Annotated in this window: 40 protein-coding genes (2 of these 40 running past the window's edge); 13 read left to right on the top strand and 27 right to left on the bottom strand. The window is 34.5% G+C overall.

Annotated features, from left to right (window positions below; all coding sequences use genetic code 11):
* The 4 genes in view from V4538_04035 to V4538_04020 are tightly spaced (each overlapping or abutting the next) and all read right to left on the bottom strand, a layout consistent with a single transcriptional unit that may run on beyond the window.
* Positions 1 to 868, bottom strand: partial view of a radical SAM protein gene (locus V4538_04035; protein ID MES2380186.1) — the 5' portion only. The gene continues 563 nt to the left of window position 1, outside the view; 868 of the gene's 1,431 nt are visible here — the first part of the coding sequence; its start codon is at positions 866 to 868; its stop codon lies off the left edge, out of view.
* Entirely contained in the window at positions 861 to 1,817 is a 957-nt protein-coding gene (locus V4538_04030) for a hypothetical protein (GenBank protein MES2380185.1), read from the bottom strand. The genes V4538_04035 and V4538_04030 overlap by 8 nt, the downstream gene beginning before the upstream one ends.
* Positions 1,814 to 2,482 carry a methyltransferase gene (locus V4538_04025; protein MES2380184.1) on the bottom strand — a complete coding sequence of 223 codons (669 nt, stop codon included), beginning with the start codon at positions 2,480 to 2,482 and terminating at the stop codon, positions 1,814 to 1,816. Before V4538_04025 ends, V4538_04030 begins: the two co-directional genes overlap by 4 nt.
* Entirely contained in the window at positions 2,482 to 3,975 is a 1,494-nt protein-coding gene (locus tag V4538_04020) for a radical SAM protein (GenBank protein MES2380183.1), read from the bottom strand. Before V4538_04020 ends, V4538_04025 begins: the two co-directional genes overlap by 1 nt.
* Positions 3,976 to 4,081: 106 nt before the next feature.
* Between V4538_04020 and V4538_04015 the strand changes: the two genes are divergently transcribed.
* Positions 4,082 to 5,422, top strand: a complete 1,341-nt coding sequence (locus V4538_04015; GenBank protein MES2380182.1) for an aryl-sulfate sulfotransferase — start codon at positions 4,082 to 4,084, stop codon at positions 5,420 to 5,422.
* A gap of 14 nt (positions 5,423 to 5,436) precedes the next feature.
* On the opposite strand, the gene V4538_04010 is transcribed toward V4538_04015, so the two are convergent.
* Genes V4538_04010 through V4538_03970 form a run of 9 tightly spaced genes read right to left on the bottom strand, consistent with a single transcriptional unit; the run spans position 5,437 to position 16,043 of the window.
* The gene (locus V4538_04010; protein MES2380181.1) at positions 5,437 to 6,600 is read right to left on the bottom strand and encodes a hypothetical protein; all 1,164 of its coding nucleotides are present in this window, start codon (positions 6,598 to 6,600) and stop codon (positions 5,437 to 5,439) included.
* Positions 6,597 to 8,402 (bottom strand): FkbM family methyltransferase, encoded by a 1,806-nt coding sequence (locus tag V4538_04005; protein MES2380180.1) that lies wholly within the window; start codon positions 8,400 to 8,402, stop codon positions 6,597 to 6,599. Before V4538_04005 ends, V4538_04010 begins: the two co-directional genes overlap by 4 nt.
* 59 nt (positions 8,403 to 8,461) lie before the next feature.
* Positions 8,462 to 9,562 carry an acyltransferase gene (locus V4538_04000; protein MES2380179.1) on the bottom strand — a complete coding sequence of 367 codons (1,101 nt, stop codon included), beginning with the start codon at positions 9,560 to 9,562 and terminating at the stop codon, positions 8,462 to 8,464.
* Positions 9,555 to 11,099 carry a glycosyltransferase family 87 protein gene (locus V4538_03995; GenBank protein MES2380178.1) on the bottom strand — a complete coding sequence of 515 codons (1,545 nt, stop codon included), beginning with the start codon at positions 11,097 to 11,099 and terminating at the stop codon, positions 9,555 to 9,557. The genes V4538_04000 and V4538_03995 overlap by 8 nt, the downstream gene beginning before the upstream one ends.
* Positions 11,083 to 11,814, bottom strand: coding sequence for a sugar transferase (locus V4538_03990; GenBank protein ID MES2380177.1), 732 nt, complete (start codon positions 11,812 to 11,814; stop codon positions 11,083 to 11,085). The genes V4538_03995 and V4538_03990 overlap by 17 nt, the downstream gene beginning before the upstream one ends.
* Before the next feature lie 36 nt (positions 11,815 to 11,850).
* Complete coding sequence (locus tag V4538_03985; GenBank protein ID MES2380176.1) at positions 11,851 to 13,116, bottom strand: O-antigen ligase family protein; 1,266 nt, start codon at positions 13,114 to 13,116, stop codon at positions 11,851 to 11,853.
* Complete coding sequence (locus V4538_03980; GenBank protein MES2380175.1) at positions 13,113 to 14,201, bottom strand: DUF1972 domain-containing protein; 1,089 nt, start codon at positions 14,199 to 14,201, stop codon at positions 13,113 to 13,115. Before V4538_03980 ends, V4538_03985 begins: the two co-directional genes overlap by 4 nt.
* The gene (locus V4538_03975) at positions 14,201 to 14,971 is read right to left on the bottom strand and encodes a 2OG-Fe(II) oxygenase (protein ID MES2380174.1); all 771 of its coding nucleotides are present in this window, start codon (positions 14,969 to 14,971) and stop codon (positions 14,201 to 14,203) included. The genes V4538_03980 and V4538_03975 overlap by 1 nt, the downstream gene beginning before the upstream one ends.
* Positions 14,964 to 16,043, bottom strand: a complete 1,080-nt coding sequence (locus V4538_03970; GenBank protein ID MES2380173.1) for a glycosyltransferase family 4 protein — start codon at positions 16,041 to 16,043, stop codon at positions 14,964 to 14,966. Before V4538_03970 ends, V4538_03975 begins: the two co-directional genes overlap by 8 nt.
* A gap of 140 nt (positions 16,044 to 16,183) precedes the next feature.
* On the opposite strand from V4538_03970, the gene V4538_03965 reads away from it, so the two are divergent.
* Entirely contained in the window at positions 16,184 to 17,125 is a 942-nt protein-coding gene (locus V4538_03965; GenBank protein MES2380172.1) for a glycosyltransferase, read from the top strand.
* A gap of 2 nt (positions 17,126 to 17,127) precedes the next feature.
* Complete coding sequence (locus V4538_03960; protein MES2380171.1) at positions 17,128 to 18,927, top strand: glycosyltransferase family 39 protein; 1,800 nt, start codon at positions 17,128 to 17,130, stop codon at positions 18,925 to 18,927.
* On the opposite strand, the gene V4538_03955 is transcribed toward V4538_03960, so the two are convergent.
* The gene (locus tag V4538_03955; GenBank protein ID MES2380170.1) at positions 18,908 to 20,131 is read right to left on the bottom strand and encodes an O-antigen ligase family protein; all 1,224 of its coding nucleotides are present in this window, start codon (positions 20,129 to 20,131) and stop codon (positions 18,908 to 18,910) included. The two genes, V4538_03960 and V4538_03955, sit on opposite strands and share 20 nt — an antisense overlap.
* Positions 20,124 to 21,605 (bottom strand): oligosaccharide flippase family protein, encoded by a 1,482-nt coding sequence (locus tag V4538_03950; protein MES2380169.1) that lies wholly within the window; start codon positions 21,603 to 21,605, stop codon positions 20,124 to 20,126. Before V4538_03950 ends, V4538_03955 begins: the two co-directional genes overlap by 8 nt.
* Positions 21,606 to 21,744: 139 nt before the next feature.
* On the opposite strand from V4538_03950, the gene V4538_03945 reads away from it, so the two are divergent.
* A complete protein-coding gene (locus V4538_03945) occupies positions 21,745 to 22,656 on the top strand; it encodes a hypothetical protein (GenBank protein ID MES2380168.1) in 912 nt (303 codons plus the stop codon).
* A gap of 63 nt (positions 22,657 to 22,719) precedes the next feature.
* Here V4538_03945 and V4538_03940 read toward each other — a convergent pair whose 3' ends face one another.
* Positions 22,720 to 23,601, bottom strand: coding sequence for a cyanophycinase (locus V4538_03940; GenBank protein ID MES2380167.1), 882 nt, complete (start codon positions 23,599 to 23,601; stop codon positions 22,720 to 22,722).
* Positions 23,602 to 23,661: 60 nt separating this feature from the next.
* Positions 23,662 to 24,021 (bottom strand): hypothetical protein, encoded by a 360-nt coding sequence (locus V4538_03935; GenBank protein ID MES2380166.1) that lies wholly within the window; start codon positions 24,019 to 24,021, stop codon positions 23,662 to 23,664.
* 134 nt (positions 24,022 to 24,155) lie between these two features.
* On the opposite strand from V4538_03935, the gene V4538_03930 reads away from it, so the two are divergent.
* The 4 genes from V4538_03930 (at position 24,156) to V4538_03915 (ending at position 29,873) form a co-directional block, all read left to right on the top strand.
* A complete protein-coding gene (locus tag V4538_03930; protein ID MES2380165.1) occupies positions 24,156 to 24,527 on the top strand; it encodes a DMT family protein in 372 nt (123 codons plus the stop codon).
* A gap of 20 nt (positions 24,528 to 24,547) precedes the next feature.
* Positions 24,548 to 25,246: an SDR family NAD(P)-dependent oxidoreductase gene (locus V4538_03925; GenBank protein MES2380164.1), complete on the top strand. Its 699-nt coding sequence runs from the start codon at positions 24,548 to 24,550 to the stop codon at positions 25,244 to 25,246.
* A 132-nt stretch (positions 25,247 to 25,378) separates the two neighbouring features.
* A complete protein-coding gene (locus V4538_03920) occupies positions 25,379 to 27,568 on the top strand; it encodes a glutamine synthetase III (protein MES2380163.1) in 2,190 nt (729 codons plus the stop codon).
* 178 nt (positions 27,569 to 27,746) lie between these two features.
* A complete protein-coding gene (locus V4538_03915; protein MES2380162.1) occupies positions 27,747 to 29,873 on the top strand; it encodes an OmpA family protein in 2,127 nt (708 codons plus the stop codon).
* Between the two features lie 94 nt (positions 29,874 to 29,967).
* Here the strand turns inward: V4538_03915 and V4538_03910 are convergent, their stop codons facing one another.
* From V4538_03910 to V4538_03885, 6 genes are all read right to left on the bottom strand, one after another.
* Positions 29,968 to 30,363, bottom strand: coding sequence for an HIT family protein (locus V4538_03910; protein ID MES2380161.1), 396 nt, complete (start codon positions 30,361 to 30,363; stop codon positions 29,968 to 29,970).
* Positions 30,364 to 30,369: 6 nt separating this feature from the next.
* Positions 30,370 to 30,876, bottom strand: coding sequence for a transcription elongation factor GreA (greA, locus tag V4538_03905; protein MES2380160.1), 507 nt, complete (start codon positions 30,874 to 30,876; stop codon positions 30,370 to 30,372).
* Between the two features lie 87 nt (positions 30,877 to 30,963).
* Entirely contained in the window at positions 30,964 to 32,061 is a 1,098-nt protein-coding gene (locus V4538_03900) for a PorV/PorQ family protein (protein MES2380159.1), read from the bottom strand.
* A 77-nt stretch (positions 32,062 to 32,138) separates the two neighbouring features.
* Complete coding sequence (locus tag V4538_03895; GenBank protein ID MES2380158.1) at positions 32,139 to 35,987, bottom strand: hypothetical protein; 3,849 nt, start codon at positions 35,985 to 35,987, stop codon at positions 32,139 to 32,141.
* A gap of 17 nt (positions 35,988 to 36,004) precedes the next feature.
* Complete coding sequence (locus V4538_03890) at positions 36,005 to 39,784, bottom strand: carboxypeptidase regulatory-like domain-containing protein (GenBank protein MES2380157.1); 3,780 nt, start codon at positions 39,782 to 39,784, stop codon at positions 36,005 to 36,007.
* A gap of 116 nt (positions 39,785 to 39,900) precedes the next feature.
* A complete protein-coding gene (locus tag V4538_03885) occupies positions 39,901 to 40,827 on the bottom strand; it encodes an NAD(P)-dependent oxidoreductase (GenBank protein ID MES2380156.1) in 927 nt (308 codons plus the stop codon).
* Between the two features lie 148 nt (positions 40,828 to 40,975).
* Between V4538_03885 and lpxK the strand changes: the two genes are divergently transcribed.
* Together lpxK and V4538_03875 are read left to right on the top strand one after the other, a co-directional pair.
* A complete protein-coding gene (gene lpxK / locus V4538_03880) occupies positions 40,976 to 42,052 on the top strand; it encodes a tetraacyldisaccharide 4'-kinase (protein MES2380155.1) in 1,077 nt (358 codons plus the stop codon).
* On the top strand, positions 42,024 to 42,827 hold the full coding sequence (locus V4538_03875; protein ID MES2380154.1) for a purine-nucleoside phosphorylase: 804 nt from the start codon (positions 42,024 to 42,026) through the stop codon (positions 42,825 to 42,827). Before lpxK ends, V4538_03875 begins: the two co-directional genes overlap by 29 nt.
* 3 nt (positions 42,828 to 42,830) lie before the next feature.
* Here V4538_03875 and V4538_03870 read toward each other — a convergent pair whose 3' ends face one another.
* A complete protein-coding gene (locus V4538_03870; protein MES2380153.1) occupies positions 42,831 to 44,612 on the bottom strand; it encodes a DUF4097 family beta strand repeat-containing protein in 1,782 nt (593 codons plus the stop codon).
* Positions 44,599 to 45,156, bottom strand: coding sequence for a sigma-70 family RNA polymerase sigma factor (locus V4538_03865; GenBank protein ID MES2380152.1), 558 nt, complete (start codon positions 45,154 to 45,156; stop codon positions 44,599 to 44,601). The genes V4538_03870 and V4538_03865 overlap by 14 nt, the downstream gene beginning before the upstream one ends.
* A 173-nt stretch (positions 45,157 to 45,329) precedes the next feature.
* Between V4538_03865 and V4538_03860 the strand changes: the two genes are divergently transcribed.
* The 3 genes from V4538_03860 to V4538_03850 all read left to right on the top strand — a co-directional run bounded on the left by V4538_03860 (position 45,330) and on the right by V4538_03850 (position 49,578).
* A complete protein-coding gene (locus V4538_03860) occupies positions 45,330 to 47,774 on the top strand; it encodes a sodium-translocating pyrophosphatase (GenBank protein ID MES2380151.1) in 2,445 nt (814 codons plus the stop codon).
* A gap of 133 nt (positions 47,775 to 47,907) precedes the next feature.
* Entirely contained in the window at positions 47,908 to 48,690 is a 783-nt protein-coding gene (locus tag V4538_03855) for a DUF1207 domain-containing protein (GenBank protein MES2380150.1), read from the top strand.
* Positions 48,691 to 48,693: 3 nt separating this feature from the next.
* Positions 48,694 to 49,578, top strand: coding sequence for a DUF2279 domain-containing protein (locus tag V4538_03850; protein MES2380149.1), 885 nt, complete (start codon positions 48,694 to 48,696; stop codon positions 49,576 to 49,578).
* 4 nt (positions 49,579 to 49,582) lie between these two features.
* Here V4538_03850 and V4538_03845 read toward each other — a convergent pair whose 3' ends face one another.
* A complete protein-coding gene (locus V4538_03845) occupies positions 49,583 to 52,567 on the bottom strand; it encodes a carboxypeptidase-like regulatory domain-containing protein (GenBank protein ID MES2380148.1) in 2,985 nt (994 codons plus the stop codon).
* A 127-nt stretch (positions 52,568 to 52,694) separates the two neighbouring features.
* Positions 52,695 to 57,671: the 3' portion of a T9SS type A sorting domain-containing protein gene (locus tag V4538_03840; GenBank protein MES2380147.1), read on the bottom strand. It continues 222 nt past the right edge of the window; 4,977 of the gene's 5,199 nt are visible here — the last part of the coding sequence; its start codon lies off the right edge, out of view; its stop codon occupies positions 52,695 to 52,697.

Here is a 57,671-nt window from a genome sequence, read left to right as displayed (position 1 = left end):
CACGCGATTGTATCTTAAATTTAATGGATACATTTTCTTGTTGTAAAACCCGGGCAAATTCATTGGCCCAATTGGGTTTTAGACCAAATATATCATCGCAAAACCAAATATGGTTTATGCCAAATTGTTGTTGCAGGTATTTAATTTCGTTCACTACATTTTGTGGTGAACGTGAGTTATACCTTTGCCCGTAAATGGGTTTTGCACACCAATTGCATTTAAAAGGGCAACCCCGGGTAGTGCCCATGTTGATAGAAAAATAGCCTTTTTTAGCTAACCAACGGCTTTTATAGTTTTCTATATTTACCAAATCCCAAGCCGGCATTGGTAAGGTATCAAGGTCTTTTAAGTTTTCTCTTTTAGCTGTTTTCACTAACTCTTGGTTAGTTAAAAAACGTAACCCGTTTATATGGGTAAAATTTGTTTCATTATTGGTTAGGGCGTTTACTAACTCCAGCATAGTTTGCTCGGCTTCGCCTACTACTATAAAATCAGCACCACGTTTTATATATTCATCTGAATGGTCGGTTGAGTCGGAACTTGAAATAATTACTTTACAGCCATATTTTTTCGCCAGTGCAATCATTTCAAATGCTGCATCTCTCATGTTGGTTAAACACATTTTGGTTAAATAGTTAAAACCATCATCGCATATAATAAAAACTTGGGGCTTTTCTTTTATAAATGCCACTTCCATTTCGGCTACGGTTTCATTAAACATTACATCGTAAAATGAAATATTACAGGCTGCATTACGTAATACTGAAGCTACATAAAGTGTTGCTAAGGGAGCATAAGGCTGTTGGTTGGTCCATTGCTTAGCATCAAAACGTAAAAAATAAGAGTGAGTAATTAAAATATCAGCCATGCACTAACTTTACCTTGTGTAACTTTTCAAAGTTATCAATCTGTTCCATAAACTTATGTAAAATTACAAACTGATGTCCCTTTTCATGTTGTTTTGAAACATTCTTTTTGGTTCTTATATTTAAGTCGAATTGCGTTTCATCAAAATCTGCATATCGTTTTTTCCAACGCTTCAGCATTAAGCTAAACAGATATGCATCTAGTTTTTCGCCCATGCTTCCATTCAGTAAAAACTCTATAGTGGCTTTTATGCTAAACGGATAGGTTGAATTATTGATGGTTATTTCGTTTGTTTTTTTGTTGGGAAAATACTCTTTTACCCAACTGTTTTCCTGCTGCAATTTATAATAGGCCAATTGCCCGTATGTTGGATAAACACTCACTATTTCGGTAGCTGTAAATAAATTTTTATCGGGAATATTCAGGGTAGCTGTACTTACAAAATAGTTTATACAAAAGTACTTGCGCAAAGAGCCCACCATTACTTTTCTGAACAGGGCCAATATGCTTCGGCAAACCCACAAACGGCTTTGTTCGGTTACTATAAAATAATCTATATCGGAACCTTTATCCATATAACCTTTGGATAATGAGCCTGAAATCATTACACCTCTTACAAAAGGAAACCATGAAATAACCCTGGAAACTATTTTAGCCCTTTTTAAATAAATAGCGGCTTGTTCATTGCCTTTAATTCTTCGGTCTATATAAAGTACTTTATTACTGATGCTATAGAACTTACCTATTTTATAAATAAGTTCTTTTTCAACCAACTCGTTTAAGTATTGTTCTACGTTGCCTATTTCATCAGGCTCAATAGTGCTGAACTCCACTATTTCGCTGGCTAATAATGGATGATTAAATATATTGAAATACAGCAGTGTTTTAACAATTGCAATACTCGTTTTCTCTAATGCTATTTCACTTGTATTTAGGGTTGCTGCGTTCACTTCTTAATTGGCTGTATTTTATAAATAAAATTCATCTCCCACAATAAACGCTGTTTTTTTTGTAAAATCAAATCAAAGCCTCCTTCATTAGCGAGCACTGTTATTTTATCTATGTTACAATCTTCTGACAACGTCATTAATACACTTGAATTGCTGTCTATGTAAGATTTTAGCTGCGTAAATAATTTTACATAGTATTCGAAATTGGCTCCGCAATACCAGGCATGCTCGGCTATGTTTATTGGTGTTTTAGGATAGTACGGTGGATTGATAAGAATGTAATCAAAAGTTTGTTTGGGTATGGAATCAAACAAATTACTTTCCAGTATATGAACAAGCATTTGCAGCCTATTGCTATTTTCTTTCAATGCTTCAATAGCTATTGAATTAATATCGGTAGCTGTTACATGTGCGCCTTTGGTATAGCAATAAAATGATATTAAGCCGCTACCCGCACCTAACTCTAATACTTTTTTATCTTTAATATCTAATTGACTTAAAAATGAAATAAGGTGCTTGGTACTAAAGAAAAAACCGGGATGAAAAACATCTTTTTTAACTTTTATTTTTATTCCCTGATATGTATAAAATCTATCTTGCTTTAAATACTGTAGAACAAAAGGAGCATAAAACCATTCAATCAATTTCTTTAGTATCCGTTTCATTAAAATCCCTGAATTTCTGGTTGCCTGTATTGCCATAATTTTTGTAAAGCTTTTAGCTCATAAGGGTAATGGTATATACTGTTTTTATACCTGATACCTGACAGTGCTTTTATTACTTTACGTTGGTATGGCTGCATTCTTATATCGGTTACGGTTGGATAGTATGCGTTTAAAACGGTTTCAAAGTTTTTAATTTTATCTATCATTTCCGGAGTTAACCAAGGGGTTAAGGGGTTTTTGCGTAAATCAAAATTTTCCCAGTCGCCATGTAACCAATCTTCTAATTTCTGCGGAAACCTAAAACCGCTTGCCAGCACTTTATCATACATATCAGAACCTTCAGTTGGTACGGGGCTGTATACATAAATAATAATTTCGGTTTCGGGGTTAATGCTTTTTACTCTTTTAATAAAAGCAATATCATTGTCTATCTGGCGCATTACTTCTTCGGGAGTATCGGCAGGCGTGCCTAATACAAAGGAGTATTCGGGTACTATATCAAACTTTTTCATGCGTGCAGCAAATGCGGCAATCTGTTCGCCTGTTTGTGTACCGCCTTTATCCATTTTTTTCAGTACTTCATCATTACCTGTTTCTGCACCAAAAAAAATCATTTTGCAACCAGCTTCACGCATCAAAGCCAATGTTTCGTCTTTGTATTTGTGAATGGTATCTATACGTCCTTCACCCCACCAAATGATGCCTTCATCTTTAATCAGTTTCGAAAATTCGATTACCCGTTTTTCTGACACAAAAAAATTGTTGTCGTGAAACTCAACTGAATCAGCCCCCCAAGTATCTTTTATATACTTAATATCGTTGTAAACACCTTGTGCTGATTTGGCTTTCCACTTAGCATTATAAATAGGTACTACTGCACAAAACGAACAGGTAAAAGGGCAGCCAAAACTGCTGTGGTAAGCCAATGTTTTATTGCCTAAATAGGTTTTGCCTAAATATTTTTCAATAGAATAATATTTATCTAATTCTTTGTAAGGCAAAGGCTTTAAGTCATCGTAATTAACCAGCTCGGCCTTTTTGGTTTTAGTTATCTTTCCTTCTTTTACATAAATTAAATTTTCAATTTCATCAATTGCTGAATTATTGTCTAGGGCATTTAAAAGCAATGGAAATGAATAATCGCCAGGACCATTAATTACATAATCAACAAAGCCTGATTCTAAGACACTTTTGTGCTGATTGGAAGCAAAGTAACCTCCCCAGATAATAACTATATGCGGAAACTGCTGTTTAATTTGTTTGGCAAAGGGAATGGCTTGGCGTAACTGTGGGCCAGGCATTACTGAAAAGCCAACATACTTGGTGGCTGAAGTGATGCTATCAACTATTTTTTTATACGGGTCGTTTTCACGATTCCCATCAACTATTATCCAAGAGTATTTATCGTGAATAGCACCTGCTATTTGTAACACCGAATTAGGAACACGGTATTTATAGGTAGCACTGCGCGGATTAAAAAGAATTACCTCCATTTTAGCAAAGGTAACAAAGCTTAGGGTTCATTCAATGCATTAAATTGTCATTTCATTTTTTATTACATTAGCCGCTTTAATTTTATTTAAATACTATAAATAAACAATGATTGACCAACTAAAAATGTTAACGCTATGCTTAGTACTATTTGCAAATACTATCATTGCTCAACCATTACATACCATTGTAAACTACAAACAAAACACGCCTGCAAAAGGGTATTATTTTATGGCTCCTTTTAAAATGAGGAAAGAGGCTCCAATAATTAACGGCATGTTGCTTATACTTAACGGGCAAGGCCAAATAATACGATACCAGTACATTGACAAAATTAGTGATTTTAAAATACAGTCAAATGGTTTGATGTCTTACTACCATGACCGTAAATACTTTTTGATGGATAAGAATTTTACGTTGATTGATTCTGTTAGTTGTATTGGCAATATTGAAACAGATACACATGACTTTATTATTTTACCTAATGGACATTACTTGATAATGGGTACTGAAACTCAAATAGAAGATTATAGTGCAAAACCATTGTTTTTACAAAAACAAATACTTGGTAGTAGAAATGCTAAAGTTAAATATGGGGTTATTCAGGAAATTGATCAAAATAAAAAGGTTGTATTTCAATGGACTACTAAGGGTATTTATAAACCTGAAGATGCTGACCCCTTTTATTTAAATGATACTTTAAATGTTGATTTAACACATTTTAATTCTGTAGATATGAATAAGGAGGGTGATATAATTGTTTCCATCCGATATTTTAATGAAGTAGTAAAAGTTAAACGAGCTGATAGTAGCATTATTTGGCGGATGGGCGGAAAAAGAAATGAAATAAAAGTGATGAACGATACCATACCTTTTTATGGACAACATGATGCTCGCTTTACCAAAAACAAACAGTTTACCTTGTTTGACAACAGCTATACTCTTAATGAACAAAGAAACAATGTGAGGGCTCTAGAATACTATGTTGATGATCAAAACAAAACCGCAAAATTGGTCTGGAATTATAGCCGCAAGAACAAATTAATAAGTGAAGCAACCGGTAATACGCAACGCTTGCCAAACAACTACACGCTGATTAATTATGGTAAAATTGAAAAGGGAACACCCAATATAACTTTTGAGGTAGTGAATGAAAAAAACGAAAGTGTATTTGAGCTGGGTTTTACGGATACGGTAGGTACTTACAGGGCTTTTTTCTACCCAACTATTCCTGCTGAAATTAATCATGCTCCTGTTGAACTGGTAAAAATAAAAAATGAATACTTTTTACAAACGAAGAAAAAATTCAGACACTATGAATGGAGCAATGGTAAAAAAAAGGCACGTATTAAAATAACAAAGAATGGACAATACTGTGTGTACACCTCAAATGATAACAATGCTTTTACCCGCTCTGAAATAATTAACATTACTCAGTTTGACCATTAAATAGATAATGAAGCTTATTTAATCAAATCGGGTTCATACGTTGATTTTTCTCTGGCTGAATCAGGCACTTTTATGTATCCATACGGGCCCAATTCGTCTATATCTTTTCTATTGTATAAATCGCCTAAAAAATCAAACTCTATATGCCTGTGTGTAGGTATACCCACTAAACGCTGCCTCACCTGTGCCACGCTCATATTCCACTCCTGTGCTAATCTTTCAGCTGATGTTTCCATAAAGCTTATATACAGTAACTCGGCAAAAGTATGGTCTTGCCGATGGTTAAAATTAACTACCGATTGAAGTGTGTTGCGGTAGCTTTGCAACAAATTCATTTTTGATGAGATGAATGATTTGAAATTTTCAATCGTTCTATAACCATCTACATCGGTAACAGCACTAAAAGGTTCTTGTATAACTATTTCATGACACCACAAACATTTGGCAGGTTTACCGGCAAAGGTATACATAGAGTCGGAGGTCGGTATCAATTGGCCTGCATTATCGTAAATGGCAAATCGCAATTGGCCGTTATCCATAATATTTAACACTTCGTGTTTATCCTCAGTAAAGGTATGGTTGGGTATAGAACCTTGTCCTTCGTCAGCTATAAATGCCATTTGATTGGCTTGGTTGGTATTACTTAAATAAATTTTGCGTTCGCCTTTTGATACGGCTGATTCTACAATTGCCCCCAATGAATCGCTGAACAAGAACTGCTCTTTAAACTGTGTGTAGTTATTAAGTGCCCCTGTAATTTTATAATAATGGTTTGATGAATTTACAGTAAGCATTATCCAGCGGCCTATGTCAACGGATTGGTATAGGCTATATTCCTCTGATTGTTTAATAGCCTTGATCAATTGTGCCAATGCCTTTTGTGCAGGTAAGCTAAAACCTAATTCTGTTATATTGAGTTGTACCTTATTATCGGCTTGCCAAACAAGTGCGTTGCTGTATGTATTGGTGGGCAATGTAGCTCCTAAAAACGATAAGCTCCACTGTAAACCTACTTCTACTTTTTCTTTTGTTTCCAAATCATAGGCTTTGTTCCAACGCAACTGAATTTGCAAATCGGGATTGCTGTTCCATATTATTTCTTTGTCTTTAACGCAGGCATTAAAAACAATGACCATGGCAAAGCAAATAAATAAATAGGCTATTAATTTTCTGTTCATTTAGTGCTGTTTTCTACTACTAATCTTGCAAAAATTTCGCCTGTCAATATATCGGCAGGCATTGCATTGCACCAAACAATCATATCGCTTTTGTTAAGCCAATTTTTACTTGCCAATATAAAATTCTCTTTGTACGATACGTTGAATTCATAATTACCTAAGGCTGATAAATAATCAATACAAAGTATAGAATTATGCATCAAAGGTTTATTAAACTCAAACGAAATTAAAGGTATGCATTGGGTTAATCCTTTTAATGCTGCTAGCTCATGGTTTTCTAAATCAAGCTTGCAAAAGAAAGGCATTCCTTTATCAGCAATCAATGAATCAAGCGTAATGGCTTTAACGATTAAGGTTTGATTCCAATTAATATATTTTTGGTAACTGTACACTTCTATAAATTCTTTGGAAAGGGTTGATACTTCGTTCACATTGCTTACAAACATAGTAAATGTTTCGTTTTGTGTCGACAATACGTTTTGCATTACTGTTAACCCCTTGTATTGGGTTTGTAGCTTTTGTAATGTGTTGATGCATTCCGGTTGTGGCTCTATGGCTATTACTTTATAACCCGCTTCTAATAACACTTTGGTTCTTTTCCCAATATTTGCCCCGCCATCAAAACAAAGTGCACCTGTGGGAATTAAAGTATTATAAAAACGTATTACCCGCCTATCATTAAAACATGTCTTTATACCCAACTTAATATTGAAGTGATAAAATATAAATAGCACTAATTGGGAGACTAAATTGGCTATTAGTGCGCCATTGATACCCCATACAGGAATTAATAAAACACATACTAATAAATTGATACCTATACAGAGGTAACTGATTTGCATAACATAACGTTGAGCATTCTGCTTATACAGTTTGTAAATATTGATTATATAGAAAAATGGTAAAACAATATAAACAAATACCATAGCATAGCTAAATATGGAGAATGACAACCCATAAATAAATTCAATAATAATATAGGTGACTACTATATGTAAAGACCCAAGCAACAACCCAATTTTCAACACTTTGCTTTTGAACTTTTGTAAGCTATGCGTGCCCATTCTGTAAATATTTTTGGTATAGGGAATCATTAAAAAACCGGGTACTAATAAAAACAAATTGGTATAACTGGTTAGTACCTGATAATCGCCAACCATTGCTTTATGACTAAAAAAGCTGATACAATACAAGTCGGATTTGGTTTGTAAAAAACCACATAATGCCAACAGCATAAATGGAGTGGTTTGCTTTAACAGTTGCCAGTCAGGTTTTGCGAGTGTTATATTTTTAAACAGATAATTGAAGTTAACCAGTTGTACTAAAAACCTTAACATATATGAAATGGAAAGTACAGACATGATATTGGGTACATTCAAATCAACTCTATCTATAAATAAAACAACGAGTGGAAACAAAGCAATAATTTCAGCAACGAGTGTGGCGTTGTATTTTTTGTTAAAGGTAAAAACACTCTCCATTGACTGGGTAAAAAAGCGGCTTATAATCCAGATGCAAATATTAACACCAATAAAGTTTGGGTACAAAAAGCCTGTTAAAAGCAGCAAGGGAATAAGTAAATATAAACTCCTGCTGATGAATGATTGTTGCCAGATGGCTGTTACTATTTGCGACTGTCTGCTAAACTGAAGCAATAAACTTTCTTTATTGCCCCACATGGTTATAGCAGTAATCATATAAAAATAAATTTGAACAGAAACAATTTCGCCCCACAAATTGCTACTACTTTTATTAATAACAATAACTGACAATAATAAATTGGCAAAACTCGGCAATAACATAAATACTGCATTGCTTATAATGGGCTGTAACCGTTTTATGTATTTAAATAATACCAATTTTATTTATCTCTTAAATTGGTTAAAGGTTTTTCAAAATACTTATACAGCAAGGTAGAAAATGTAAATACACACACTGCATAGGCCATAAAGTAAAAAAAAGCCTGGATGCCATTGGTGAATTTTATCAAATTCAGCAATTCCAGTAAAGGACTTAAATGAATAATATAAACTGAAAATGAAATAAGACCCAGCCAAGTAAACATACGCTTTGTAAATTGGTTATTGATTTGAAGGTGATACAACCATGGAATCATGAGTACAAATGAAATGGGTATCAGATTAAAATAAAACACAAAGTTACCTAAACTACCAGGCATGGTTATATGCATGTATATGGTTAAACCCTGTATAAATAAGCCTATGAATAATAATATTGCTTTCCATTGCTTAAACGCATCTTTATAGCTATATAAAAACAAAGACATCAGTATACCATATATACTGCAGTCGAGTCTGGTAATAATGGATTTTCGGATATTTGCATCCCAATGAGGTATTTGGTTATCAAATTTACTCCATCTGATAGCAGTAAACATTAATATGAAAACAATACACACCAATAATATATTTAAGCGCGGGCTATTTTTCAATACGAGAGTTCCTATTAAAAAACCAATCGGAAACAAAAAGTAAAACCACTCTTCAATACTTAAAGAGTAAGAAGCCGGGAAAAACCAAAAACTAGCCTCTGAAATATTCTGAATAAAAACCAAAAAGTGCCAGTTAAAATCTTTATAATTTCCTGTTATAAAATAGCCAACCAGTAAATTGAGAAGTATACCTAAAAAATATAATGGCATTGTTCTGTACCACCTGCGCTTATAAAAATTGAATATACCCTGATATGAGTAATCTTTATTGACAACAAATAGTTTTATTAAAATATTACCTATTAAAAATCCACTCAAACCAAAGAACACTTCAACCCCATTTTTTAAAACATATGACAATTTATATAACTGCGGAATATGTGGAGTAAATAAATATAAACTATGTACAAAAAACACCATCAGCACACCTGCACTTCGCATTATATCTAAACCAACATTCCTGTTTGCTATATTGGTTTCAATGGTAAATAATTGTACTAGTTTATTCATTGCCCGCGTTTGCTATACGTATGGTATAAAAACCAACGCCCCTGTTTTTATCTGACAAATAAAACACCAGACTATCATTAATGGAACAGCTTTTTAAAACTTTTTCGTCTTTGTTATAAATTGGTTCCTGCCTGCATTCTTCTTTTAATATGACATCTTTATTAGCAAGCTTTACTTCTCTTTGCTGCGGCCCGTTTATATTGAAATAGTTAAATGTAACTCTGCCTGCTTTTACTTTAAAATCGTATACCAAAATGGCTTCTTCTTTGGCAAATAAATAGTTTTGGATATTGGCGTTAACTTTGTGTATCAACAAAAATGGAAGCACCAGCACACTTAAAAACCAGAGCCTTATTTTTATTTTACTGTAGTATAATAAACAAGCAAAAAACACCAGCAAAGCAAAAAAACGAGGAAACTTTAAAAATACATTTAAATGATAAAACCATGCAATGGGTATATTGACAATCAAAGCCCCTAAGCCCATTATTATTATAAACCTATAATCTATTAAGTTCCATTTGCCTGAAAAGCTAAACAATGGAATAAGCAACAATATTAAGCTAAAGCTATTGCCATAACCACTTACGAGCAATGAAATAATTAACCAGATACTGAATTTTTGCACGGTGCTATTGGCTGACCTGGAGAACACAATACCTAATCCGTAAACGGCTATTTTAAAACAGGCTAACAACTGGCTATACAATAAACTGTTATCAAACTGAGCATTGCCATTGTGCAATAAATCAGGCACAAAAATGGTTTTAAGCATTACCTGAAAACTTTGGTAATTGTAAGCGTAGGTATTGTTTATTTCGCCATTGTATAAACGAGGTAGTATTTTAAAAATATAGTTTTGCCAAACATCGAAACCAATTAATGGTAATGATATAAGCGTAAGCAAAACAATATTGAATATAACCAGACTTAATGATTTGATATCTTTTTGGAAGAACAGAAAAAACAAAAGGAATGCAGGACTGATCTTTAAATGAATGCTCAATCCCCAGCATAGGGCCATTAAACCAACATTTTTTTTTGCGTACTGAATAAATCCTTCTAACAATAAAAAAAACAAAAGAAAATAGGACTGCCCTTCCATTATATTGTTTTGTAAGGGAACAAAAACAAATAATGGAATTAAGAGCAATAGCTTAACATCGACTTTGGAATAATTATATAAACGCAATAAACTCCATACAAAAAGCAATAACATTACGCTGTTCCATATCAATTTAGCTTTTGTAATGGAGAAAAAAGTAAATGGTAAATACAATACAGCACTTAAAGGCGGAACGGGTGTATAATTTAAAAAGAAGTTGCGTTGCCCTAAATCGTATATAGCTAAATTAAATTGATAGGGCTCGTATATCCAAAGACCCCAATTACCTTGTTTTAAAAAATGGGAAGCATAATAGTAATTTCCAAAATCGCCAACAGGAGCCGTGTAATATTTTATAATAAAAAAAATACCTAGTAGCAGTGTAGGTATTAAATAAATGAAGGGCTTTTTATCTTTAATAGGCGTTATCATCACCAAACAACATTAGTTTTAAGCTCTTTATTATGATAACTGTATCTAAGAACAAATTCCATTTCGCTAAATAAAACAAATCAAATTTCAATCTATTTCTCAGCATCCTATTGTCATGCATTTCTCCTCTGTATCCTTTTATTTGGGAAAGGCCTGTTATGCCCGGCTTAACTCTATGGCGCACCATAAAGCTATCCATTTGCTGAGCATATTGTTCTGTATGTTTTAACATTAATGGGCGTGGACCCACAATAGACATTTGGCCTAAAAAAACATTGATAAACTGGGGCAGTTCATCTAAACTAAATTTACGTAAAAAATAACCTATAGGCGTTACGCGGGTATCGTTTCGAGTAGCATGTTTTAAATGGGCATGCTCATTTACATACATGGAACGAAACTTAATACATAAGAACGGTTCGTTATGCATACCTGTTCTTGTTTGTATAAAAAACACAGGTCCCTTTGAGCTTAATTTAACCAAAAGCGCAAACAATGGAATTAACCACCACAACACAAAAACAAAAGCAAGAAGTGTAAATGTTAAATCAAAAGTTCGTTTTAAAATTTTGGCAAACTGCCCATCAAGCGGGCAATACTCATCAAACAACACAGGTCGAACAAGCACATCAACATCATCAAATGTTTCTATTAATATCTCTTCATTGGCTGGTTGTATAAATTGACTTGTTGAATGAGTAATGTTTCCTGTCAAAATAAATTATTTATGAGTCAAACATAATCAATTCAGTCAATTTTCAGTTGGCTTCTCTAAAATTTTACAATTTTGCATGCTAAACAAAAACATAAAAAACATAAAATATATAATGCCTTTGTTTGTGCTCAATATGCACTCTGTAAACGAAACGGATATAAAAATAAAAAGGAATAACAGGGGTAAAATAGTTTTGTCGTTTAATGCTTTTTTAATTAAAATAATTATCGCTAAAACAAAAGTCAAAAGCCCAATTATTCCTGTAGATAAAAGCATTTCCACCCATTGATTATGTGGCCCGTAACCAATATAACCTGTATCGCCTAATTCTTTATTACCACTATAAATACCTTTGGCTCTATACTTTTCATTGATTAAATCTTGAAAATCGCCAATACCAACGCCTTGTATCCATGCTTTTTTCTCGTTCAGTATTTCAATACAATTTTTCCATATGACCAAACGTAGGGTTAGACCGGTAAAAGGTGTATCGTAGCGGAATTGTTGCATATTTACTACTTGCATATTGGCATTCACTTCCAACATAAACCTGTTTCTTACTGGCTTAATAAAAAAGCCCGCTAGTAGCACCAACAGTATACAAGCCAGTACCCCTTTTTTTCTGTATTGATTAACGGATTGTTGCATAATAATAGCAACCGTTCCCATCAACAAAACAAAGAGTAAATTTTTAGAGCTCAACAATAAAACACCTGTTACCAAAAAGGTGCAAGCTGCATATACTACGTATTTGTATTTGCCTGGTATATGGTTAAAATAAACCAGCAGTACAAACAAGCTAAAAACACAATAAATGGAAAAGTAAATAGCATTAAGTTGAATAGCTTGTGATAAATTGTGGTAAAAAAAAACGCTGCTATTTTTGGTATGGTAAAAACTAATAAGTGCAAAGCTTACACAATAAAGCAAAGCTATATTACAAACTACCACAAAACTTAAGCATATACGTTTAACAGATTCTACAGGCCAATTTTGTACTAATAGAAAAGGAAACAAAACAAAGGCTAACCTTCTTTCCAACACGGCCAATCCTTCGGTTAAATTAGTGCTGGTTAAAGCTGAAATTATTTGCAGAACAAAAAAACCTAAAACAATAACAGCAAACTTGTTTGCCCGTAACTGTTTAAGTCTGGTAAGCAAATGGCCTTTATAAAAAGTATGGGACAATGCCAGTATAATAATAATACTACTGAATTTAATGGGCAAAAAAACACTTACAGAAATGGCTGTTATAAAAAGCTCATCCAGTTTGTTTTTAATATTGCTTAGCCCAATTTTCATTTACCGGCATTTATTATTAATTGCTCATAGGCATCTATAATATTGTTCCAGGTATAAAACTCCTGTATTTTCTTTAAATTATTATTGATGGCTTTATCAATGTATTCCACACTTTTATCTGACTGAATAATAGCCGCTATTTCTCTTTCATCGTTAAAATACATGGCATCCTCTTCCAATACCGATTTATTAAACTCGTTGTTATGGGCACAGATAAAAACCTGCGATGCCATGGCTTCTAACAACGAAGGATTGGTACCACCAACTGTATGCCCATGAAAATACATTTTGGCATAATAGCGTAAGTTGTTTAATACATTAATATTGTATATAGCTCCCGTAAATATAATACGTGGCGACTTATACTGATGCATTAAATAAGTTGCATACTTAGAATGTGTAGCGCCAATAATTACCAACGATTCTGTTGCTTCGCTTAATAAATAACCTTTAATAATGGTTTCAATATTATTCTCCGGTTCAAACCTGGCTATAACTATAAAATATGATTTAGGATTTAAGTTAAACGAAATAAGGCTATTAAAATCTGTCGATACAAAAGCATTAGCTCCATAAGGTATATAGGTAGATTTTACTTTATACTTTTTTGTTAAATAGTTTTGAATCCCTATGGAATCAGCCACTAACAAATTGCTTGTTTTTACAGCGAGCCATTCCGCTAATTTTAAAAATAGTTTTACGAGTTTTATATACTTGGCACGCTTCCACTCCAAGCCATCCATATTGGTTATAACAAGTGGTTTTGAAGGTAATGCAAACCACCATATAGAACTACTGGTATAACCTAATTGAATAATGGCATCATAATTCCTTTTCCTTGCATCCAGTATACAATTAAGGTCGTAAACAAATTGGCCAAAAGTTCCCATTTTTCCTTCAGGGTCATCACAGGTAATAATATTTACGCCTTTAAACTGTTTGTCTGTATAGGGGTGCAATGACGAGTTGTATACAAAAACCTCATGGTTACGTTTAACCAATGCAACAGAAAGATATTCTGCCAATTGCTCAAACCCACCGTAATTATTGGGTATGCCTCTCGTACCTAATATTGCAATCCTCATTAATTTTTAGCCGTAGAACTTCCAAATAACTTGTTTTTAACTTTTACAGCCGGGTCATAAATGCGTGCTAAAAATTTCTTGAATGGTTCATCATCTTTTGGATGCCAATCAGTAGTACGAGGTTTTTCAATATGTACTTTGTGAACCGTATAAGCGTATGATGCAATAGAGGTACGGTAAACACCTGAAGGAAAATGAGTCAAGTCGTAACCATGTAAAGTATACTTACGTGTTTGTTGAATAACCATTCGGTTAAAAGGTACATCAATTGCTTTTTTTTCACCTGTACGTAAATCCTCTATCTTTAAATGGCCTCCGTATTCTTGTTTCCAATCCTTATTTAAATATAATAACAGGTTTAAATTCCTGAACCAGTTTTTATGCAATGGGTGGTAATTAAAATCAACATGCATATCTAAAAAACTATTTTGTTTTCCCTGGTGAATGCCTCCACCATGCATGGCCTCATCTACAAAAACATCTTCATTGGTTATAAAACGTAAAAAGCTACCAAATTGCTCTGAAGTTAAATCATCATGTAATTCTTGGAACAGAGGTGATATATCTTTAATTTTAGATTTCTCAAATTTGTTGGCCGCAAATACATAATCCCGGCTTTTTGTTTGTATATCGGGTATTTGACTATATAGTTCTTCTATTTTATCCTTTTCACAAAACTCATCAATACATAAATGCGGAAAGGGTTTGGCCAATAAATACTCCAAGCGTAATGCTGCTTTATCATTTTCTATTCTTTCAAAATCAATCATTTTCTATTACTCTTTTATAGGCTTTCAATGTTTGCTCAGCAGCTTTTTCCCAAGTATATGCTGTACAAACTTTTTCTTGTAATTGTTTACTAACCGGGTTATTGAGTGCAGCATTTACTGCAGCAGCAATTGACTCCGGTTTATCAGGCTCACAATAATAAGCTAAATCTCCAAAATATTCTCGCACATCCCCTTTATCGGCCACCACAATATTGCAGCCCATAGCAGCCGCTTCTAAACTGGAAAGTCCCGTGGTTTCAAACCAGCTTGGCAATACATGCACCTTTGCCTTTTTATAATATTTAAGTAATTCGGACTGAGAAACAAAAGGTAAAAAAGTAACATTATTACCTGCAATCAACCTGCATTGGTTTACGTATCCTTTCTGGTTGGTTGATTCTTTGCCTATTAATAACAACTGAATATTGGTATTGGATAATGCCTTAATTAAATTCAACTGATTTTTTCTGCCTTCCAAACGTGCTACACACAAAACCAGGTTTTCTCTTTCTGTGTTATTATCCGCAACAAAAATGCTTTTATCAATGGCATTGGGTATTACCTCAAATGGGTATTCACTACCAAAATCACGTGCCAGTCTTTTATACTCGCTTAACGAATTAGGCAACAAACACTTTGCATGCTTTAAAATGTATTGAATAGAATTTTTATGCCCTTTTACAAAGAAATAAGGCGTGCTTACCTTTTCCCCTTTCAATATATATTTAGCCAGCGTTTTTAAATATTCAATACTAGCCGTGGGTATCCATTTAGCCAACAAGCCCACTAAGCCTTGCCTGTGGTTTTTATCATACTCGCTGTAATCAACGTATATGGTTGAAACCACATACGGTTTATTGCTTTTTAAAACATGACCCAGTATATCTTCCGGATCTATTATATTAAAAAAATGTATTAACCGGTACGCTGCGTAATCAATTACATCAGTGCTTAATTTTATATCAATTGTTACGCCCAAAAGTCTCAGGTATTTCGCTGTAGCATCTACTTGAATTGTGTCTCCACCAATATTTATATATAAGTCATGCCTTGCTAAAAACAGCACCTTCATTTTAGTCCGTATATTACAAAATGCAATATAAATTGAACTTTTAGTATTGCAAACATTTGAAATAATATGACAATTTGCTTTTTGAATAATACCCCTATAATTGCAAATTGTTGCGTTTTATAAAAGACGCTCTAAGCCTAATGTTAAACAACCCCGATAAACCAACTATAAGCATTGTAACACCTTGTTTTAACGAGAGCGACTCTATATTATCATTTCTTGAACAATTAACATTAAAGCTTGGCGCACTGCCTTTTCTTTTCAATATAGTGGTTGTTGATGATTGCTCGTACGATAATACCATTGACAAGCTAAAACAATATGAAACAGTAACTTCCAATATAAACTTTCATGTTATTACTTTAAAATACAATGCCGGACACCAGCAAGCTATATTTCAAGGCTTGTTGTATTTAAAAAACCTGAGTCAATCACATACCATTATAATGGACTCTGATGGAGAAGACGACCCCAACGCTATTGAATTATTGGTAAACAAGCTTGATTACGAAATAACGGAAGTAAAAAGAGGCAAGCGTAATGAAGGCTTACGGTTTAACATTCTTTATTTTTTTTATAAGAAACTATTCAAAATTATTACAGGCAAGCAAATGGACTTTGGTAACTTTTGTATGATAAAATACAATATAGTTGAACGCATACAGCTAACCTCATTTATACATTTACCTGCTTACTTGCTTAAACAAAAAGCGCACAGAACAAACGTGCTGTATGATAGAAATAAAAGAATAATGGGCCAGTCGAAAATGGGTTATAAAAATTTATTGCTGCATGCTTTCAAATCGTTTATAGAGTTTGGTGACGATTTGCTGCTTTGGTTTTTGCGCATATTTTCATTGGTATTTATACTACTTGTACTTACCTCTGCTAATTTAATTTACCAAAAGTTTATTTCGCAAACAGCTATTCTTGGCTGGTTTAGTACATTATCGCTCGGGCTAATCAATCTTGCCATACTTTGTTTAGGGTTTTTTATTATGGGTATATTATTGTTAAATCTTATTCATAACCGTAGTAAAGACCTGCAAAGCATTTATACTGTTATAAAGAAACCACTATAACTATGAACAAAACAGAAAAAATTATTCTTTCCATTATATTATTTGCAGCTTTTATACTGCGTTTTTATCACCTTACTTTTCAAAGCCTGTGGTTAGATGAACTACACACCATGATAGAAGCGGACCCTCGTTTAAGATTAAGCGAACTATTCAACTATTTAAAATGTTGTGACCAGCACCCACCTTTGTTTTTCTTTTTAGAAAAATTCCTGTTCAGCATTTTCGGCCACTCTGAATGGACAGCACGGGCATTAACTGCAACTGCCGGAACAGTGAGTGTTTGGGCTATGTTTTTAGTTGGCAAAGAACTATACAATACCCAACTGGGCATTATTGCCGCATTGTTAACCACTGTAAATTATTACAACATACAATACTCACAAGAAGCAAGAGGATACATTTTGGCCTTTTTATTTGCCACCTTTTCATTGCTTTATTTTATTCAGTTACTAAAACGAGCTGAAACTAAAACCATTATCAAGTACATCGTGTTTACCTTATTGTTAATGTACACACATTATTACGGCCTTTTTGTATTTGTTGCCCAGGGAACAATAGCGCTTGTTTATTGGTTAACTATAGCAGATAATAAAACAAAATTCTTTAAACACTATGCTCTTGCAACCGTAGGTATTTGTATTGGTTATGCAGCCTGGATACCCAACTTATTAACGATGTCAAACATAAAATCATTTTGGATTACTCCTATTCCAAACAGTTTTGCTATCGACTATTTTTACGAATACTTTGGCAACAGCGATCTATTAAAGCCCTTTTTACTTTTATTCTTAGTTGCCTATTTTATAAAGCTGTTTATTGAAAAGGAGAACATTAAAAACGCCCCTGTAATACTTAGCTTTTTAATTTGTTCCATCTGGATATTTGTTATCTATTTAATCCCCTACCTACGCTCCATTTTTGTAGTACCTATGTTGTTTCCACGTTATACCATTGTTATATTACCTGCTATTATCATTATGCTATCGTTTGGTATAAACCTTATCCCAAATCAATTTGTACGTAACACTTTACTTACATTATTCATACTCATTTCATTGGTTGACATTGTATTTGTAAAAAAATTCTATACCGCAGTTAATAAAACACAGTTTAGAGAATTGACCGGACACATAGCAGAAAGCAGCAACAGGAACCTACCAATTATAAATCCGCAAACGGCCTGGCATTTTCAATACTATGCCAAAAAATTTGATGTATACAAAAACCTGATGAGTGAAAATACGGACCCAATCATTGATTCTATTGCTCAGTTAAAAAATGGTTCCGGATTTTGGTTAGCAGGTGCACACAACACACCTAAACTTTCCGAAGAAAAACTCAAAATGATTTCAGCCAATTATGTTCTAACTGAAAATATTGATTTTTACAATGCATGGCTTCAATTGTATTTACCGGTTAACGCTGTGCTAACAGGTTATACGCCTTTAGCGTTTCATGAGTCGCTTTATTTTACAGTAAACAATGAAAAGGTGGTGGCTTTATGGGGCGACAAACTAAATGCTAATACAACTGCGCTTACTAAAGGAAAATATAATTTAAAAATTATATCGAGGGGAACAAAAGCCGCTAATGAATATCCTAAGGTTAATGTTTTATTGAATAACAAAAAAATTGGTGAATACATAGCCAGTGAGACAACACAACAAACTGATATTACTTTTGATAATACCGAAAATGCAGTCACCATACTATTTGAAATAACAAACGACTTTACCGACCCTGTTACTAAAGAAGACAGGAATTTATTTATAACCAAAGCTCTTATTTCAAAGGCTCAATAGTTTTATCCTTATTCGTATCAAACTGTTTAAAGGCACTTGAAAAAACTATAGCCCAAATAACGTACTCAACTATATTGGTAATATAGCTGCCTGTAAACTGGTAAACAAATACAAATACAAACAAAGCTGTCCGGTAATGGTTGCTTAATACTTTGGTTTTAATAAATAGCATAAAGATAAGAGCAAAGCGAAACAACAAGCCAAATATGCCGAATATAGCCATGGTTTCAGCTACGGCATTTGGTATGCGTACCACTTCTAACTCGCCCCAATAGCTAAAATATTTTTTTACTATATCGTATGCCAGCACTTTAATCTGTCCAAGGCCTGAACCAAACCACATGCTTCTTTCATTGGCTATCATCCATGCCATCATAAAAGAATCGCTGGTACGTCCTTTGGTAGAAGTATCTACACCCATGATAATATTATTGATACGTACCATTAGTGCGTTGGCAGGAAAAAAAAGCACCATAATAAGGCCGATACAAAACAATAAACTTAAGCCAATGAAAAGCACATTGAAATACCGCTTTTTATAAAAAATCTTTTTCCAGTTTAGTATATACAATACTAAAAAGCTGATAGCCATAGAGCCCAATACACCAAGCGACAACGACAACAGCAAAGGAATACCTGTGAACAATAAAATATAGCCAGCCGGTTGTTTATTCAATCCAAAAAACAATTTCAGTAAATAAAACATAGCAATGGGTGTAAACAACAAAGCATAGTATGAAGCTTCAAAAGTTAATAAGGATAAGCGATAAAAACCATCGACTGATTTTGTAAACTTATTACGGTACCATAACAAATCTTTAAAAGGCGTAAAATAAAGTACACATGCTATTATAACAAAAACAAGATTAACCAGTAACAACCTTTTATAAATATCCTCTATATCCTTATAGTGATTTACAAAATAGTTAAAGCAGGCTACAAAAATATAAGTACTTAAAAACAACATATTGGATAGCAAAAATGATTTCCATTCTATACCATTTACAATATGTATTATATCAAAAGGAATCAATACACATAAAACAGGCACCAAAACAGGTTCTCTTTTTTTAAGTACCAGCCATATGTATAAAAAAGGTGTTAGCAAATTGGTGTACAACAAACCACCTGCAAGACCAACACTATTAAAGAAAAAATAGAGGTGAGCCCATAACTGGTATTTATTTACTCTAATCTTAGGCATTTCCTTTAGGCATAAAATTTTTAATAATATACTTTACCTTGTTATAGTAAATCCATTTAAACAGCATAACAATGCCAGCTAACAACACCATATTTAACCAAACACTAGTTGACAAGACCAGAAACACAATAGCCAGTGCAGGCAATAAAGGGTAAAGTGATTCCCTGATATTAAACTCCTTCAAAATTAATTTGTTGAACAAAAAATACTGAAACGGTATGTTTATAATGGTTACAATAATTAAAGACCAAAGCAATCCATCCATACCATAATAACGATAAGAAAAATACATGGCCAATACATGTGTAACTCTTAAAACCATTTCAAACAACGAGTTTATTTTTACAAACCTGCTGCCATTAATAAAGTAGTACGGAACTATTATAAGAATTATAACCGCAACAAAAGCAAGGTACAGTTTAATGTAATGATACGATGCCATAAATACTGCTTCGCCCAACCACCATTTAAAAATAACATCACCAAACAGTAGCAAAAAAACAATAACACTCCAACCTAAGCCAGCAATTAAAAAACGCGATACAAAATATATTTGCGAAGAACCTTTCTTTAAAGCATTATTAGCCGAAACCTTAGGAAAAATAAACGACCCGAAAGTAAGCAACACATTATGTATCTGGCTGCCCACCAAAGCTGCTATGGAATAATAACCAACCGTTTTTAGATCAGACAACTGACCAATAATTATTCGGTCGCTTAAAAAACCAAATAAAGCAATAACCGATTGTAACCAATACCAGCCATTATTTTGTAATACTTCGTGATAATCAGTAATAGCAAAACGGGGTATTAAACTACTAATGGGAGTATACTTTAATACTACTGTAGCCTGTACTATTAAGTTAATAATATTAAGAAGCAATGTTACTTTTACTATCATCAAAATATCGAAACCGCCATACACCACTACTACCGCTGAACCTAATACCGATAAACGCGATAACATAGAAAGCCTGGCAGCAATATCAAAGCGTTGCAAGCCTTTAAAAACCGATAAGAAAACCTGCTCAATAAATTTTAAACCGGCAGAACAAGAAAACAAAACAAGGGTTAGCATGGCCTTGGACATATCAACCTGATTTATATTAAACCAACCCTGGTGTGCTATAATTTTTGACGTGCAAAAACCCAATAGCAAACAACAAAATAACAATACAATAGCCAACGATAAATTACGATTGAAGCTTTTGTTTAATTGCTCATAAACATGCGTGGCATGGTGTTTTGAGACTTCTTTAATAGTACTATCGCCCAAACCAAAATTCAAGGCATTCATTACCTGTACTACCACATTAATCAACATCCACAAGCCATATTGTTCAGCCCCTAAATGATTGATAAAAAAAGGTGTTGCCACAATCATAAACAAAGGATACAAAATCACATCAGCAGTTGTCCATGCTGAGTTTTTAAAAAACTGCGATTTGAATATGTTTACCAAAAATGATTTCAAGCGCTCGAATATAAAGGAATAATAAATACTTCATTTACCTGATATAATTATGTAAACATGTTTTTCAAATTATTACATAAACATTCCTGAAAATTATTTTTTTATAATACTTTCGCTCCTCCTATAACAAAAACACAATATGAGTAAACGAGAACTAAATGATGATGAATTTGATATTGAATACCTTGCATACAAATTACTCGTTGTTTTAAAAAAAGGACTAAACTGGTTTTTATATCCTTTCAAACTTGTATTCCTAAAACCCAAACGACTTGCTTTGGTAATTGGGCTATTGTTTGCCGTATCCCTTATTATTCGCTTTGCAACACCTGCTGTTTACAAATCAAATTTTATACTTAAACCGGCAAACCAAGGCGATTTAAACTTTGCCAGTATTTTAAACGATATAAAGGTTTTGGTAAAAAATGATGATTATGAAGAGGCGGCAGAAATACTTCACTTGAGCCCTGACGTTTGTGAGAAAATTTATAAAATAGATTTTGAATTGATAAAATCAGATAAGATATATAAATATACCGATAGCGTTAATTCAGTTGTGATAGACATTTACACTTCGGACAGAAATTTGTTTGACACCATTCAACAGTCCATTCATGCCTACCTAGAAACAAGCGACTACTATGCTAAAAGCAGAAAATTAAGAGCGGAAAACATTCTAGAAATGGAAACCAAACTGAATAAGGATATGGGCGATATAGACAGTTTAAAGAAAGCATTGACCTCCAATGCAGTTCCACGTAATGCAGGAGGTTTTGTTTATGGTGAGCCTATCAACCCAATGAATGTATATGAAAAAGCAATTGTAATTTATAAAGAACTGCTTTCGCTAAAATACCAAACCAATTATATAGCCAGTTTTGAGCTGGTAAAAAAATGTATTAAAACCAAGAAACGTTATTGGCCTAGGTTATCCATATTGTTACCTGCTTCAGTCATACTAGGTTCTTTCTTTTGTTTGTTTTACAACCTCTATGAAGTAATAAACCGAAGGAAAAAACAAATGCCCGATGATGCTATTGACCAACCTTAAACAAAAAAGCCAATGAAAATATTTCATTGCCTTTTTTTATATCAATATTATAATTCTAAATGATTATTGAACGGCTGTTAGTTCAGATGCACTGGTTAAAAACTTTCTTTCCTTTAGCAAATAACCATTTCCTTTTACTAAAATATTTACTTTAATGTTTTCAATACAAATAGGCGAACTTTCCCCTACATCAGTAATATTGGTATGTTTAATATCACGTCCATCAACTATAACAACAGCACCACTCCCAATTACTTCTAAAAAGTTTCCTTCACTCACTATTACTCCCGTATCTTCACCTAAACCAATGCCGGTGCATTGCGGGTTACTGGCTACTGCCTGAGCCAAACGGTTAAACCTGCCACGCTTATCAAAATGCGAATCAATAATTACATTAGCCATAAAAGCCAAACCTGTAGTAATTTTTACCTCCCCTTTTAAATGAGCCAATTCACTTTTACCACTATAAATCATGGTATTGCTCATAGCCATAGCCCCTGCACTTGTTCCTGCAATTACAAACGTTGATTCATTCCAGTATCTTTCATGTAATATCTGGTATATTTCAGTACCACCAAATATGCTGGTTAAACGCAATTGGTCACCACCAGAAAACATAATTCCATCACAATCTCTTACACGTTGAATATATTCCGCATTCTGAACGTCTTCGCGGTTTTTAATATTCATTACACCGGCATGCGTACAACCAATTTTACCAAAAGCATCAATATAATTTTGACCTACTTCTTTTGGTATTGAAGATGCAGTGGTAATTACCTCTATTTTCTTATCAGAACCACCAAGTTCTTCAACAAAACGTTTTAAAATGCCTAGTTCAAAAAAATTTAAACTTTTATTGGAGTGAGCATAACCATTTTCTGGCTCAGTTCCTTTATCCTCGGCACCTCCAATTGATATTAATTTTCCTTTAGGTGTATTCAATTTTTTATAATTAAATGAAAAAAATGCAGACTTCCCCCGCCCCTTTATAATTTTATGCCTCTAACTCCCCTCGTCATCTTCTTCGCCTTCCCACTCTTGTTCCGGACTGGTCCACTCTTCACCTTCCATCATTTTACGGTATTCAACCAATTCTTCCTTATTGTATTTATTAGTATGGTCTACCAATAAATCCATCAAGTAACTTAAATTAGCTTTACTATCATCCTCTGTATAATCAAAGGTATAATCACCATTTTCTTCTATATTCTCATAAGCCAATCTAATCATACGTACGTAGCCAGGTTGGTTTAAATTATCAATAAAATGCTGGCGCAACTCTTTAAGTTGTGCTACTAATTTCTCTGCTTCAAATCCCTCTTTCGCCAAAGTTTGTTTTATGGCATCAATCAATTGCTTCATTGCTTGTGTATTATAAATTTAATGAGCGCGAAAATACGTTTTTGTTTCAAAAGTTATAAAAATTTAAACCACAAAGTTTAATAAAGGCTTAAATAGCTTTTTTTTTAATTGTTATATATTGCCCCAAATTATTTATGAAAAGCTTTTATACCATTCTGCTGCTAACTATATCAAACACCTTTATGACCTTTGCATGGTATGGCCATTTACAATTTAACAAAATAGAATGGCTTAAAAACACGGGCATGTTTGGCGTTATATTAATAAGTTGGTTCATTGCCTTAGCTGAATATGCCTTTATGGTTCCTGCCAACAAATTAGGTTTTGAAAAAAACGGGGGCCCTTTCAGCATGTTTGAGCTTAAAACAATTCAGGAAGCCATTTCTTTAACCGTGTTTGTTATTATAAACTATTTTGTTTTTAAACAAGATAAATTAGCCTGGAATCACTTATTAGGCTTTGCACTCATTGTACTTGCCGTATTTGTAGTATTTAAAAAATGGTAATAGTTGGAGATTAAAAAAAAATGGAATTGAAAAATAAAATAGCCGTAGTAACAGGTATTAGCAAAGGCATTGGTAAAGCAGTATGTCTGCAATTATTAGAAAATGGGGCCACGGTATTTGGGCTTGGCAGAAATAACAATATTGAACATCCAAATTATCAATTCATCCATTGCAATGTCCGCCAATTCAATGAGGTAGAAAAAGCCTTTTACCAAATTTATAGCAAAACCAATAACTGCATTGATATCCTTATAAATAATGCCGGTTTAGGCTATTTTGGTCTGGCCGAAGAAATGCCCATTGAACAGTATATTGAAATGCAGGAAACCAATGTAAATGGTGTTTTTTACTGTTGCCGAATGGCCTTGCCCAATATGAAAGAAAAACAATTCGGTCACATCATCAATATAGCCTCTACAGCAGCCTTAGAAGGAATGCCCCAAGTGGCAGCTTATTGTGCTACCAAATGGGCCGTTAAAGGGTTTAGCGAATCATTGTTCAGAGAAGTACGTGACCACCAGATTAAAGTAACCTGCATTTATCCCGGTTCCGTAAAAACCGATTTTTTTCGCAACAGCCCCAACATACAACCCCATGATTATATGTTAATGCCGGAAGATGTGGCAGCTAATATTATTTATGCATTACAAATGCCTCCCAATTTCCATACAGTCAATTTAGAAATAAGACCCCTTCAACCAAAAGGGCCTAAAAAATAATTATTGCGCTAATATTCAGCAATAACAACCCTTAGCGGCAATCTGTATAAAATGTGCAACAAAAAATTGCATTTAAATGGAGTTATTTTTTTTGTATAGCTTATTTTTACGCCAAAAATTATACCATATATAATGTCAACTTTACGTTTTAATGCTTTAAACACTGCGCTTAGCAGAAATCCCGTTTTAACAAAATCACCCTCAGATAAAGTTTCTGATTTTTACAACAGCAATGTATTTAACGACAGTGCGATGAAAAATTTCTTAAGCAAAGAAGCTTATGAAGCCGTTTCAAGAGCAGTAAAAACAGGTGAAAAAATTGACCGTAACATTGCCGATGCAGTAGCTTCAGGAATGAAAAACTGGGCTATGAGCCGTGGGGTAACACATTATACACATTGGTTTCAACCATTAACAGGTGCCACTGCCGAAAAACACGATGCTTTTTTTGAACCAACCGAAGACGGTCGTTCAATGGAAAAGTTTTCTGGAGGAGCATTGGTACAACAAGAACCTGATGCAAGTAGTTTTCCAAACGGAGGTATCAGAAATACCTTTGAAGCACGTGGATATACCGCTTGGGACCCTTCGTCACCAGCCTTTATTATGGAAGAAAGCAATGGTAAAACATTATGTATTCCTACCATTTTTGTTTCGTACACAGGCGAAGCCTTAGATTTTAAAGCCCCATTATTAAAAGCCTTACATGCTGTCGAAAATGCAGTAGTAAATGTTTGTGCCAGTTACTTCGATAAAAATGTAAACAAAGCATCAGCCAGTTTAGGTATTGAGCAAGAGTACTTTTTAATTGATGAAGCCATGTTTTATGCACGCCCTGACTTAATGTTAACAGGCCGCACTTTACTTGGACATGCTCCGGAAAAAGGACAACAGTTAGAAGATCATTATTTTGGTTCTATTCCGCCAAGAGTTCACGCCTTTATGGTTGACTTTGAAACAGAATCATACAAATTAGGTATTCCATTAAAAACACGCCATAACGAAGTTGCACCTGGTCAGTTTGAATGTGCACCCAATTTTGAAGAAGCCAATTTAGCCGTTGACCATAATCAATTGTTAATGGATTTAATGGAAAAAGTAAGCTTACGTCACGGCTTAAAAGTATTGTTACATGAAAAACCTTTTGATGGTGTAAACGGAAGTGGAAAACACAACAACTGGAGTTTAGTAACCAATACAGGAGTTAACTTATTAGCTCCCACCAAAAACCCGGAAACAAACTTACAGTTCCTTACTTTTTTTGTGAATGTAATTAAAGCAGTAAGTGATAATGCGGATTTATTACGTGCCTCAATAGCTACTGCCAGTAACGACCACAGATTAGGAGCCAACGAAGCTCCACCAGCTATTATGAGTATTTTTATTGGTAGCCAAATGACCAACGTATTGGATTCTATTTTAAACGATAAATCAAATACCAAAGTTTCTACCAAATCAAAACAAGCTATTAATGTTATAAAAATACCTGATATTTTATTAGACAATACAGATAGAAACAGAACATCGCCTTTTGCATTTACCGGAAACAAATTTGAATTCCGTGCAGTTGGTTCAAGTGCCAATTGTGCCAATTCAATGATTGTGTTAAACACCGTAATGGCAGACCAATTGAACAAATTTAAAGTGGATGTTGATACACTTATTAAAAAAGGTAAAAATAAGGAAGAAGCCATTCTTACTACTTTAAAAGCATACTATAAAGCGGCTAAAAACATTTTGTTTGAAGGCAACGGTTATAGCGATGAATGGGTTAAAGAAGCTGCAAAAAGAGGCTTATCAAATATAAAAACCACACCTGAAGCATTGAATGCTTATATCTCAAAACAATCAAGCGAGCTGTTTACTAAAAACAATATTTTTAGCAAAATAGAATTAGAAGCCCGTTATGAAATAATGCAAGAGTTATATGTAAAAAAAATAGATATTGAAGCAAAAATAATATCGCAATTAGCCACCTCGCATGTAATACCGGCAGCTGTTGAATACCAAAGTAAATTGGCTTTAAATGTTACTGCTTTAAAATCGGCTGGCTTAGCAAAAGCAAGTTACGAAACACAGTTAAAAACTATTGAAACTATTTCAAAACATATAAAAAATATTAACGATAACGTAACTAAAATTTTAGCTGAAACAGAAAAAGCACACCATGCTGCAAATACACACAAAGCAGCTGTTGCTTTCTGCCATAAGGTAAAACCTTTGTTTGATAATGTACGTGAAGCAAGTGACTCACTTGAGTTTATGGTTGACGATACATTGTGGCAATTACCTAAGTACCGCGAAATGTTATTTATTAAATAAACATAAAATATTTTTAATACTTAAAGCAGCCATGTAATTATCTATTACATGGCTGTTTTATTTAAATACACAGGTTATTAGCTTGTTAAAAATATGCAAATGTTAAAAAAAATATTGTTTTACACATTAAAATGCATAAAATTGCGTTTATCCTAATCAAATAGTAAAGTATTTAAAAATGAAACAAAATTACATAGTAAAACTTACAGGATTTGTATTAATATTTTCTGCTCTTTTATTAGCATGTAAAGGAGGCGGAGGTGGAGATATAGCCGCAGCGCGTAAAAAATTTAAAATGCTTGAATATGCAGCAGCTGCTGATATCTATAAAAAAGTGTATGGTACTACTAAAAACAAGGATATAAAAAAAGAGGCTGCCTTTTATGCAGCTGAATGTTACCGCCTTTCAAACAACTGGACAGCTGCTGAAAGTTGGTATACAAAAGCCACACAACAAGACCCTACAAATGCCGAAGCTAAATACAGGCAAATACAAGCTTTAAAATACTCAGAAAAATACGTTGAATCCATTACCGAAGCCAATAAATACAAAAAATCTGTTGGCAGCGACCCTAAAGTTGACTTGGAAGATTGTGGAAGTACCAGTGCTCAAAAATGGAAAAATGAGAAAACCCGTTATGTTATAGAAAACGTTGCCCGCTTAAATACAAAGTGGAGCGACTTTGCTCCTATGTTCTTCAAAAAAGACCAGTTATTCTTTTCAAGTGATAGATTAGAAGTGGGGGTAAGTGGTAAAGATAAATATGGTTGGTTTAATAATGGCTATTGTGATGTTTACAGCACTACTTTAAAATACAACAAAAAGAAAAAAGAACAAGTTGATAATTACAGCAACCCTGTTTTAGTTGATAAGAAAAATGTAAACGGAAAATGGAATGACGGAACCGTTTGTTTTGATGCTAAGTTTACTACCATGTACTTTACAAAATGTAACTATGGCGAAAAGAACGATGGCAAAGGAGCAAGCTGCCGCATATACGAAACAAAGTTATCAGGCACAGAATGGAGCGTTCCAGTCGCACTTCCATTTAGTACAGATTCTTTTGATTGCGGACAACCTTATTTAAATAAAGAAGGTACTATTCTTTATTTCTCAAGTAATATGCCTGGTAGTATAGCTAAAGCAACAAGTAGCGCTGAAAACCCGGAAGGCCTTATTTTAAGTAAAGACATTTGGATGGTAAGTTTTAGCAAAAGGGGTAATACTTGGGGCGATCCGGTAAACTTAGGTACTACCATTAATACTGATGGTGATGAAGGATTTCCTTACCAACACGAAGATGGAACATTATACTATGCTTCCAATGGAAAATGCGGCATGGGTGGATTTGATTTATACTATACCAAAGGCGAAGGAACTGATTGGAGTGATCCTATCAATATGAAATATCCTATTAACTCGGGAGCCGATGATTTTGGTATTGTTATTTCAAAAGATAAAGAAAGTGGCTTTTTCTCTTCAAATAGATTAAACGGAAAAGGTGGAGATGATATTTACAGGTTTACAAAAACGCCTCTGGTGTTTACTTTGAGCGGTGTGGTAAGAAATGCTAAAACAAGAGCCATTATACCTAATGCAGTTATTACTTTTACAAACAGTACGGATACCGGTAAATTGGTTATTACTACTGACCAATTAGGTTCATATAAAATTCCTTTAAAAGCAGGAACTGATTATGAATTTTTTGGTTCAAAACCGCTTCACTACGATAGTAAGTTTTATGAAAAAACAACCAAAGGCTTAGAAGTTTCAACTGATTTGGTACAAGACTTAGAGTTAAACCCAATAGATTTAGAAACATTTACAGTACGAGGAATTCTTTATGGTTTGGACAGTGCTAATATCCGCCCTCGTTCAGCAGAGATATTGGATTCACTTATATTGGTAATGAATAAATACCCGATGTTGCGTTTTGAGTTAGGTTCTCATACTGACTGTCGTGCAGATTCATTGTACAATATCAAATTATCGCAAAGACGTGCTGACTCTTGTGTTGGTTACTTAATTAGCCATGGTGTTGATTCTGCCCGATTGGTATCAAGAGGTTATGGTGAAAATGAGTTAGAATTAAAAGAATGTGCTTGTGAAGGACCTAATGAAAGAATAGAAGGACAAAGATGTAGTGAAGAAAGACATCAGCAAAATAGAAGAACAACAGTTCGAGTAATTGATATAAACTATGTGCCACCGGTTAAAGTTAAACCGGTAGATCCAAAAGATACGAATAAACCGGGACAAAGAGTTCGCCCAGGAACAGCGCCAACTACTCCTCCTCGAAGATAAAAGTTGGTTACATAAAAAAACCGATAACAATTGTTATCGGTTTTTTTATGTCCTTAAATTTCGTTCTCGTTAATTAAGTATATGAAGATAATTGTTAAAATTGTGAGGCAATGCTATTCGCTATTACTTTCATTTCATCAACGGGTAAATTCAATTTCTTATTGGCAAAATTCATTTCCTCCATATTGTTAAATGGTATTAAATGAATATGGGCATGAGGTACTTCTAAACCTACTACACAAACACCTACCCTATTGCAATCAATTACTTTTTTAATAGCCAAAGCTACTTGCTTGGCAAATAATTGTAATTCCATATACAAGGTATCATCCAAATCAAATATATAATCAACCTCTGTTTTTGGTATTACCAATACATGCCCTTTTGTTAACGGATTAATATCTAAAAAGGCCAGACAATTATTGGTTTCAGCTACTTTATAACAAGGAATTTCGCCTTGTATAATTTTTGAAAAAATACTGGTACCCATATTTTATTAAGTTAAAGAAATACTTAATATCTCTAATTTTATGGTGCCTGCAGGTGCCATAATCTCTACAATATCGCCTAGTTTTTTACCTACTAATCCAGCTCCTATTGGCGATTTTACAGATATTTTGCCAATTTTAAAATCAGCTTCGTTTTCAGAAACAATAGTATAGTTAAACTCTTTCTTCACGTTATGATTTAACACCTTTACATGGCTTAGCAACATTACTTTACTTGTATCTAGCTTTGTTTCATCTATTATTCTGCTAATAGCTAATAACGACTCCACTTGTGATATTTTGGTTTCTAAATGGCCTTGGTCTTCTTTAGCCGCATGGTATTCTGCATTCTCACTCAAATCTCCTTTATCGCGCGCATCAGCAATTTGTTTTGAAATAAAAGGGCGTTGTACAAATTTTAAGTCGTGTAATTCCTTTTGTAGTCTTTCAAAACCTTCTTTTGATAAATAATTAATGGGGGCAGCTTGATGCGAGATACTTTTTTTATTTGCCATTCTATTTCTGTATTAAATTAAAACAAAAAGAAACGTTCGGTATGATTAACCGAACGTTTCCTTTCAATGTCTTACAAATATATAAAATTAGTTATTATTACCTAAAGCTAACTTAAACCCAATTGTGTGAATTCCATTAAATATTACTGTTGGCTGGTAAGCATAATCAATTGATAAAGCCGTACCACCATCGCTTATTGGTAAAGCAAATCCGGCACCAAAACTTAAACCATATTGAGGTGTTTTATATTCACTATCGCTAAAGTTCCCATCCTGATGCGCATAACCTGTTCTTAACATAAATGTGTTTTTCATAGCATACTCTATACCTACTGCAGTAATGTTTGATGAAAATGCATTGTAGTTAAAATTACCTGAAAGTGTTAATCTGTGGTCATAGGTTTCTTCACCTTTGTCTAATCTAAAATCGTACCCAACACCTATGTTAGCTAAAGCCGGCATATTAAATGGTTGAGAACCAAACAATGTTTTTCTGGTAGCTCCGGTACTTACTACCGAAGTGTTAGTAGCTAAACCATTACCCTGATATGAAAAATCAGGACCTAAATTTCTTACAGCAATACCAAATCTAAAATCTTGTTTCTTAATTTTTTTAGCCGGATTTAAAGATGTTTGATACTGAACTCCTGCATCTAATGTAACGCCACTTGCATTTACACTTGATATACCTTCGCTCACGTATCTAATCATTAAACCTCCGGTTATAGAGTTTGAAAACGTTTTTGAATATGCTAAACCTACATTTAAAATTTGGGTAGTATAGGTACCCAAAGTCATATTAGGACTTTCTGTAGTAGTAATAGGAATGTTACCAATATCCCAATAGGTAACTGCTAAACCTAAAACACCACCACTACCATTTTCACCTAAAGCTTGTGCAATACCTAAGTTGTTTAAATAAATATCGGTACCAACCAAGTAACGGGTTTGCGATGCCTGAATTTCCATTTTCTTTACATAAGCCAAACCACCAATATTCAGGTAATATGACTCTAAACCTCTGGCTGATGCCGTGTTTGCTCCGGCTAAACCTACGCCTCTTGCATAAGGGTTTACTAACAACTGAGTGGCTCCGGCTCCCCCTGCTCTATCAGGATTACCAGCATGTACACTTGCCATTATTCCCAGACAAGCAATTAAACTTTGTAAAATATACTTCTTCATATGAGTAAATTTTTTATATTTTTTAAATGTAACCAAGCTAAGTTTTTAACTTGGTTACATGGTACTTTTATTATTAACTAAAACGAATCAAAATCAGCCGGGCGCATTACACCAAACCACTTAATAATTCTTTCTCCTAAACCGTCTGCTTGTATATGAATTAAATATACACCACTTGAAATAGGAACGTTTGCATCATTGCGTAAATCCCACTCAATATAAGTTTTAGCATTATCGTCTTTTCTAATTCTTCTTACTAGGAATCCGCTTTGTGTGTAAATTGAAACAACGCATTTTGTAGGAACATTGATAATTTTAACTTTATTATCTAATGCATTTCCCGGATCCTCATAACCACTATAAGCATAGTAAGGATTTGGTGATACGTTTACCATATCCATTGCTTTTTTACCTGCATCAGCATTAAATGTTAATGGAGCAATGCTTTGTGTTGAGAACTCATACATAGGTTGGCCACCGTGTTGTAAAGGAGTATCTACATTGGCAGTGTATTTTGCATAAGGGCGTTTTACACGTAACTTAACAGTAGTTTCGTTTGGAACAATACCATCAGCCATGCTGTATAAAAAGCCTGTGCTTCTTAACATTGGAATAGTAACCCACATAAATTGTGATAAGAAATAACGTTTTTGTAAAGTAGCCGGCTCATCTGATGGGTTTGCTACCGCTAATAATTGTCTGTAATTAGCACACTCATCGTAACGAGGACCTTTGTAAAGTAGTGTTTGTCCGTTTGTACCAGCTCTTAATTCTTTAGCTGCCATAATATAAAGGTGGTGTTTACCTCCAAAAGCAGGAATGTTACCATTTGAATTACGGTCAAATAAATTTTTTGTTGGATTCCAAACCATATCTGCTCCGTTTTCACCCGGAAGTGATGAGTCTTCACCAAATATAATATTCAATCTTTCGCCTGTTTCTACGTTAATAGCATAGCCAGGGAACCAGCTCATACCGTAACTGCCTGTTTCCGGATTACCATTTTTATCTACTGATGCAGATGCTCTGATATTTCCTTTTGAAACATTACCGATATTTAAGTCTTTGTTTTCACCCATTTCTAATACAATACAACGGGTCCATTTTGATTTATCTGATGTAAACACTACATCAACACTTTGTAAATCTACTAATCTGTTATCATCAGAAACCTGATTGGTGTTTGGAGTTAAACTAATACCAGGACCATATGATTTAGGGTTAGTTGCTTTTGCCGCTAAACCGAAAGGAGCCCAAGTTGCGCCTAAAATATTTCCATACTGTTTACGTGGATCAACTGCTAATTTGTTTGTACCAATTGCTCTATAGAAATCGTGGTCAGTAGTATTTGTAAATTCCGGTGTTCCTGTATTACCTGATCTAATCCAGTTAAAGGCAGGTAAAGCAATTTCTCCATCAGCAACTCCGTCTAACCATCTTTCTGAAGGATTAGAGAAAGTAATTGATGCATCAATATATCCATTACTTACATCTTCGGTATTATCAGGATCACCAGGAGCAAAAGCTTGGTTAATTGAAACTGATAAACCTATTTCTGCAAATATTTGCTCATTACCACTTTTCAAGTTACGGGTTCCAACATATGTTTGGCTAGTTGTAGTATTTTTCAATATCCAATAAGTTGAATCTCTATTTAAAGAATCGGTAATACGTGCATTAGTTTTTGAAGAATCAGTAATATATAATATAAAGTTAGCCAAAGGCACTTTAAATGGATTAATTACTTTAATACTTACCGGACCTGCACCTTCTAAATATTTTGGTTTGCTTGCATAATATGGAGATGCTAATGCTTCTTCTATTGTTGCTTTTGTTAAGTTTAAGAAATTACCTCCATTTCCTATTCCTTCAATACGTGTAATTTGTGGTCCTGTAGTAAACCCTGAATTAATTTGAGTTCCTTGTGAATGACCGTATGATAAGTGAGGAGTGGCAGTAATAATAATAGGTTTTGAACCTGATAAATACTGAATATTTTCTTTTACACAGTTGGTTACTGCTGCGTAAGGAACAATTAGGTAATGGTAGTTTTTGTAATTAACCAAAGTTTGATCTGACTCTACTGAAAATGCATCTCTGGTTATTTGGAATGAATGACGAAGACCTTTATCTTCTCCGTTAACCATTATTTTTTTAACACTTCCTAAATCAGCATCATTTACTGTGTTTACTATAAAACCGTTACCATCTAATATATCGCATTGGGCAACTAATCTTATTTGCTCACGGTCGCTAAAATCACTAGGTGTTGATGGTACTTTTAATTGATAAATTTGATACCCCTGGAATTTATACTCTGTAGAGTCTGTACACAAACCAGCTACTTTTGCTTTAAATGTTTCTGGTTTTTCAGTATTAACTAAATTAATAATTAACTCGCTGTTTAATTCGGTAATTTGTACTGCATTGTCTTCAAATTCAGGTCCACGAAGGATTTTGAAATTGTTTTTAAATAAAATCAATGCTTTATCACTTGCTTCTTTTAATAAGTTAAATGAACCTGTTGCTCCACCTGTAGTTGCTTTTGCCCAAACTACACCAATAGTAACCTTATTAATAGCACCCTGTATTAATTTAAAAGGACCTGCTGTTTGTAAAAAACGTCTGTCAGCCGGTGTATTACCTGCAATTCTTTCTGTCCATGCAGCTCTTTTAGCCGGGTCGGTTGTACCCGGGAACATATAACTTGCAGTATCTGAACCTCCACGGCCATTTCCACCATAAGTAATGTTTTGTCCATCTTTCCAACGTCCATTCAAATAATTCCAAAAATGAGCCGGGTTAAATGGATTTCCTTGTACTGAACTATTGTTATCGTAGTAAACAAATTTTGTTAAACCAATTTCTTTTCCGTTTTCATTTAAAGGACCTTGAAAGAAATTAACCCCAACACTCGGTGGATTTAATCCATAACCTAAAATACCTTCATCGTTATCATCACCATTATAACAAATACCTAAGTTTCTATTTACATCACATTCTACAAAGTCATCTGAGTAATTTCCTAAATCCGGATCAACCCACTGACCAAATATACAGCTATCAATAGTTTCTGTACCTCTGTTTATAATAGTGGTACGGTAGAATGTCATGTTATTTACTTCGTCATTGGTAGCAAAACCAAATGCTTGTAATCTAAACTCTAAGTTTAATGGTAAACCTTGTGTTTCTGTATGTATATTTCCTTTATCGTTATAAACAACAAACATCATTTGGTCAGGAATTGCAGCAGTGCTTGCCTCGTCTTGATTAAATGTTGGGTACTCGCTTTGTCCTGGTTCATAAACCCCATTGCCATTTGCATCAAAAAATGGTGCTAAAAATTTAGCTTCTCCAGAACCACCATTACCAGGCCACTCACTAATATTTATATTGATAGCAGCTGGATCTACTCCATCACCTAAAGCTATGTGATTAATAATTTCAGAACGTGTTACTTTATAAATTTTATCAGATTGTTTACATCTATCAGCAGTAATACTTGCTGAACCATCTATTTGAAGTGGACCAGGAAAAAAATCGTTTCCTGATTGACGATAAGTTTGTGCTGCTAAACGTAAATTACCTTGTGTAATACCACCAATCCATAATGCTCCAGAAAACAATGAATGCTTAGCTACCTGACCGGTTTGTACTTTAGGTATTTCGTAACGGGCATTACTTAAGTTCCACCACATATCACCCCCGGTAAGTATAGTTGTTCTTACGTTGTTTATGTCCAACTCTTTTTGAGCTGTAGCAGCTGTACAACCTGCGCCCATTTTGCTTAACGCATTGGCTTTACGGTCTGTATTTGCGTTTGCTGCTTTACCCATACCAATGTTTTCACGAGCTTGGGTATTACCTAGTACGGTTAAAACAGCAACCGTAACAAGTGTGCTTTTGATATATTTTAAATTTAACATAAAATTATTTTTTTAAATTAAAACTGAACTGAAACTCCAATACGGGTTAATCTTGGTAATAAGAATCTATCAGGATTAACCATCCTTGTATTGTATAGGTCAATAAATGATTGTGCATTGGTTGCAGTACGAATTTGATCTGCCGCATATGGTGAATTTAAATAACCATCATTGTATGCACTACCTGTGTAACGGTAAACACTTGAAACGTTCACTGCATTGAATAAATTGGTTATTGTTAAGAAAATACGCATGCGGTATTCTTTAATACTAGCACCAGCTTTTTCGTTTTTAATGGTAAAGTTTTTATCAATATTCAAATCAACGTTAAACTGTGCAGGTAAATTAGAGCCATTAGGCGTTCCTTTAATAGGGCTTCTTGCAGCAACACCACTTTGAACTCCGTCTGCGGTAGCAATCATATTTTGCGTATACGGACGTCCTGAATAAGCTGTGAAAAGGAAATTGAATCCAGCATTTTCAAATATTTTTTTACCGTTTACAACAGGGCCATTGTATTTTTTATCTTCTTTATAATGGAAATCGAAATTACCTTTAAAAGAGTGACGTGTATCAAAATCTAATGGAAATACGGTACGGATATTAGGTAAACCTGCTTGTATTAATGCACTGCTTGAAGAAACATTTGAACCTGTTCCATCAGCAAATTGTAATTGGTAATTTGCATCAAAATTAACGTTACCCATATCAATTAATTTATAGTCTAATCCTATTGATTTAGTTGTAGAAAAATCAATATTACCTACAGTACTATATGTATTTGGCCAAGCTTGTATATAGCTATATAATTGGGTCATGTTTCTGTACTCGCGGTATGAAGCAATAATTCCTAAAGCTGAGTTTTTGCCAATTTGTTGACGGAAACCAATTTCGTAATCGGTTACTTGGGTCATTTTCAAATCTGGATTAGCTATAACTCCTGTTAATCTGTTTGATAAGAAGTAATAGTCATCTATTTGAGCCACATTGCTACCTGGTCTTTGTGTTAATATATCATAAGTACCATAAAATTGTGATGAGGTAGAAATAGGGAATGAGAACCAAACACGTGGTAAAATTTTCACATCTGGCTCGTAATCTTTAAATGATTGTACTGTAGGCACTTTAGGATTTTTAGCATCCACTACGTATGGAATATTTTGGTTAGTTCCTGCTGCGCGCTGAATAGCTGCAGGATCTGAAATAGGATTACCATTTTTGTCGTACCATTTATTACCATCTCTAAATCCAGCAATACCATATTTATCGCCATTGAAGTTGTCGGTGTTGATGTATACTTTCCAACCATCGCCAACTACACTTGGTATAGCATCTGAAGCAATTTTTAATTCACCTGCTGCTGCTGATCTGATTTCGCCTGCTGAAATAATAGGAACCATTGAATATGGATCGCGTAATACTGGTTGGTTTGCATCAAATCTTTCTACACGAACTCCAACACGCAAAATTAAATCTTTGAATGTAAATTTATCTTGAATCCAAGCTGCCGCATAAACTGGTTGATATGCCGGTAAAATTCGATTTTTAAAGAACTCATTGATACCTGGTTTTCCTGATACTTCATTACCTAAATGGTCATATCCAAAGTAAGAAACAAATGAATTACCATTGTTTAATAACTCGTTGGCAGAAAACATATTTAATGAATAAGTCCCTGGTGAATATGAGTTGATATCAATAAAAGTTTGATCATCTACTGGTTTACCGTTATTATCAGTAGCTCCACTACTAATTAATTTTTCGCGTAAATTTTTATCAAATGTTGATTGTGAAGCTTCAACAATTCTACGGTTAAAAGTAATAGTATCTTGAAAAACGCCATTGGCATCAAATCTAGCTTGTCCAATAGAGTCTAGACCAGTAAACTGACTGTTGGCTAATAATGGCATTAATTGCCATAAATCTCCAGCAGATAAGCTATAGCCTCTTTGGAAACGTTGCTCGTAAGTTAATCCAAACTGTAAATTGTGTTTGGCCTTTAAATTTCTACGTGGTGCTAATGAAGCATTTGATTCTAAATAAACAATATAGTTTTCGTATAAGTTTTTAGAATAGCCTGTTTGCACATCACCTGCGTTACCCCACATACCAGAGTAAATAGCTAATGGATCATATCCATTTACAATTGCCCCTGCACCTCTTAAATTAGTTGTATTGTTAAAGCTATTAGCTCCAAAATAATTAAAAAAAGCTTGCGTATAGTTTCCTCTTATCGTATTAAAATCAGCTTTCTGAAATTTGAGGGCAGTATCTTGAAAACCCGTTTGACGCACGTAACCAGTTGATAACATTTTTCTTACAGTGGTATCAGTAGCTGTTCTATAATAAATAGTATCAGCATTTTGTCCCATTGATTTTCTTACAGTGGTATATGCTGGTGCGTTATATGTTTTAAATGTTCCTACATAACCATATTTAAAAAAGTCCTTTCCGTGGTTAGCATCATACGTTTCAGAAAAGTTACGTTCATAACTTACACGCACAGTATAATACGCATCGGTAATAGCAACTCCTGTTTTTGATGTTTCTACTTTTTCTCTTGTTGTATCATCATCATCTCGTTTCTTATTAAACATTTGTGTAAATTGCAAATAAGTAACTGTGTTATAGCCAGTTGACACTGAATTGTTTGCCGTATTTAGTAATGAGTAATAGCTATTCCAATTGTTTTGTGAAAAGAATTGAGCCGTGTAGCCTAATTTAACATTTATATTATTATTAGGTTGGTAATTAAAATTTCCTTGAGTTGCAATATTGTATGCAGATGCATTTTGACGGTAATCAGCCTTTTCTAAATCGCCTTTAGTTAAAAATTCAGCTGCAGGTACCAATGTTCCTTGTGCATTTGGACGCACTGGAGTTGCTTCAATTTCTTTCATTTTAGCATCCTTTACTTTGTATATATCCACGGCTGGTAATCTACCATCAAGTGTGTAAACACCTCTTATTGAATTGGTAAATCCTAAAAGTACTTTTTCTTTTTTACCACGATCTTTATCTTTAAATAAAATTGGACCAGAAAAATAGGTTGTTAATTCATTATGGTGTGAGTTATCTAAATAACCATAAAAAGGGGAAGATGTTCTGTATTCTATAAAACGGAACCAAGCTTTGGTCGGTGCTTTCGTTGTTGCACTAATAGCTCCTCCCGTAAAATCTCCATATGAAGCCGGAGTTCCTCCTGAAATAACTTCTAAGTTTTCAATAGCATTGGCTGGAATATTGATACCAGTAACACGCACGCCATCAATATAATAAGCAGTTCCATCAGCACGAGCACCACGAATATTGGGAGCACCACCACCACGCGAGTCAACACCTCTACTAATACCGGCAATCGCATTTATGCTTTGGGTAGCATTTCTTTGTAAATCCTTTCTAGAGCTTTGTTGAGGATCATCTCTGTCTACTAATGGACCTTTATTATCTACAATTACGGCACGTCCAATTTTACTTCCTAACGATACACTAGTTGTTGTAATTTTATTATCGCCCCTAACAGAAATACCATTAATTGTAGTTCTATCGTATCCTGTATAAGAAACTGTAAGTGAATAAGAACCTGCAGGTATGGCTGTAAACTCAAATTCTCCGTCTTTATCGGTGTATTTTTGTTTTTTTACCCCCCCACCTTCAAGTGTAACGGCAGCATATTCTATTGGCTTTTTGGTGGTTTCATCAATAACTTTTCCTTCCAGCACACCCAAGTTAGATTGAGCACTAGCAAGGGCTGACAAGCCAAATATGGCTACTAATAATAAATATATCCTTTTCATGTAAATGTTTGTTACAAATTAGTAATTGGATTAGTTTTAAGAGCGGTAAATTAAATGGGTTTTCCTTAATAAATCAAACATCACCTCATTTAGCCACTCAAGTAATTTTATAGTGCTTATTTTAAGTTAGTTAATTTTAAGAGTAGGGTTTGCGCAATTTTCACATAGCTCTCAAAAGTCCAACCGGCAATATGCGGTGATAAAAGTACTTTTTTATTGTTTATAAGGTAGTCAAAATCTTTTTGCTGCTGGTTGCTTAGGGTCGCCAATTTTTCATTTTCCAAAACATCCAAGCAGAGTCCCAGTATCTTACGACTTCCCATTAAATCAATTGTTTCGGGCATATTGAGCACCTCTCCACGGCACATATTTAGAAGGTAAATATTTTTTTTGAATTGTTTTAAAAATTTGCCGTTTACCCAATTTTTGGTCTCAAAAGTCAGTGGAATGTGTAGCGATACAATATCTGCTTCTTCAAAAATTTGGGCTAACGTTGCTTCGTTGGCATATTTATTTGAATAATTGGTCAAATATTTATCGTAAGCGAGCACTTTTACATCAAATCCGGCTAATTTTTTAGCGAGTGCTTTTCCAGTATTTCCAAATCCTATTATGCCAATGGTTTTTCCATTTAACTCAAACCCTCTGTTACCCTCTCTGTCCCAAATTTTGTTTCTTACCTCAAAATCGGCCTTGGCTAAATTCCTTAATAAGCTGAGTAACATACCTAAAGTATGTTCACCAACAGCATCGGCATTGGCTTCGCCTGCATTAAAACACTGAATACCTTTTTGTTGCGCAAAATCTACATCTACATTATCGAGTCCGCTACCTGCCCTGGCAATTACTTTTAAACTGGTAGCTGCCTCTATTATTTCTTTATCTATTTGGGTTTTAGTGCGTACTACTAAAACTTGGTATGGTGTTATTGACTGAATTATTCCGGCTCTGGTAATAGTTGGATTGTAAGTTACGGAATACCCGATTTTTTCTAAACCATCTATTAATAAGCTATCTACATCATCAATTATTAAAACTTTCACGGGCGCAATAAAGGAAATTTATTCTGATTAGAAAACAGAACTTCTTGCTAAAAGGGGTATCTTGTATTTTGCAATAAGTGCTTAGTCACATTGATAACCCTATCTTATTTTTATCTATTATCAATTTTAACTAATATCGAAACCTAATATGATTTTAGTTTTTAGAATTTTAGCTGCGCCTTTTGCTTTTATATATGCTTGTATTTTATTTTTGCGGAATACTTGTTACGATAAAAATCTACTACGTGAAACTTCATTTGAGCTTCCTATTATTAATATTGGGAATTTAGCTTTTGGCGGAACGGGCAAAACACCTCATATTGAATATTTAATTAGATTATTAAAACAACAATACAAAGTAGCTATACTTAGCCGGGGCTATAAACGTAAAACTTCAGGCTATTTTTTTGCTACCAATGAGTCTACTGCTTTTGAAATTGGTGATGAACCTACTCAAATAAAACAAAAATTTAAAACCGAAATTGATTTAGCGGTTAGCGAAAACAGGGTAATTGGTGTGCCTAATTTATTGTTTGATGCACCTGAAACGGATGTTATTTTATTGGACGATGCATTTCAGCACAGGGCTATAAAAGCAGGCCTTAATATTTTACTGACTGATTATAACAACTTATTTTTTAACGATTACCTTACTCCCGCAGGCACTTTGCGTGAATACAGGGCTGGTTATAAAAGGGCTGATTTAATTGTTGTTACTAAATGTCCCGCTGATTTAACCGTTTTGGAAAAGGAAAAAATTATTGCCCAAATAAAACCATTGGCTAAACAACGGGTATTTTTCTCTTACCAAAAATATGATTCATTGGTTCATTATTTTGATGGCTCTATTAAAACCATTGATGAACTTAAAGAAACGGACTTATTGCTTTTTAGCGGTATAGCCAAAGCACAAAGTTTTGAAGATTATTTAGAAAAAAATGCCCATTCGGTAATGGATGCATGGCAGTTTGGCGACCACCATGATTTTACAACGGAAGAAATTACACAGCTATTAGCTGAATTTGACAAACGTGCTTCAACCAATAAAATAATTATCAGTACTGAAAAGGATGCCATGCGACTGCAAACGGATGCATTTAAAACGCTCCTGCAACAATACCCTATTTACTACTTGCCTTTACAAGTTGATTTTTTCGAAAGCGATAAAAGCGCATTTAATCAATACATTTTAAACTATGTTGAACAAAATAAAAGAAGCTACTAATTATATACTTGAGCATACGCAAATAAAACCTTTAACAGGTATTATTCTGGGGACGGGCTTGGGTGCTTTGGTAAATGATTGCGAAGTAATAGATACTATCAATTACGAAGATATTCCGCACTTTCCGGTAAGCACTGTTGAAAGCCATAAGGGTAAATTGATATTGGGTTATTTAAATAAACAACCTGTTGTAATTATGCAGGGTCGTTTCCATTACTACGAAGGTTACAGCATGCAAGAGGTTACTTTTCCGGTAAGGGTTTTAAAATTTTTAGGCATTGAAAAATTATTGATAAGTAATGCTGCTGGAGGATTGAACAGGAATTTTAAAGTGAGTGAATTAATGGTATTAAACGACCATATTAATTTGCTTCCGGAATCGCCACTGAGAGGAAAACACTATAGAGAATTTGGCGACAGGTTTCCTGATATGTGTGAACCTTATAATATAGCATTGCGCGAAAAAGCAAAAGCCATTGCACTACAAAATAATTTTATACTGCACGAAGGCTGTTATGCTGCAGTGCAAGGGCCTGCATTGGAAACCAAAGCGGAATATAAAATGTTAAGTATACTGGGTGCCGATGCTGTTGGTATGAGCACAGTACCAGAGGTATTGGTTGCTGTTCAAATGCGTATACCTGTTTGTACTATTTCGGTTATAACTGACTTAGGATTTCCTGAAACTTTAAAGCCTGTTAGCTTAGAAAAAATTATTGCTGCGGCCAATAAAGCAGAACCTTTATTAAGTAAATTATTTACTGAACTGGTATAACAGTTATTCAAACAATTGGTTACCTGAGGTGGTAACTGCTTTTATTTGTATAGCTCCTTTTGTTATCTTTAATGAGCCATCTGTTTTCTTAATATTATTATCACCTTTGGCTAATTTTATAGTACCATAGCTATTTACTAAATCGTAACTCAAGTCACTGTCTGTATTGGTAAGTTGCATTTTTATATTACCATAGGTGTTATTCAATAACATATTATTGGTAAGTGTTATGTTTTTTCCTGAAATGTTGCCACTTGTTACATTCATGGCTACTGCTCCTTTACAGTTACTGGCTGTTATATCACCATAACTGGTAGTTATGTTTAAATCGCCTTCTATTTTCTCCAGTTCTACTTCGGTTGAAACACCTTTACTGATAATACTGCCTGTTATGTTTGCTAATTTTTGTTTACCATATGATGAACTTAATTTTACGTTTCCTTTTACATAGTTAAAATGAGTATTGCCTGAAATATTATTGGCTTTAACAGCCGCCTCTACATGGCTTAATACAATATTGCCATAGCTGTTGTTTATATCAACTGAATCGCCATTTATATGACTGGTGGTTATATTACCTGATGCGAGTTTTATTTTTAATTTTCCTGTTAAACTATCAATATGAATATTGCCATAGCTGGAACTGATTAAGGTGTTACCTTTTATATTAGCCAATGCAATATCGCTTGAATTGTTTTTCATACTTACATGGCCTTTTATATTGGTTAATGTTTGATTGCCATAATTACAGTCGGTAGTAATATTGCCTTCTATTGCTTTTAAAATGGTATTGCCTGACTGTACTTTAAGTATCATGTTTGATTGCATATCTGTAGCTTGTACATTTCCATAATCGTTATTTATTTTCATTTGTCCTTTTAATTTGGTCAGCAGTATATCTGAGCTGGTATTGTCTATTTTTACGTTAATGTTTTGCGGCACATCAAAATTTAAGAAACCTGTTATATCTACCATTCCGCCTAAAACTATACTTGATTTACCGCCTTCAATTGTTACTTGTAAAAGGGTATCGGTTTTTTTAATAATAATTTGGTATTGGGGTTTATTTATAACTATTCCTTTTGATTTAAATTCCATCTCGCCTTTTAATAAAAGTGTTTCTGTATTGTTTGGCTTAATATCTATTTTGCAATAACTACTTTTTATATACAAACTTTTTATGCCATTAAACAGTGTATCTACAGTAAACTTGTTTTCGCTTACTATTATGCCTGCAAGGGATTTATAATCAACGATATTGTTACTTTTTATACTATCTAAGGGTGCTGTAAATGAGTTGGGCCATAAGGGTATGTTTTGAATTATTCTCTCCCCGGTAACTTGTGTATTTGTATCTATTTCTTTTGGTCTTAAAGTTTCGTTTTCTGGCTTTTCAACCAATGTACTATCGCTTGTATTGATAATGGTATTGGGTGTATAGTCTTTTTCATAAGCATTGTTTGGTTGGTTTGCAGCCATTGCTGCTGATTGATTGCTCGTAGTAAATTTAAACCATACTAAAAGTGATAGAGCTAAAACAACTGCAATGGTTGCAATGGGCCACCAGAAACCAACACCTTTTGTCAGGCTCTTGTTTAATTTATTTAATACGTTTTGTTCTTTGTTATTGGGTATAACAATAACGGAACTATTTGCAAATACCATTTTTGATTCCATAGTTATAAGGTCATTTATTAAAGCATCATCCATGTTTCCTTCCAAAATATTTTTCTTTAGAAGCATTCGGAGCTCTTGGTCTGTTATAGGTATATTAAAAGTGCTCATAAAGTCGTTTGCTTATTTTTTCTTTTAGTCTTTGGTAGTAAACTTTTAACTGGTGTTCGGGCTTATCCATATAGGTAGCTATTTCAGCATAGGTTTTGCCCTCGCTTCTCATCAGTAAAAGCATTCGTTGCCAGTCTTCCAACTTGGTTAATTCTTCGTTCAACAGATTTAATTTTAAATTAATGGAGTTTGAATTATCATTTTCAACTGCATTGCTCATTAATTCGGCATCGGCTATATCGCCAGTTACTGAAAAATCAACCAGGTGTTTATTATCCCTGTAGTGATTTCTTAGGTAATTGATAAATATTTTAAATATAAAGGAGGCAAATTTTTCTTCGGTATCAAATGTATAATTGTTATATGAATCGATTACTTTATAAAGTGTTTTATAGATTAAATCCCAAGCACTATCTTCTTCTAAGTTCCATGTTTGAATAGCATAAGCATACAATTTTTTACCATACCTGTTATAGATTTCAGCAATAAAATCCTGCTTTGATAAATGCTTTAGGTTATATGTTTCTGTCTGTTTTATGCTCACCTGGCTTAAATATTTACCTCTTTAATTACTATAACACAAAAGGGTAACAATTTTTATTAAAAGGTGAAAAATAATGGGTTTTATCTCATTAAAACAGCTTTTTAAATCGCAGTTGGTGTTTTAGTTCCTATACCCTATTTTCGCACGATTTTTAAAAAGAGATAATATAAAGAATGGAAAATGTAATTTACTTAGTTCCCGCACTGGGGATTGTTGGCCTTATTGTTATGGCCATTAAAAGTGCTTGGGTAAGCAAGCAGGATGCAGGTGACAAAAATATGCAAGAATTAGCAGGCTATATAGCCGATGGCGCCATGGCATTTTTAAAAGCGGAGTGGAAGGTATTGAGTATTTTTGTTGTTTTTGCTGCTGCCTTGTTGGCATATTCAGGAACAATTCATGAAGTGAACGGAAAAGCAATCCACTCAAGCTGGGTTATTTCTATTGCATTTATAATAGGTGCTGTTTTTTCGGCAACTGCCGGTTATATTGGTATGAAGGTAGCTACTAAAGCTAATGTTCGTACTACACAAGCGGCCCGTACTAGTTTAAAACAAGCTTTAAAAGTTTCATTTACAGGTGGAACAGTAATGGGTTTAGGTGTTGCTGGTTTAGCGGTATTAGGTCTAGGTGGTTTATTCATTGTTTTCTTAAAAATATTTGCTGACTTAGGTGCCAATACGGTTATTACTTCTATTGAGGTATTAACTGGTTTTTCTTTGGGAGCTGAGTCAATTGCTTTATTTGCCCGTGTTGGTGGTGGTATTTATACCAAAGCTGCTGACGTTGGAGCTGATTTAGTAGGAAAAGTTGAAGCTGGTATTCCTGAAGATGACGTTCGTAACCCTGCAACTATTGCTGATAACGTGGGTGATAACGTAGGTGACGTAGCGGGTATGGGTGCTGATTTATTTGGTTCGTATGTGGCTACTATTTTAGCTACCATGGTATTAGGTCAGGAAATTACTGTGCAAGATAATTTTGGTGGTATGTCGCCAATATTGTTACCAATGGTTATATGTGGTTTAGGTATTTTATTCTCTATCGTTGGAACCTGGTTTGTTACTATTAAGGATGATAAATCGAACGTTCAAAATGCATTGAACTTAGGTAACTGGTCATCTATGATTTTAACCGTTATTGCTTCTTACTTCATTGTAAACTGGATGTTACCTGAAACTTTAAACTTACGTGGTTATGAGTTTTCTAAATTAAATGTATTCTTAGCTATTGTAGTTGGAACTGTAGTTGGCGCCATTATGAGTATTGTAACTGAATATTATACTGCAATGGGTAAAGCCCCTGTTTTATCAATTATTCAACAATCGTCTACCGGACATGCTACTAATATTATTGGTGGTTTATCGGTAGGTATGAAATCAACCGTTATTCCTATTTTAACTTTAGCCGGTGGTATCATGGCTTCTTATTATTTTGCCGGTTTATACGGTGTGGCTATTGCTGCTGCTGGTATGATGGCAACTACTGCTATGCAATTAGCTATTGATGCTTTTGGACCTATTGCTGATAATGCCGGTGGTATTGCTGAAATGAGTCAATTACCTCCTGAAGTTCGTGAACGTACTGATAATTTAGATGCGGTAGGTAATACTACTGCTGCTACTGGTAAAGGATTTGCTATTGCTTCGGCTGCTTTAACTTCATTGGCTTTATTTGCTGCGTTTGTGGGTATTGCCGGTATTGATGCCATTGATATTTATAAAGCTAATGTATTAGCCGGCTTATTTGTTGGTGGTATGATTCCTTTTATTTTCTCAGCATTGTGTATCCAAGCGGTGGGTAAAGCTGCTATGGACATGGTACAAGAGGTTAGACGTCAGTTCCGCGAAATTCCGGGTATTATGGAATACAAAGCTAAACCTGAATATGAGAAATGTGTAGCTATTTCTACCAAAGCATCTATCCGCGAAATGATGATGCCAGGTGCAATTGCTTTAATTACTCCTGTTCTTGTTGGTTTTATATTTGGCCCTGAGGTATTAGGTGGTTTATTAGCCGGTGTTACAGTAAGTGGTGTATTAATGGGTATTTTCCAAAGTAACGCAGGTGGTGCTTGGGATAACGCTAAAAAATCGTTTGAAAAAGGTGTATTGATTAACGGTGAAATGTATTACAAAAAATCAGAGCCACATAAAGCTTCGGTAACTGGTGATACTGTTGGTGATCCTTTTAAAGATACTTCTGGTCCCTCAATGAATATTTTGATTAAATTAATGTCAATCGTTTCATTAGTAATTGCTCCTTATATAGCTGTTAATGGCGGAAGCACATCGGAAAAAGAAATGATGTGTAAAGATAAAATGGAGTGTAGCTCGGAAATGGATTCGTCAGCACATTGCGGTATGATAGGTAATTGTGATTTAGAAAAATGCATGAGCATGACTAAAGAAGAGTGTGCTGCTTATTGCGATAGCATGCAATGTTCTCCTGAAGATAAAGCTATGTGCCAAAGCATGTACGGTGCTGATGGTAAATTCGACATGGCTAAATGCAAAGAAATGTGTAAAGAAGGCGATAGTAAAGGTGGAAAAGCTTGCTGCGCTGAAGAAGGTGAAGAACATGGACATCACGGACATGAAGGACACGATAAAAAATAATTAAACTTAACTGTTTTATATAAAATAAAAAACACGCTCTTGGGCGTGTTTTTTTATGGATTAATTTCTTTTAATTGCAATTGTAATGAAATGCTTGCCCGTTTTCACCTTTCTATATCTCTTTGTTGTACTTATGCCAAAAAGCAACGCTCAGCAATCGTTAACCCAAAAGTATCAATATGAGTTATTACCCCAAAAACATATTGTACCTCTTTATACGGCTGACAGTAGAGCTCACCGTTTAAGCATTCAAAAACCTTTTGATAGCCGAGGATACATAGGTAGTATGGGCGGCATTTTCCCTGTAGCTTCTATTAGTAATACTAAACAAAAATTACAGTTCAGTGTAGCATCAACTGTATATACTACCCTTAACCGATGGACAAACAGAGGACAAGTGATCAATGTTGATTTTTTTGTCGATTTATTTTTAGATTTTCAGTTAAATGAAAATTTTTCTTTAAGAAGCGGTATGGGACACACCAGTCAACACTTAAGCGATGATGCAATACAAGCAGGTTTAGTACCTATTAATTACGTGAGAGACTTCTATCAAATTTTTGTGAATTATAAAAACACCTCTCATCGTTTTTTTACCTACGGAGGTATTACTTATAATCATAATTTTAAAACAACAACAAATATATCGGGCTTTTCGATTTTACAGGTTGGATTGGAACATAGCCCTATAAAATGGGGTAATCATAATTTTTTATATTATGCCGCTGATTTTAAATTTAGGGAGGAAAGCAACTTTGCAAGCACTAATAATTTTCAATTAGGTTACAAGTATGCACTTGAAAATAGTCATGTACTCAGATTGGCAATTAACCAGTTTAACGGACTAACTGAAATTGGGCAAAACTATAAACAAAGCACAACATTTAATACGATAGGCCTTTATTTCGATTTTTAACTATTGAATAAATTATACTTAAATATACTACTTATTGTTCTTTCGTTTGCCGCAAACGGGCAGCAAACCGATAGTACTAAGACTATTGCTATTCCTAATAATCCATTAACTAGAACGCAAAAGTATTTAATAGTAGGATTGGCTGCACATCAAACAGCTAATTTTGTTATTCAATATAATTGGTGGTGGCGTGGACAAGAAAAAAAATTCAATATTGAAAAAGATGGCTTTTTTGATAATTATAGTTTAGGCGTTGATAAATTGGGCCATTTTTATACTTCATACTACTACTACCAAGCAGTAAATGAATTAATGACTTTGGCTAAATATAATGAAAAAACAAAGGCTATCATTAGCATAGCTTTACCTATGATTTGGGCTGTTAGTATTGAATTAGGTGATGGCTTTTCCCCATTTGGATTTTCGTTTGAAGATTTAACAGCTAATACGCTTGGTGTAACCTATGGTATTTTGCAGCGTAATATAAAGCCTTTACAATATTTTAAATTTAAAATGGGTTATTATCCTACTGCTGGTTATATCAATAATAATTTCCGAAACTGGGTTTTAAGTAATGATTACAGTGGCCATATTTATTGGTTAACTTTTGATATACATAACTTGGTATCGACCAATTATAAAAAATACTTTCCTCCCTTTTTAAATCTGGCAATAGGTTATGGTGTTGACAACTATGGAACTTATACCAATGGTCCGATGGAAAATAAATTTTGCATTGGACTTGACTGGAATTTGGGGTCTATTAAATCAAAAAATAAATATATTATTACGACCAGAAACTTACTTGACTATATTCATTTCCCAGCCCCGGGTATTCGAAAAACAAATGGAAAGGAAATTGATTTTGAGTGGTTGTTATTGAATTAAATTGTTATTTCCAGTTATTCAATTCAAAGGTAAATGATATATAAGCTAACCTGCCTACATAAGGACCTCCATATACCTGATAAACTTCGTTATTTAACAAATTACTCGCTCCTACTTTCACCACTGCATGCCATTTGGTTATGGTTGAGTTCCATTGTGCATCAACCATTCCATAAGCAGGAACGGTGCCTGTAAACTGCGGAGAGCCTTCAAACAAAAAACCTTCCTGCCATTTGTAGTTAACGCTATAACCCCATTTCTCTCTCTTATTCATGTATTCAATATCGCGTCCGTTTACGCCTATATTGTATTTGTGTTCGGGTGTATTGAAGGCGGGTATAATTCCATCGTTCCTATTGCCTTTATCTAATTTGTTAAAGCTATAATTGGTTACAAAACCCAAGTAGTTTTTATAAAAATAGTTTACACCTATTGTAAATCCATTGGTGGTTACTACTTGTTTTGAGTTGGTGGTAACTCTATATGTTTTTATACTATTAATCAGGTTAAAGTTGGTATCTATATCAACCTGGGTACCTATTTTATATCCTAAAAAGTCTTCGTACCAACTGTAATAATAACTGGCATCTATAAATATTTTTTTATTGATAGTTGTTCTATAACCAAACTCTATTGTTTTAACTCTTTCGGGCTTTACGGCATCTACATTAAAGTACAATAGTTTGCTCCTATCCTGTGTATTTAAAAAATCTATAAGCGATTCGGTAGTAACTAAATTTTGAAAACCATTTAAGTTGCCTAACAGGGTTGCGCGGCCTACGTTCAGGTTTATATACTGATCGGTTAATGTGGGATTACGTACGGCTGATGAGGCTGAAAACCTCAATACATGCTGCTTTTTAGTAAATAAAAATGTAGCTGCCGGTGACCACAAATAATCAAAATTCTGGTTCTTATCTACCCTGTTGGTAAAGCTTAGTTTAATAGTTGCCCCGTTGTCATAAGCATAGCCTAACAGCGATGCTGCAATAGGCATAGCTGCAACGGTAAACAATAAATCGAACGGATTGGTAATAACGCCTGTTTGCTTGGCAATACCGCTGAACAAAACACCTGCTAAAGCACCTACGGTTAGACCAACCTGGGCATTTAACAACCTGTCTTCGTTATTGAATTTTATATTATCGGATTGAAACTTTTTTTCTATTCCTAAATAAGCACCTGCCTCATTGTTATATATGCGCTGGTTTTCTGCTGTATCTAAAAAAATGGTTCCTTTACTAAACGGAGTATACAATCTATAATTGGCACCACTCTTAAAATCGAGCCCTATTAATGAAAACTCATAGCCTCCTGCTATATGATACAATGCTGATTGGTCGAAAAAACGGCTTCCTCCTTCTCTGTTTGTTCTTGAAACAATAGAATTAAAAGCGGAATCGAAACGAGCAGTTCCCGGCTCAAAACGTGCTACCCCTGTTCCATTTGAGCTGGGCAAATTGTCTGACCTTTCTCTAGCCATTTGGTGGTACTTAAATAAGCTATCGCTAAAATTTGTTTGCCAATAATTCTCTATATAACCTAAGCGTCTGTTACCCGGTATGGTATCTAAAAATAGGCCTTGTCCAATATTTTGCGAATACCATTGTAATACTTTGGGTGATAAATTTTGAAAGAGGCTATTGTTATAATCTTTCCCCCAATCTAAATCTGATTTTGATAGATTTTGCATAAGAATAGCTGTTGAGTATACATCGTAACTATTGCCGGCATCTTCGTTGGTGGAGTATATTCTTACAAAAAACTTGTTGTCTTTTTTTATCTCCAATTTGTTTTGAAAAAACAATATGTCTTTTAAACTAAACCTATTATCACCCTGGTAAACGGTTGTACCTGTTCCAAAACTGGTGGCATAAATAAGTTCTACGTCTTTCTTTACTTTATAATGTAAGGCTCCGCTTATTTTTAAGTTCCGTGAGTTGTAATCAACTAAACTTTGCTCGGCATAACCTGTGCGCAAATAATATCCTTGTCCAACTTTGGTTAACCCATCTAAGGGTGAATAAAATATCCTGTTTACATATTCATCTCCATACCTGTTTACAGCATCGTATCCACCGGCATTGCTGTTACCTGCTGGAGAATTATCAGTAGCCGAATAGTTGGTTGCATTCCAGTCATTGGCACGCATGTAAAACAAATTAAGCTTATAAGCCCATTTATCTTCTCCCGCTTTGTTTTTAAATACCTGTGCCCAACGTACACCAAACTCAAACAAATTTCTTTCTGCTGCTTTTACCTGTGCTGTTAGCCCAGGATACAGAAAGGGACTTTTGGTTTGCATATTGATAACTCCATTAAAAGCATTGGGGCCATAATAAGCACTGCTTGCACCTACTACTAAATCTACTTTTTGAATATCTAATTCGGAAGCACCTAAAAAATTACCTAGACTAAAATTTAAACCGGGTGATTGATTGTCTACTCCATCAATTAACTGCAATGACCTTACGGGTGAAGTGGAGTTGAAACCGCGTGTATTGATGATTTTAAAACCTATACTGGCCGATGTTAAATCTACTCCTTTTAAGTGCGCTAAACCTTCATAAAAATTAGCTGCTGATGTTTGTTTAATGGCAATGGCATCCATTGTTTCAACAGTAATGGGATTTTGTTTTATTTTTTCTGTAATCCTGCTATCGCTAATCTTTATTTCTTTCAGTGCATTTTCTGCTTTGTTTAATTTAACTGCAATGGGGCTATTGGTACCGGTTACTGAAATTTCTTTTACTTCATAACCTATGTATTTAACTACTAATGTAAGAGGAAGGCTTGCTTCTGTTTTTAGGGTAAATTGTCCATCGTAGTCTGTTTGAGCACCCCTCGTAGCACCTTTTACCAAAACGGAAACTCCTATTAGTTTCTCGTTCGATTTTGCATCGAGTACACTTCCTTTAATAACTGTTTGTGCAGTTACCTCATTGAATACTAAAAACAGAAAAATATAGGCTAGTAATTTTGTTTTCAAATTATTTATTTAGAAAGGTCGAAAATATCAAAATTATGCAAATAAAAAAGCAGGCAAATTTGCTTTGGGTATATAAAAAAAGAGCCCACCAAAAGGTGAGCTCTTTTTATTTTGTTATTAATACTGATTAGTATTTCACTACTTTAAATACTTCTGTTTTAGTACCGTTCGATACTTTTACAAAGTAAATGCCTGCAGTTAATAAATCTAAGTTTGGTAACGTTGTTGTATTGTTTCCGATTGATACCGGTACCAATGTTGTTGATATCACTTTACCACTGATATCTGTGATAGCTATCGTGGTGTTTGTATTTATATCTGATGCAATATCTACTGTCAACGTTTTGTTAAATGGATTCGGATAAATCTTAACGCCATTTGATACCAATTCGTTTTCGTTCACTGCTACCTGATTTGAATAGGTTGGTGTACCATCAAAATCAACTTGTTTTAATCTATAGTATAATACGTTTGATGAAGTTGCTACAAATGCGCCTAAATCTATTTTGCTATAGTTTGTTGTTTTGTTAGTGTTTCCTGCGCCTTTTATAAAACCTATTGAACTGAAGTTTTTACCGTCTACTGAACGTTCTACTTCAAATCCTTTGTTGTTTATTTCATTAGCAGTTATCCATTTCAATTGTACATTACCTTCTACATTGTTTGCTGTAAAGCTTACTAATTTAACCGGTAAAGTTGTGGTAGCACTGCTTGAGGCTGCTGCAAATTTATTGTGCATATATTTACCATTGTATTCATATACATCAAAGCTGTAACCTGTTACTGTGGTTAAGCCTGTTACGTTTACTGATGAACCTGTACCATTGTAAACTACATAGTTTCCTGTACCTGTTATGTCACCACTACTAAATGCTGCGTTAGCTGTATATAAAACTGTATCGTAAGGTACAACTGCTGTAGCTGAAGTTAACCTTGCTACTACTAAACGACCTTGACCGTTACCCGGTACAAATGCTACGTTTACTGAAGTTCCGTTAGGTGTTAAGGTTACTGTACCTGTTGGTATAGTTGGTGTTACATCACTTACTACTTCAATATTGTCAATTGCCCAACCTTCATCTGTTCCTGCTGCATCAGCACCAAAATGGAAACGAATTTTTACATTTGACTGACCGGCAGCACCTGTTAAACGAGTAGCACTTTCAATCCATCCGCTGGTTTGACTAGCGTAAGCTGAAGTTAAACTTGTAAATTTATTAGCAGTAAGAAAACCATTACCTGATGTACTGTTATACCAAGCATAACTTGTTAATGTATTGAAATTAGTACTTGTTCCTGTCTGGTCATTTAATTTAGTCCAAGTAGTACCTCCGTTCAATGAAATTTCAACATTACCTGCATCCCAACCTGGATCGTTGTTGGTTTTTATTTTATGTCTGAATCTTACTACAGGATCCTGAGTTAAAGCCGCAAAGTTAAATTGTGGTGAAACCAAAGCACCTTCTTCATCACCAACTAAACCGTAATTAGCAGTTAAGTTAGTAACGAAAGCATTTGGCGCTGAAAAAGCACTATTAAGAACTATTTTAGTAGGTGTACCACGAGCCCACGAATTTACTCTACCGTTGATAGCCTGAGTTGTCCAAGGTGTTGTTACACCATCAAAATTTTCAGCGTATGGTAAAGTAGAAATAATAGGAGCTGTAGTAAAACTATCTTGTACACTATAAGCGGTACCAACACCATTGGTAGCATATGCTCTGTAATAGTATTTAGTAGTATGTGTTAACCCTACTGTACTGAATGAGTAGGTTCCTGCAGCAACTAAAGGATTAGTAGTTGAATCAACAATACCTAAATCACCAATAGCAGGATTTGAAGTTGTTCCATAAACAATACCACTGGCTGTTACTGGGTCACCTCCGTTAGAAGTAATATTTCCACCAAAAGTAACTGATGATGCTGTTATATTAGTTGCTGGTACTTTTAATACCGATGGTACCGCAGCCGAGGCATTGGTAGTAAATGTACTATCAGCACCATAAGTAGTACCAATTCCATTTACTGCATAAGCACGGTAGTAATAAGTAGTTGAATTGGTTAAACCTGCAACATTTACAGTAAAGCTTCCGCCTGTTACCAATGGAGAAGTAGCTGAATCAACTACACCAAAACCACCACGGGTTGGTGCTGGAATAGTACTAAACACCACACCACTTGCAGTTATAGTTGCATTACCATTGCTAACAATAGTACCTGCTAAAGTTGCTTGGTTGGTTGTAATATTTGTTTTTGTTCCTGTAAGCATAGTTGGTGCAACAGGAGGAAAAACTTCAATATTATCAACAGCCCAACCTTCTTCTACTCCAAAGAAAGTAAATGTAGTTGAGTTAAATGTCATTCTTACTTTCACGTTTGATTGACCAGCAGCACCAGTTAATCTAACAGTTGACTGAATCCAGCCACCTACTTGTGTAGCATAAGAAGTACTGTTATTAGCAAACATAGCTCCTGATAGTGAATTCCAAAAACTTGTGTTAGCGGAATACCATGAGGTACTGTTAGCTGTATTAAAGTTTGCGCCTGTTCCTACTGTATTATCTAATTGTGTCCAAGCTCCATTGTTAATTGATATTTCAACAATAGCACCATCAATAGCAGTTTGTACAAACCTGAATTTATGACGGAAACGTAAAATCGGATCAGCAGTCGCAGTAGTAAAATCAAACTGAGGCGATACTAAACCTGAATAAGAATTATTGCTATAGTTACCTGTTAATTTAGTAACCCATGCATTAGGAGTACTGTAAGCTGAGTTAATATTGGTTTTTGCAGGCGTTCCTAATTGCCAATCGTTTACACCACCGCCTATAGCACTTGAAGCCCATCCTGTATTTCCTACACCATCAAAATTTTCACTATATGGTAAAGTTGATACAATAGGAGCTGTAGTGAAGCTATCTTGTGTACTGTAAGCTGTACCTATTGAGTTAATGGCATAAGCACGGTAGTAGTATTTAGTTGAGTGGGTTAAACCGGCCACATTAAATGAGAAAGAACCTAAACTAACCAAAGGAGTTGTAGTTGAATCTACTACACTACCACCACCAATTACAGGGTTTGATGTAGTTGAATAAACAACACCACTAACAGTTACAGGATCACCACCATCGGTATTAATAGTTCCACCAATAGTTGCAGTGGTTGTATTAACTGCAGTAGCTACATTACGTGTAACGGTAGCAACTGTAGCTGCACCATTGGTAGTAAATGTACTGTCAGCACCGTAAGTAGTACCTACTGCATTTGTTGCATAAGCACGGTAGTAATAAGTAGTTGAATTAATTAAACCTGTAATATTTTTAGTATATACACCAACAGTAACTACAGGGTTTGTAGTAGAATCAACAACACCAAAACCACCAAGGGTTGGAGCAGCAGAAGTTCCGATTACTACACCACTTGCCGTTACCGGTGAGTTTCCATTGCTGGTAATATTACCACCTAATGTTACTGAATTATTGGTAATATTGGTTTTTGTACTGGTAACCATAGTTGGAGCTGTTGGCAATATAACTTCAATATCGTCAATAGCCCAACCTTCGTCTGTTCCAAAAGCATCCGCTCCAAAACGGAAGCGAACTTTAACATTTCCTTGACCTGCAGCACCTACTAAAGGAGTTATACTGGTAATCCATCCGTTTACTTGTGTTGTGTAAGCTGATGAAACGTAAGAAAACTTAGGCGCCCCAACTGGACCGCTAGGTGTATTATTGTTATACCATCCGGTACTTAAAGTAGTATTAAAGTTTGAACCTGTTCCAACTGTTGAATTTAAACGGGTCCACGCTCCTCCATTGATGGAGATTTCTACTACTCCTCCATCCCAGTCACCATCTGCATCCGTATCAAATTTTTGTTTGAAACGTAATACTGGTACAAGGGTTTGTGAAGTAAAATCAAACTGAGGCGATTCTACACCACAATCAGAACCTGCATAGTTTCCGGTTAGGCCGGTAACATAAGCTTTGGTTCCAGAGTAAGCACCATTTATAAACGTTTTTGCTGGTGTACCTAAAACCCAGTCATTAACACCTCCTGTTACTATGGTTGTAGACCAACCAGTAACTCCAGCACCATCAAAGTTCTGTAAATAAGGAAGCGCACTCACTATAGGAGCAGTAGTAAAACTATCTTGTATGCTACTATAAGCTGTACCAACTGAATTAGTGGCATAAGCTCTATAGTAATATTTTGTTGAGTGTGCTAAACCTGCTACGTTAAATGAATAAGTACCGGTTGAAACTAATGGATTGGTAGTTGAATCAACAACTCCCGGATCTCCGATAGTTGGATTTGACGTAGTACCATAAACTACACCACTGGCAAGAATAGGGCTACCTCCGTCAGAAGTAATATTACCTCCAAAAGTAGCGGTAGTTGTAGTAATATTACTTGGTGCTGTTTTTAAAACACTTGGTGCAACAGCAGAAGCATTGGTTGTAAAAGTACTGTCAGGGCCGTAAGAAGTACCAACACTATTTACTGCATAAGTGCGATAGTAATAGGTAGTTGCGTTACTTAAACCCGTAACATCAACTGTAAAACTTCCACTTGCTACTAAAGGATTAGAAGCTGAATCAATTGCAGAGCCTCTAATAGGACCCGGGCTTGTACCAATAACCACTCCACTAGCGGTAACTGACGGAAAACTATTAGCAATAGTGGCTGCTAAGTTAACACTTGAAGAGGTTAAATTAGATTTAGTACCAGTAATAGGTACCACAGGAGCGCCAGGAGTAGCTATCACAATATTATCTATCCAAATTATATTTCCGAAATTAGAAAAAAACTCAAACCTTATTTGCGTTGTTCCAATAGGCAGTGCAATCGTTTTGCGACACCATTCGGTAGAGGTTGGAGTAAAACTACCTGTTATGGGGGTACCCGTAGTAATACCAGTTATAGTATCTAATAATTGGCTTGACCCCCAACCAATTAATCTTACAAATGAGGTACCGTCAAAAGCATGTATGATAAGTGAATCCGTATAGGCGGGATAAGCTCTATGTGCCACATCTAATGATAAAGAATCTCCAGAAACAGAAGACGTAAAAAGATTGGTTTCCAAACGTGCTCTATT

The sequence above is a fragment of the Bacteroidota bacterium genome (genome assembly GCA_040388375.1).
GTDB lineage: Bacteria > Bacteroidota > Bacteroidia > UKL13-3 > UKL13-3 > JAAFJM01.
Note: the sequence above shows the minus strand (reverse complement) of the source record. Positions and strands in the feature narration are given on the sequence as shown.

Coding starts and splice junctions, on each gene's coding strand:
- V4538_03995 (MES2380178.1), bottom strand. CDS start 11,099: ATGATAACGCCTATTAAAGATAAAAAGCCCTTCATTTATTTAATACCT.
- V4538_04000 (MES2380179.1), bottom strand. CDS start 9,562: ATGAATAAACTAGTACAATTATTTACCATTGAAACCAATATAGCAAAC.
- greA (MES2380160.1), bottom strand. CDS start 30,876: ATGGCAAATAAAAAAAGTATCTCGCATCAAGCTGCCCCCATTAATTAT.
- V4538_03890 (MES2380157.1), bottom strand. CDS start 39,784: ATGAAAAGGATATATTTATTATTAGTAGCCATATTTGGCTTGTCAGCC.
- V4538_03915 (MES2380162.1), top strand. CDS start 27,747: ATGAAACAAAATTACATAGTAAAACTTACAGGATTTGTATTAATATTT.
- V4538_03930 (MES2380165.1), top strand. CDS start 24,156: ATGAAAAGCTTTTATACCATTCTGCTGCTAACTATATCAAACACCTTT.
- V4538_03945 (MES2380168.1), top strand. CDS start 21,745: ATGAGTAAACGAGAACTAAATGATGATGAATTTGATATTGAATACCTT.
- V4538_04025 (MES2380184.1), bottom strand. CDS start 2,482: ATGAAACGGATACTAAAGAAATTGATTGAATGGTTTTATGCTCCTTTT.
- V4538_03900 (MES2380159.1), bottom strand. CDS start 32,061: ATGAAGAAGTATATTTTACAAAGTTTAATTGCTTGTCTGGGAATAATG.
- V4538_04010 (MES2380181.1), bottom strand. CDS start 6,600: ATGAACAGAAAATTAATAGCCTATTTATTTATTTGCTTTGCCATGGTC.
- V4538_03875 (MES2380154.1), top strand. CDS start 42,024: ATGTTGAACAAAATAAAAGAAGCTACTAATTATATACTTGAGCATACG.
- V4538_04005 (MES2380180.1), bottom strand. CDS start 8,402: ATGTTATTGCCGAGTTTTGCCAATTTATTATTGTCAGTTATTGTTATT.
- V4538_03910 (MES2380161.1), bottom strand. CDS start 30,363: ATGGGTACCAGTATTTTTTCAAAAATTATACAAGGCGAAATTCCTTGT.
- V4538_03895 (MES2380158.1), bottom strand. CDS start 35,987: ATGTTAAATTTAAAATATATCAAAAGCACACTTGTTACGGTTGCTGTT.
- V4538_03980 (MES2380175.1), bottom strand. CDS start 14,201: ATGAGGATTGCAATATTAGGTACGAGAGGCATACCCAATAATTACGGT.
- V4538_03855 (MES2380150.1), top strand. CDS start 47,908: ATGCCAAAAAGCAACGCTCAGCAATCGTTAACCCAAAAGTATCAATAT.
- lpxK (MES2380155.1), top strand. CDS start 40,976: ATGATTTTAGTTTTTAGAATTTTAGCTGCGCCTTTTGCTTTTATATAT.
- V4538_03955 (MES2380170.1), bottom strand. CDS start 20,131: ATGCCTAAGATTAGAGTAAATAAATACCAGTTATGGGCTCACCTCTAT.
- V4538_04015 (MES2380182.1), top strand. CDS start 4,082: ATGATTGACCAACTAAAAATGTTAACGCTATGCTTAGTACTATTTGCA.
- V4538_03920 (MES2380163.1), top strand. CDS start 25,379: ATGTCAACTTTACGTTTTAATGCTTTAAACACTGCGCTTAGCAGAAAT.
- V4538_03925 (MES2380164.1), top strand. CDS start 24,548: ATGGAATTGAAAAATAAAATAGCCGTAGTAACAGGTATTAGCAAAGGC.
- V4538_03960 (MES2380171.1), top strand. CDS start 17,128: ATGAACAAAACAGAAAAAATTATTCTTTCCATTATATTATTTGCAGCT.
- V4538_03935 (MES2380166.1), bottom strand. CDS start 24,021: ATGAAGCAATTGATTGATGCCATAAAACAAACTTTGGCGAAAGAGGGA.
- V4538_03970 (MES2380173.1), bottom strand. CDS start 16,043: ATGAAGGTGCTGTTTTTAGCAAGGCATGACTTATATATAAATATTGGT.
- V4538_03985 (MES2380176.1), bottom strand. CDS start 13,116: ATGAAAATTGGGCTAAGCAATATTAAAAACAAACTGGATGAGCTTTTT.
- V4538_03965 (MES2380172.1), top strand. CDS start 16,184: ATGTTAAACAACCCCGATAAACCAACTATAAGCATTGTAACACCTTGT.
- V4538_03975 (MES2380174.1), bottom strand. CDS start 14,971: ATGATTGATTTTGAAAGAATAGAAAATGATAAAGCAGCATTACGCTTG.
- V4538_03870 (MES2380153.1), bottom strand. CDS start 44,612: ATGAGCACTTTTAATATACCTATAACAGACCAAGAGCTCCGAATGCTT.
- V4538_04020 (MES2380183.1), bottom strand. CDS start 3,975: ATGGAGGTAATTCTTTTTAATCCGCGCAGTGCTACCTATAAATACCGT.
- V4538_03860 (MES2380151.1), top strand. CDS start 45,330: ATGGAAAATGTAATTTACTTAGTTCCCGCACTGGGGATTGTTGGCCTT.